At 69.5% G+C, this 51,450-nt stretch carries 59 protein-coding genes (2 of these 59 cut by a window edge); 35 read left to right on the top strand and 24 right to left on the bottom strand.

Going from position 1 to position 51,450, the window contains the following annotated elements:
* On the top strand, positions 1-169 hold the final stretch of the coding sequence (locus tag JOE30_RS04165; protein ID WP_204869509.1) for a VOC family protein. It extends 260 nt beyond the left edge of the window; the window shows 169 of its 429 coding nt (coding positions 261-429); its start codon lies beyond the left edge, outside the window; the stop codon is at positions 167-169.
* Here JOE30_RS04165 and JOE30_RS04160 read toward each other — a convergent pair whose 3' ends face one another.
* Together JOE30_RS04160 and JOE30_RS04155 are read right to left on the bottom strand one after the other, a co-directional pair.
* Positions 170-928 (bottom strand): 1-acyl-sn-glycerol-3-phosphate acyltransferase, encoded by a 759-nt coding sequence (locus JOE30_RS04160; RefSeq protein ID WP_204869508.1) that lies wholly within the window; start codon positions 926-928, stop codon positions 170-172.
* Between the two features lie 61 nt (positions 929-989).
* Positions 990-2,003, bottom strand: coding sequence for an NADP-dependent oxidoreductase (locus JOE30_RS04155; RefSeq protein ID WP_204869507.1), 1,014 nt, complete (start codon positions 2,001-2,003; stop codon positions 990-992).
* 86 nt (positions 2,004-2,089) lie between these two features.
* Here JOE30_RS04155 and JOE30_RS04150 point away from each other — a divergent pair, with 86 nt between their 5' ends.
* Positions 2,090-2,650, top strand: a complete 561-nt coding sequence (locus JOE30_RS04150) for a TetR/AcrR family transcriptional regulator (protein WP_204869506.1) — start codon at positions 2,090-2,092, stop codon at positions 2,648-2,650.
* Between the two features lie 43 nt (positions 2,651-2,693).
* Positions 2,694-3,122, top strand: coding sequence for a hypothetical protein (locus tag JOE30_RS04145; protein ID WP_307806057.1), 429 nt, complete (start codon positions 2,694-2,696; stop codon positions 3,120-3,122).
* Here the strand turns inward: JOE30_RS04145 and serS are convergent.
* Both serS and JOE30_RS04135 read right to left on the bottom strand, forming a co-directional pair.
* The gene (serS, locus tag JOE30_RS04140; protein WP_204869504.1) at positions 3,109-4,380 is read right to left on the bottom strand and encodes a serine--tRNA ligase; all 1,272 of its coding nucleotides are present in this window, start codon (positions 4,378-4,380) and stop codon (positions 3,109-3,111) included. The genes JOE30_RS04145 and serS overlap by 14 nt on opposite strands.
* Positions 4,381-4,386: 6 nt before the next feature.
* A complete protein-coding gene (locus JOE30_RS04135; RefSeq protein ID WP_204869503.1) occupies positions 4,387-4,818 on the bottom strand; it encodes an ankyrin repeat domain-containing protein in 432 nt (143 codons plus the stop codon).
* Between the two features lie 164 nt (positions 4,819-4,982).
* On the opposite strand from JOE30_RS04135, the gene JOE30_RS04130 reads away from it, so the two are divergent.
* The 5 genes from JOE30_RS04130 to JOE30_RS04110 all read left to right on the top strand — a co-directional run bounded on the left by JOE30_RS04130 (position 4,983) and on the right by JOE30_RS04110 (position 8,836).
* Positions 4,983-6,089: a septum formation family protein gene (locus JOE30_RS04130; protein WP_371831741.1), complete on the top strand. Its 1,107-nt coding sequence runs from the start codon at positions 4,983-4,985 to the stop codon at positions 6,087-6,089.
* Between the two features lie 13 nt (positions 6,090-6,102).
* Positions 6,103-6,435, top strand: coding sequence for a metallopeptidase family protein (locus JOE30_RS04125; RefSeq protein ID WP_081821502.1), 333 nt, complete (start codon positions 6,103-6,105; stop codon positions 6,433-6,435).
* Positions 6,436-6,519: 84 nt separating this feature from the next.
* Positions 6,520-6,831, top strand: coding sequence for a PE domain-containing protein (locus JOE30_RS04120; protein ID WP_204869501.1), 312 nt, complete (start codon positions 6,520-6,522; stop codon positions 6,829-6,831).
* The gene (locus JOE30_RS04115; RefSeq protein ID WP_204869500.1) at positions 6,828-8,009 is read left to right on the top strand and encodes a PPE domain-containing protein; all 1,182 of its coding nucleotides are present in this window, start codon (positions 6,828-6,830) and stop codon (positions 8,007-8,009) included. Before JOE30_RS04120 ends, JOE30_RS04115 begins: the two co-directional genes overlap by 4 nt.
* A complete protein-coding gene (locus JOE30_RS04110; RefSeq protein WP_204869499.1) occupies positions 8,006-8,836 on the top strand; it encodes an ESX secretion-associated protein EspG in 831 nt (276 codons plus the stop codon). Before JOE30_RS04115 ends, JOE30_RS04110 begins: the two co-directional genes overlap by 4 nt.
* Here JOE30_RS04110 and JOE30_RS04105 read toward each other — a convergent pair.
* Genes JOE30_RS04105 through JOE30_RS04095 form a run of 3 tightly spaced genes read right to left on the bottom strand, consistent with a single transcriptional unit; the run spans position 8,779 to position 11,052 of the window.
* On the bottom strand, positions 8,779-9,441 hold the full coding sequence (locus JOE30_RS04105; protein WP_204869498.1) for a histidine phosphatase family protein: 663 nt from the start codon (positions 9,439-9,441) through the stop codon (positions 8,779-8,781). The genes JOE30_RS04110 and JOE30_RS04105 overlap by 58 nt on opposite strands.
* Entirely contained in the window at positions 9,438-10,355 is a 918-nt protein-coding gene (gene pheA, locus JOE30_RS04100; RefSeq protein WP_307806056.1) for a prephenate dehydratase, read from the bottom strand. The genes JOE30_RS04105 and pheA overlap by 4 nt, the downstream gene beginning before the upstream one ends.
* Before the next feature lies 1 nt (position 10,356).
* Positions 10,357-11,052, bottom strand: coding sequence for a hypothetical protein (locus JOE30_RS04095; RefSeq protein ID WP_204869497.1), 696 nt, complete (start codon positions 11,050-11,052; stop codon positions 10,357-10,359).
* A gap of 89 nt (positions 11,053-11,141) precedes the next feature.
* Between JOE30_RS04095 and JOE30_RS04090 the strand changes: the two genes are divergently transcribed.
* Genes JOE30_RS04090 through JOE30_RS04075 form a run of 4 tightly spaced genes read left to right on the top strand, consistent with a single transcriptional unit; the run spans position 11,142 to position 14,679 of the window.
* Complete coding sequence (locus JOE30_RS04090) at positions 11,142-11,918, top strand: DUF2470 domain-containing protein (RefSeq protein WP_204869496.1); 777 nt, start codon at positions 11,142-11,144, stop codon at positions 11,916-11,918.
* A gap of 39 nt (positions 11,919-11,957) precedes the next feature.
* Positions 11,958-12,731 (top strand): CPBP family intramembrane glutamic endopeptidase, encoded by a 774-nt coding sequence (locus JOE30_RS04085; protein WP_307806055.1) that lies wholly within the window; start codon positions 11,958-11,960, stop codon positions 12,729-12,731.
* Positions 12,732-12,756: 25 nt separating this feature from the next.
* Entirely contained in the window at positions 12,757-14,043 is a 1,287-nt protein-coding gene (locus JOE30_RS04080) for an LCP family protein (RefSeq protein ID WP_204869495.1), read from the top strand.
* Between the two features lie 42 nt (positions 14,044-14,085).
* Entirely contained in the window at positions 14,086-14,679 is a 594-nt protein-coding gene (locus JOE30_RS04075; RefSeq protein WP_204869494.1) for a ferritin, read from the top strand.
* 3 nt (positions 14,680-14,682) lie between these two features.
* Here JOE30_RS04075 and JOE30_RS04070 read toward each other — a convergent pair whose 3' ends face one another.
* The 5 genes from JOE30_RS04070 to JOE30_RS04050 are packed head-to-tail and all read right to left on the bottom strand — an operon-like array spanning position 14,683 to position 18,270.
* Positions 14,683-15,594, bottom strand: coding sequence for a DUF5926 family protein (locus tag JOE30_RS04070; RefSeq protein ID WP_204869493.1), 912 nt, complete (start codon positions 15,592-15,594; stop codon positions 14,683-14,685).
* An 11-nt stretch (positions 15,595-15,605) separates the two neighbouring features.
* A complete protein-coding gene (locus JOE30_RS04065; RefSeq protein ID WP_204869492.1) occupies positions 15,606-16,388 on the bottom strand; it encodes a glycerophosphodiester phosphodiesterase family protein in 783 nt (260 codons plus the stop codon).
* Positions 16,385-17,398 carry a DUF4328 domain-containing protein gene (locus JOE30_RS21615; RefSeq protein ID WP_204869491.1) on the bottom strand — a complete coding sequence of 338 codons (1,014 nt, stop codon included), beginning with the start codon at positions 17,396-17,398 and terminating at the stop codon, positions 16,385-16,387. Before JOE30_RS21615 ends, JOE30_RS04065 begins: the two co-directional genes overlap by 4 nt.
* 4 nt (positions 17,399-17,402) lie before the next feature.
* Positions 17,403-17,744, bottom strand: coding sequence for a rhodanese-like domain-containing protein (locus tag JOE30_RS04055; protein ID WP_204869490.1), 342 nt, complete (start codon positions 17,742-17,744; stop codon positions 17,403-17,405).
* Between the two features lie 43 nt (positions 17,745-17,787).
* A complete protein-coding gene (locus tag JOE30_RS04050; RefSeq protein ID WP_204869489.1) occupies positions 17,788-18,270 on the bottom strand; it encodes a hypothetical protein in 483 nt (160 codons plus the stop codon).
* Positions 18,271-18,446: 176 nt separating this feature from the next.
* Between JOE30_RS04050 and JOE30_RS04045 the strand changes: the two genes are divergently transcribed.
* Positions 18,447-19,373 (top strand): LLM class F420-dependent oxidoreductase, encoded by a 927-nt coding sequence (locus tag JOE30_RS04045; RefSeq protein WP_204869488.1) that lies wholly within the window; start codon positions 18,447-18,449, stop codon positions 19,371-19,373.
* Here the strand turns inward: JOE30_RS04045 and JOE30_RS04040 are convergent.
* Positions 19,361-20,551 (bottom strand): acyltransferase, encoded by a 1,191-nt coding sequence (locus JOE30_RS04040; protein ID WP_239532477.1) that lies wholly within the window; start codon positions 20,549-20,551, stop codon positions 19,361-19,363. The genes JOE30_RS04045 and JOE30_RS04040 overlap by 13 nt on opposite strands.
* A 201-nt stretch (positions 20,552-20,752) precedes the next feature.
* Between JOE30_RS04040 and JOE30_RS04035 the strand changes: the two genes are divergently transcribed.
* The 3 genes from JOE30_RS04035 to JOE30_RS04025 all read left to right on the top strand — a co-directional run bounded on the left by JOE30_RS04035 (position 20,753) and on the right by JOE30_RS04025 (position 23,131).
* The gene (locus JOE30_RS04035; RefSeq protein ID WP_027507329.1) at positions 20,753-21,376 is read left to right on the top strand and encodes a superoxide dismutase; all 624 of its coding nucleotides are present in this window, start codon (positions 20,753-20,755) and stop codon (positions 21,374-21,376) included.
* Between the two features lie 206 nt (positions 21,377-21,582).
* Positions 21,583-22,116 carry a hypothetical protein gene (locus JOE30_RS04030; RefSeq protein ID WP_027507330.1) on the top strand — a complete coding sequence of 178 codons (534 nt, stop codon included), beginning with the start codon at positions 21,583-21,585 and terminating at the stop codon, positions 22,114-22,116.
* A gap of 316 nt (positions 22,117-22,432) precedes the next feature.
* Positions 22,433-23,131 carry a TMEM165/GDT1 family protein gene (locus tag JOE30_RS04025; protein WP_204869487.1) on the top strand — a complete coding sequence of 233 codons (699 nt, stop codon included), beginning with the start codon at positions 22,433-22,435 and terminating at the stop codon, positions 23,129-23,131.
* On the opposite strand, the gene JOE30_RS04020 is transcribed toward JOE30_RS04025, so the two are convergent.
* Positions 23,073-23,567: a nucleoside deaminase gene (locus tag JOE30_RS04020; protein ID WP_204869486.1), complete on the bottom strand. Its 495-nt coding sequence runs from the start codon at positions 23,565-23,567 to the stop codon at positions 23,073-23,075. The two genes, JOE30_RS04025 and JOE30_RS04020, sit on opposite strands and share 59 nt — an antisense overlap.
* Before the next feature lie 84 nt (positions 23,568-23,651).
* Between JOE30_RS04020 and JOE30_RS04015 the strand changes: the two genes are divergently transcribed.
* On the top strand, positions 23,652-24,419 hold the full coding sequence (locus JOE30_RS04015; protein WP_204869485.1) for an SDR family NAD(P)-dependent oxidoreductase: 768 nt from the start codon (positions 23,652-23,654) through the stop codon (positions 24,417-24,419).
* Between the two features lie 317 nt (positions 24,420-24,736).
* On the opposite strand, the gene JOE30_RS04010 is transcribed toward JOE30_RS04015, so the two are convergent.
* Positions 24,737-26,368 carry a TM0106 family RecB-like putative nuclease gene (locus JOE30_RS04010; RefSeq protein WP_204869484.1) on the bottom strand — a complete coding sequence of 544 codons (1,632 nt, stop codon included), beginning with the start codon at positions 26,366-26,368 and terminating at the stop codon, positions 24,737-24,739.
* A 155-nt stretch (positions 26,369-26,523) separates the two neighbouring features.
* On the opposite strand from JOE30_RS04010, the gene JOE30_RS04005 reads away from it, so the two are divergent.
* The 5 genes from JOE30_RS04005 to JOE30_RS21610 are packed head-to-tail and all read left to right on the top strand — an operon-like array spanning position 26,524 to position 29,841.
* Complete coding sequence (locus tag JOE30_RS04005) at positions 26,524-27,162, top strand: DUF6474 family protein (RefSeq protein ID WP_204869483.1); 639 nt, start codon at positions 26,524-26,526, stop codon at positions 27,160-27,162.
* Between the two features lie 57 nt (positions 27,163-27,219).
* Positions 27,220-27,717: a hypothetical protein gene (locus JOE30_RS04000; protein WP_204869482.1), complete on the top strand. Its 498-nt coding sequence runs from the start codon at positions 27,220-27,222 to the stop codon at positions 27,715-27,717.
* Positions 27,718-27,733: 16 nt separating this feature from the next.
* Complete coding sequence (locus JOE30_RS03995; RefSeq protein ID WP_204869481.1) at positions 27,734-28,399, top strand: YcnI family protein; 666 nt, start codon at positions 27,734-27,736, stop codon at positions 28,397-28,399.
* On the top strand, positions 28,396-28,902 hold the full coding sequence (locus JOE30_RS03990) for a copper resistance CopC family protein (protein ID WP_204869480.1): 507 nt from the start codon (positions 28,396-28,398) through the stop codon (positions 28,900-28,902). Before JOE30_RS03995 ends, JOE30_RS03990 begins: the two co-directional genes overlap by 4 nt.
* A gap of 3 nt (positions 28,903-28,905) precedes the next feature.
* Complete coding sequence (locus JOE30_RS21610; protein ID WP_204869479.1) at positions 28,906-29,841, top strand: CopD family protein; 936 nt, start codon at positions 28,906-28,908, stop codon at positions 29,839-29,841.
* On the opposite strand, the gene JOE30_RS03980 is transcribed toward JOE30_RS21610, so the two are convergent.
* The 3 genes from JOE30_RS03980 to JOE30_RS03970 form a co-directional block, all read right to left on the bottom strand.
* Positions 29,842-30,858 (bottom strand): hemolysin family protein, encoded by a 1,017-nt coding sequence (locus JOE30_RS03980; protein WP_204869478.1) that lies wholly within the window; start codon positions 30,856-30,858, stop codon positions 29,842-29,844.
* Entirely contained in the window at positions 30,855-32,282 is a 1,428-nt protein-coding gene (locus tag JOE30_RS03975; protein WP_204869477.1) for a hemolysin family protein, read from the bottom strand. Before JOE30_RS03975 ends, JOE30_RS03980 begins: the two co-directional genes overlap by 4 nt.
* A 125-nt stretch (positions 32,283-32,407) precedes the next feature.
* Complete coding sequence (locus JOE30_RS03970) at positions 32,408-33,952, bottom strand: succinic semialdehyde dehydrogenase (protein WP_204869476.1); 1,545 nt, start codon at positions 33,950-33,952, stop codon at positions 32,408-32,410.
* A gap of 170 nt (positions 33,953-34,122) precedes the next feature.
* Here JOE30_RS03970 and JOE30_RS03965 point away from each other — a divergent pair, with 170 nt between their 5' ends.
* The gene (locus JOE30_RS03965) at positions 34,123-34,890 is read left to right on the top strand and encodes a MerR family transcriptional regulator (protein ID WP_204869475.1); all 768 of its coding nucleotides are present in this window, start codon (positions 34,123-34,125) and stop codon (positions 34,888-34,890) included.
* A 60-nt stretch (positions 34,891-34,950) separates the two neighbouring features.
* Here the strand turns inward: JOE30_RS03965 and JOE30_RS03960 are convergent, their stop codons facing one another.
* A complete protein-coding gene (locus JOE30_RS03960) occupies positions 34,951-35,250 on the bottom strand; it encodes a DUF6480 family protein (RefSeq protein ID WP_231476342.1) in 300 nt (99 codons plus the stop codon).
* Positions 35,251-35,389: 139 nt separating this feature from the next.
* On the opposite strand from JOE30_RS03960, the gene rraA reads away from it, so the two are divergent.
* Positions 35,390-35,884 carry a ribonuclease E activity regulator RraA gene (rraA, locus tag JOE30_RS03955; RefSeq protein WP_204869474.1) on the top strand — a complete coding sequence of 165 codons (495 nt, stop codon included), beginning with the start codon at positions 35,390-35,392 and terminating at the stop codon, positions 35,882-35,884.
* A gap of 8 nt (positions 35,885-35,892) precedes the next feature.
* On the opposite strand, the gene JOE30_RS03950 is transcribed toward rraA, so the two are convergent.
* On the bottom strand, positions 35,893-36,090 hold the full coding sequence (locus tag JOE30_RS03950) for an RNA-binding S4 domain-containing protein (RefSeq protein WP_204870753.1): 198 nt from the start codon (positions 36,088-36,090) through the stop codon (positions 35,893-35,895).
* A gap of 143 nt (positions 36,091-36,233) precedes the next feature.
* On the bottom strand, positions 36,234-37,745 hold the full coding sequence (locus tag JOE30_RS03945) for an aldehyde dehydrogenase family protein (RefSeq protein ID WP_204869473.1): 1,512 nt from the start codon (positions 37,743-37,745) through the stop codon (positions 36,234-36,236).
* 85 nt (positions 37,746-37,830) lie between these two features.
* Here JOE30_RS03945 and lat point away from each other — a divergent pair, with 85 nt between their 5' ends.
* Together lat and JOE30_RS03935 are read left to right on the top strand one after the other, a co-directional pair.
* Positions 37,831-39,168, top strand: a complete 1,338-nt coding sequence (gene lat / locus JOE30_RS03940) for an L-lysine 6-transaminase (RefSeq protein WP_204869472.1) — start codon at positions 37,831-37,833, stop codon at positions 39,166-39,168.
* Positions 39,169-39,228: 60 nt separating this feature from the next.
* A complete protein-coding gene (locus JOE30_RS03935) occupies positions 39,229-40,038 on the top strand; it encodes an alpha/beta fold hydrolase (protein ID WP_204869471.1) in 810 nt (269 codons plus the stop codon).
* Between the two features lie 4 nt (positions 40,039-40,042).
* Here the strand turns inward: JOE30_RS03935 and JOE30_RS03930 are convergent, their stop codons facing one another.
* Positions 40,043-41,083 carry a nitronate monooxygenase family protein gene (locus JOE30_RS03930; RefSeq protein ID WP_204869470.1) on the bottom strand — a complete coding sequence of 347 codons (1,041 nt, stop codon included), beginning with the start codon at positions 41,081-41,083 and terminating at the stop codon, positions 40,043-40,045.
* A gap of 169 nt (positions 41,084-41,252) precedes the next feature.
* Here JOE30_RS03930 and JOE30_RS03925 point away from each other — a divergent pair, with 169 nt between their 5' ends.
* Together JOE30_RS03925 and JOE30_RS03920 are read left to right on the top strand one after the other, a co-directional pair.
* Positions 41,253-42,479 carry a diguanylate cyclase gene (locus JOE30_RS03925; protein ID WP_204869469.1) on the top strand — a complete coding sequence of 409 codons (1,227 nt, stop codon included), beginning with the start codon at positions 41,253-41,255 and terminating at the stop codon, positions 42,477-42,479.
* A gap of 40 nt (positions 42,480-42,519) precedes the next feature.
* Complete coding sequence (locus JOE30_RS03920) at positions 42,520-42,807, top strand: hypothetical protein (RefSeq protein WP_307806054.1); 288 nt, start codon at positions 42,520-42,522, stop codon at positions 42,805-42,807.
* Here JOE30_RS03920 and JOE30_RS03915 read toward each other — a convergent pair whose 3' ends face one another.
* Entirely contained in the window at positions 42,808-43,383 is a 576-nt protein-coding gene (locus JOE30_RS03915) for a TerD family protein (RefSeq protein WP_027505908.1), read from the bottom strand.
* A 287-nt stretch (positions 43,384-43,670) separates the two neighbouring features.
* Here JOE30_RS03915 and lysX point away from each other — a divergent pair, with 287 nt between their 5' ends.
* The 3 genes from lysX to JOE30_RS03900 are packed head-to-tail and all read left to right on the top strand — an operon-like array spanning position 43,671 to position 48,766.
* Complete coding sequence (lysX, locus tag JOE30_RS03910) at positions 43,671-46,967, top strand: bifunctional lysylphosphatidylglycerol synthetase/lysine--tRNA ligase LysX (protein ID WP_371831740.1); 3,297 nt, start codon at positions 43,671-43,673, stop codon at positions 46,965-46,967.
* A gap of 9 nt (positions 46,968-46,976) precedes the next feature.
* A complete protein-coding gene (locus JOE30_RS03905) occupies positions 46,977-47,861 on the top strand; it encodes an alpha/beta fold hydrolase (RefSeq protein ID WP_239532476.1) in 885 nt (294 codons plus the stop codon).
* A gap of 26 nt (positions 47,862-47,887) precedes the next feature.
* Complete coding sequence (locus JOE30_RS03900) at positions 47,888-48,766, top strand: oxygenase MpaB family protein (RefSeq protein ID WP_204869466.1); 879 nt, start codon at positions 47,888-47,890, stop codon at positions 48,764-48,766.
* 67 nt (positions 48,767-48,833) lie between these two features.
* On the opposite strand, the gene JOE30_RS03895 is transcribed toward JOE30_RS03900, so the two are convergent.
* Positions 48,834-49,448 (bottom strand): maleylpyruvate isomerase family mycothiol-dependent enzyme, encoded by a 615-nt coding sequence (locus tag JOE30_RS03895; RefSeq protein ID WP_051613396.1) that lies wholly within the window; start codon positions 49,446-49,448, stop codon positions 48,834-48,836.
* A gap of 157 nt (positions 49,449-49,605) precedes the next feature.
* Here JOE30_RS03895 and JOE30_RS03890 point away from each other — a divergent pair, with 157 nt between their 5' ends.
* The 4 genes in view from JOE30_RS03890 to JOE30_RS03875 are tightly spaced (at most 33 nt apart) and all read left to right on the top strand, a layout consistent with a single transcriptional unit that may run on beyond the window.
* A complete protein-coding gene (locus tag JOE30_RS03890) occupies positions 49,606-50,409 on the top strand; it encodes a transglutaminase family protein (RefSeq protein WP_204869465.1) in 804 nt (267 codons plus the stop codon).
* A gap of 2 nt (positions 50,410-50,411) precedes the next feature.
* On the top strand, positions 50,412-50,951 hold the full coding sequence (locus tag JOE30_RS03885; RefSeq protein ID WP_204869464.1) for a GNAT family N-acetyltransferase: 540 nt from the start codon (positions 50,412-50,414) through the stop codon (positions 50,949-50,951).
* Positions 50,952-50,973: 22 nt separating this feature from the next.
* Positions 50,974-51,372, top strand: coding sequence for an MmcQ/YjbR family DNA-binding protein (locus JOE30_RS03880; RefSeq protein ID WP_204869463.1), 399 nt, complete (start codon positions 50,974-50,976; stop codon positions 51,370-51,372).
* A 33-nt stretch (positions 51,373-51,405) separates the two neighbouring features.
* Positions 51,406-51,450, top strand: partial view of a histidine phosphatase family protein gene (locus JOE30_RS03875; RefSeq protein ID WP_204869462.1) — the 5' end (the start) only. 573 nt of this gene lie beyond the right edge of the window; 45 of the gene's 618 nt are visible here — the first part of the coding sequence; its start codon is at positions 51,406-51,408; the stop codon falls past the right edge of the window.

Below are 51,450 nucleotides of genomic sequence, written 5' to 3'. Positions count from 1 at the left end.
CAGCTTCAGTGTCGCGTCGTTGCAGGACCTGCACGACGCCGCCGCACTGCTGGACACCCTGGGCATCGAGCACGAGCCGGTGAAGGATCTCGGTGACGCCGGCATGGCGATCCTCGAGTTCCGGGATCCCGACAACATCGCGCTCGAGATCGCCGGCCCCAACAGCTAGTCAGTCCGAGGCGCGCTTGCGCTCGTCTCGCGCTGCCATCCGAGCCTCGAGGTCGACGGCATCCAATTTGTCGGCTTCCTCGAGGGTCGGGGCCGAGCCCCCGAGACGGGCCGGTACCCAGTACTCGCCGGCGGGGTGGTCGTAGTTCTTCTGCACATCGGCGAGCATGGTCTGCATCGTCGATCGCAGGTGGGCGGTGAGGTCACCGGCCGACATGGTCGGCGGGATCGGCTCTCCCACCGCGATGGAGATCGGGGTCTTGGTGCGTCCGAGCTTCTTCGGATAGCCCTTCGTCCACACACGCTGCGCGCCCCAGATGACCACCGGAATCACGGGGACCCCGGCCTCGATCGCCATCCGGGCCGCGCCCGACTTGAACTCCTTGATCTCGAAGCTGCGACTGATCGTGGCCTCGGGATAGACGCCCACCAGTTCGCCTCGCGACAACGCGTCGACCGCAGCCCGGTAGGACTCCGCGCCGGCGGCGCGGTCGACCGCGATGTGCTTGAGAGAGCGCATGATCGGACCCGACTTGGGGTTGTCGAACACTTCCTTCTTCGCCATGAACCGGATGTACCGCTTGTGCTTGCGCGCAGGCAGGCCGGCGTAGGTGAAGTCCAGGTAGCCCGTGTGGTTGATGGCGATCACGGCACCGCCCCGAGCGGGGATGTTCTCCGCGCCCTCGACGTCGAACTTCAGCCCCTGCGCCGCGAAGACGGTGCGGGCGATTCCGATGACAGTGCGATAGACGGGGTCCACACGGTGCAGCGTAGCGGCTCGTCGCCCCGGCCGAGAGGGGCTCGGCCCGTGGGGTACTCCGTCAGCGGGAGTTGCCCACCGACACGACCATCTTTCCGGTGTTCTCCCCACGCAACATCCCCAGGAACGCCTCCACGGTGTTCTCGATGCCGTGCACGATCGTCTCGTCGAAGGTCACGCGGCCCTCGGAGAGCCACGTCCCCATGTCCTCCGCGAACTGGGGGAACCGGTGCAGATAATTGCCGACGGTGAATCCCTGCAGGGTGAGACCGCGGGTCACGATGTTCGACATGTTGTCCGGCCCCGGCGTCGTCCCCACGGTGTTGTAGGCGGAGATCGCTCCGCACAGTGCGGTCCTGCCACCGTCGTTGAACGCGTCGAGCGCCGCTTCGAGGTGGTCGCCTCCGACGTTGTCGAAGTACACGTCGATACCGTCGGGAGCAGCCTCACGCAGTTGGTCGCGCACCGGACTCTGCTTGTAGTCGAAGGCGGCGTCGAACCCGTACTTGCCGGTCAGTAGGTCCACCTTCTCCGGTGATCCCGCAGAACCGATCACGCGTCCCGCGCCGAGGATGCGTGCGATCTGACCGACCGCGCTGCCGACGGCGCCCGCTGCACCGGACACGAACACCGTGTCGCCCTCCTGCATGCGCGCCACGTCCTGCAGTCCGACGTACGCGGTGAGTGCGGTCATGCCCAGGATGCCGAGGTAGGCCGAGGTGGGGACACCGTCGATCTCGCGCACCACGCGGAACTGCGACGCGTCGGCCTGCGCGACGTCACGCCACCCGAGCTGGTGCACCACGACGCTGCCCACCGGATGCTCGTCCGAACGGCTCTCGACGACCCGGCCCACAGCGCCACCCGTCATGGTCTCGTTCAGTGCGAAGGGCGGCACGTAGGACCGCACGTCGTTCATGCGCCCTCGCATGTACGGGTCGACGGACAGGAAGTCGTTGGCGACGCGCACCTGGCCGTCGCCGAGTTCGGGCAACTCCGTCTCCACGGTGCGGAAGTTCTCCTCAGTGGGCCATCCGGTGGGACGGGAGACCAACTGGATCTGGGTGCTGCGCATGTCGTCCTCATTCGTTGTGGATCGTTCGGTTCACTAAGTACTGTACGCTGGATTCTGTACCGATCGATCCAAGGAGGTGAGTCGTCATGGGACGTCGACCCGCATTCGATGCCGCCCCCGTTGTCACCGCCGCTCGGGACATGTTCTGGCAGAGGGGTTTCGACGAGACCTCGCTGCCGGACCTCGAACAGGCCACCGGGCTGTCGCGCTCGAGCATCTATCACGCGTTCGGCAGCAAGCGCGGACTGTTCGACGCCGCGGTCGCCGACTATCTGGCGTGCGTGGTCGCCCCGCGCCTCACGCTGCTCTCCGGACCCGACGGTGTCGACGCGTACTTCGCCTCACTCGCTCGGGACATCGCGTCGTCCGGCACGCAGCGCCGCGGGTGTCTGCTGATCACCACCGCGGCGACGTCCGCGGCACACGACGAGACCCTTGCCGTGGTGGTGAACGCCTATCGAGAGGCACTCACCGAGGCGATCGGCGGCGCCTTGACCGCGCGCGGTGACGCGGACGTCGAGACGAGATCCCGCGTCCTCGTGACGATGAGCGTCGGCGCGCTGCTCCAGGCCCGAGTGGACCGCACCGAGGCGCTCGCCGTCATCGATGCGGCGCGGACGCTCGCCCGTGGCTGGGAATCTCCCTGATCGCCGACCCGACCCCCGGGACAGCGTGGGTACCGTGGACGGAGTGGAGATCGATCGATGGCGAAGCCGACTGCCGGTCACCCGTTCCTCCGACGGGGAACTGGTCGGCTGGACGGTGTCCGACCTCGCGCTCGACAGCGGTGAGCTGGTCGACGCGGTGAACCCGGTGGGTCACGTCGTCGCGGAGGATCTGCCTCTCGAGGACGCGATCGACGTACTCGAGCACCACGGACTCGGGTCACTGTCCGCCCCGTACTGGGCCCGCGCGCCCCTGCCCGTCGTCAGCGAACTCGACCTGCGCCGACCACGGGCGGACTGGACGTGGCGGCGCATGGTGATGACACAGCTCGACGACACCAAGGTGTGGGTCCGCCCTGCCTACCCGTCCTATCCCGAGCGAATGGTGGAACTGGCTGTGCCCCTGCCGGTGGACGACGTCCTGGTGGCCGAGCCGCCCGTCACGGACGAGTAGTCGCCGGCGGGCGCAACACGTCCGTCCCGACGAACGGGACGAGTGCCTCCGGAATGCGGACGCTGCCGTCGGGCTGCTGGTGGTTCTCGAGGATCGCGGAGATCCACCGCGTCGTGGCCAGGGTGCCATTGAGCGTCGCCGCCGTCTGCGGCTTCCCGTTCTCGTCGCGGTAACGGACACCGAGTCGACGCGCCTGGAACGTGGTGCAGTTCGAGGTGGACGTGAGTTCACGATAGGTGTTCTGGGTGGGAAGCCATGCCTCGCAGTCGAACTTGCGCGCAGCCGACGATCCGAGGTCGCCGCCGGCGGTGTCGATGACGCGGTACGGCAACTCGACCGCGGCGAGCATCTCCTTCTCCCAGCCGAGGAGTCGCTGGTGTTCCGCGTCCGCGTCCTCGGGACGGGTGTAGACGAACATCTCCACCTTGTCGAACTGGTGGACACGGATGATGCCGCGGGTGTCCTTGCCGTAGCTGCCGGCCTCGCGGCGGAAGCACGACGACCATCCCGCATAGCGCTTCGGGCCGCCGTTCAGATCGAGGATCTCGCCCGAGTGATAGCCGGCGAGGGGCACCTCCGACGTGCCGACGAGGTAAAGGTCGTCGTCGTCCAAGTGGTAGATCTCCGACGAGTGCGCGCCCAGGAATCCGGTTCCCGCCATGATCTCCGGCCGCACGAGCACCGGGGGAATGACCATGGTGAACCCGTTCGACACGGCCTTCTGGGCAGCGAGCTGCAGCAGGCCGAGCTGCAGCAGTGCGCCGTAGCCGGTCAGGAAGTAGAACCGAGCGCCCGACACCTTGGCACCGCGCTCCATGTCGATGATCCCGAGAGCCTCGCCGAGCTCGAGGTGGTCCTTCGGATTCTCGATGGTCGGGATCTCACCGATCGTCTCGAGCGTGACGAAGTCGTCCTCGCCGCCGGCCGGCGCGCCCTCCTGGACGATGTTGGAGATGGCACGGTGTGCGGTGTCGAGAGCCGCGTCGGCGGCGTTCTGCGCGGCCTCCGCCTCCTTGACCCGCGCGGCGAGCGCGGACGCCGTCGCGAGCAGTTCCGGGCGCTCCTCGGGAGAAGCCTTGCCGATCTTCTTACCGAACGCCTTGTGCTCGGCGCGCAGATTGTCGGCAGCCGACACGGCGGCCCGGCGCGCGGCGTCCGCCTCGAGCAACGCGTCCACCAGGGACGGATCCTCGCCACGGGTGCGCTGCGACTGACGGACGGCGTCGGGGTCCTCGCGGACAACTCTGAGGTCGATCACGGGACGTCAGCCTACTGGGGGCGGTGTGGTCGCTCGTCCGAGGACGTCCAGGTAGTCCTCGCGGCCGAACATACGCGCGGCGTCGACCGCGGTGGGATGCCCCGCATCGGCGTCGGCTCCGGCGTCGACGAGCGCCCGGACCACGTCGTCCTCGCCCTTGAACACGGCTCCGGCGAGCGGTGTCTGACCCTTGTCGTTCGCGCGATTCACGTCGGCTCCGCGGTGCGCGAGGGCCACGACGCTCTCGGCGTGACCGTGGTAGGCCGCCAGCATCACCAGGGTGTCCCCGGATCCGTTCGTCAGATCCACGGGTACGCCCGCGTCGACGTACGCGGCGAGTGCGGCGGTGTCGCCGCTGCGCGCCATGTCGAACACGCGCGTCGCGAGGTCCTCGATCCCGGCCTCGAGCCCGGTGTCCTCGGTATCAGCACCACTCATACCGTCCGAACCTACCGGCAGGCATGATGGAGCCGATGTCTCCGAAGCCCGAAGATCCCACCCCGAGCCCGTCCGGCGAGGACGGCCCGGTGGTCGACGACGCCCCGACGTCCGAGATCGCGACACCCGACGCGTCCACGTCCGACACGTCCACGTCCGGCGCGGTGGTACCCGAGGCATCGACGGCAGACGACCCGACGGCCGACGAGACCGACACCGCGACGGACGAGAAGAGTGGTCCCCGCACCGTCCAGGCCTCGAACGCCCGTCGGCTGCTCGCCCTGGTCGCGATCGGCGCCATCGGTGCCGCCGCCGTCACCATCGGTGTGTCCGGTGGGTTCGACCGGAGCGAGAAGCTCGCGACACCGTCCACGGCAGGAACGGTCGGAACGGCGTCGACGACGTCCTTCGGCTCGTCCGACGCGGGTGACTGCCTGCAGTGGACCCCCACCGACGACCCCGACACCGACCGCCAGGATCTCGCCGAGGTGAGTTGCGCGGAGCCGCACCGCTTCGAGGTCGCCGAGACGGTGGATCTCGGGGTGTACCCCGTCGCCGAGTTCGCGACGGGATCGCCGTATCCCGACGCGGCCCGCTTCGCCTCCCTGCGCGACGAACACTGCGAGACCGCGGTGCAGGACTACACCGGAGGCCGCTTCGACCCCACGGGCAAGTACTCGGTGGGCCTCATGTTCCCCAGCCAGGCCGGGTGGGCCGCGGGCGAGCGCGCGATCCGGTGCGGCATCCAGCAGACCGGCGCGACCAGCGCGTTGCAGGTGATGACCGGCAGCGTCGCCGACCAGGACCAGTCGATGGTCTGGGAGACGGGTAGTTGCGTCGGCGTCGAGTCTGGAGTGCCGACGGATCCGATCGACTGCACCGCTCCGCACGCCTTCGAGGTGGTGTCGGTGGTGGATCTCGCCGCGCAGTTCCCCGGCGGACTGCCGTCCGTCGAGGACCAGGACCGCTATCTCGAACCCACGTGCACTGCGGCGTCGGACGCCTACCTGGGCGGTCCGGACGCTCTTCGGGAGAAGACGTTGACCCTGTTCTGGGACAACGTCGACGCCTCGAGCTGGTTGGCGGGCAGCAAGAAGGTGAGCTGCTCCATCGGCAAGGAGGTCGAGTCGGGCGGGTTCGCGTCCATCGTCGGCTCGGCGAAAGGCGACATCACCATCGACGGCGCGGCGCCGGTTCCGCCGCCTCCCGTTCCGGACGGCCGCAGCCTGCCGATCCCGCTCCCCGGAGCGTCTCCCCTGCCCGGTGCGTGACGTGTCGGTCAGCATGTCCGAGGCGGAGTTCGAGAACGCGGTCGGCGATGCGCTGGACACTCTCCCGGACGAGCTGGCCGCGTACATGAACAACGTCGTCGTGCTGGTCGAGGACGAGCACCCGACGGAGGATCTGCTGGGTCTGTACGAGGGCGTGGCTCTCACCGAACGGTTCGAGTACAGCGGGCACCTACCTGACGTCATCACGATCTACCGACTGCCGATCCTCGACATCGCCCGTGACGAGGACGACGCGCGCCGCGAGATCGCGGTGACCGTCGCCCACGAGATCGGGCACCACTTCGGCATCGACGACGATCGTCTGCACGAACTCGGCTTCGGCTGAGCTCCTCTCTCCACCCGCGGAACCGATTCCCGCCGGCGCGCGTCCAAGTCTCGAGATCCGACCGGACGCTCGAACGGAGACCCCATGCCCGGCCACGTACTCGTCGATCCCGAGGCGCTCCTCGCGGCCGCGGCAGAGCTCGATGCCGCGGCGATGCGCCTGGCGACGTCTCTCGCCTCCGCATCCGTCGCGCTCCGTCCTCCCCCAGCGGGCAGCGAGGAGGTGTCCGCGCTGGCGGCACGCTACTTCTGGTCCACCGCGCAGTCTCTCGACGCCTCGACGTCCGCCGCGGTGAGCGAGCTCCACGAGACGGCGGCCGCCCTGCGAGTCCAGGCAGCGGCGTACCGCGAGGTCGACGCGTCGTTCTCCACGGCCCTGACCTCGGGCACCGCGTGACGGCCGGGCCCACCGGGGTGTTCTGGCTCCCGCGTACCGCGGCCGTGAACTCGGCCGCACTGCTCGCGGGTGCCGGCCCCGCTCCGCTGGCCGCCGCCGGCACGGCGTGGGCTGCGATGGCCACGGCACTCGCCGCGGCCACCGCCACGGTCAGCGGCGTCGCGTCCGCACTGGCAGCCACGTGGGACGGGGCTGCCGCCGACGCCGCCGGAACGGGAATGACGGCGTTCGCGGCGTGGGGCACGGGAGCGGCGCAGCACGCCGCGGCCGTGTCCGCTCGGGCCGCGGCGCAGTCCGCGACGGTGGTGACCGCGCTCGCCGTGATGCCGACGCTGCCGGAGATCGCCGCGGTGAAGGCCGGACGCACCACCGCGTATGCCACCGGCGGGGCCCTCACCGGCGCGGCGCAGGCCGCCGATGCCGCCGACGCCGCGCTCGATCTCCGCGCTGCCCTGGTCATGGAGGCGTACGAAGCGGCGACGGCGCAGCTCGCACTCGTCGACGGTCTGCAGATGCCCCCGCAGATCACCACGGCGGTCACCGCGGCCACCTCCACGGTCGTCTCTGCTGTTCCCGGTCATGGGCAGGTGCCGGCCGAGGCCGGGACACCGCCGTCGGACGACGGCGGATCCGACCGACAGGGGCCCGGATTCTCGGACGATCCGGCGCACCAGGGTCACCGGTCGCCCCTCACCGCGGAGAGCATCGGACACGATCCCGCCGTCACGAGAGCGGCGTCACTGGCCCAGCAGATGCCGGCGCAGGCCGGGTCGACGCTGTCCTCCGTTCTGTCGTCGGCACCGCAGGCCGGCCCGGCGCCGGTGATCACTCACGCTGTGCCACAGCAGGTTCCGATGGTCGCCGGCGCGTGGGGTGGCGGCGAAGGGCGAAGTGGCAGCGGGCAGGGTGGCTCCGTGCACGCCGCCGGTGGCTCGTTCGCACGGACGACGTCACCGTTCCTCGGTGCAGGCATCGGGTCGGACACAGCGGTGTCAGCGGGACAGGACGCGTCCGCGTCCGGAACCGCGCACGCTCGGTCACCGTTCGGCGAAGGACTACCGATGGGTCACACCAGGCTCGGCTCCGACGAGGTCGCGCACGCTCGCAGGGCACCTGCCGTCGTCGAGGAGGAGGCGGGAGTTCCCGTCGTTCCCGCCGTCATCGGGGCGCGGCGATGAGCCGGGCGCCGGTGCTGGGAGGGGACGTCCCGCTCGAGGGTTCGCTCACGCTCGACGCGGACGATGTGACGTACCTTCTCGAGTCGATCGGAGCACATTCTCTCCCTGCCGTTCTCGGATGGCACCCGACCGGCGCGACCGTGACCGAGCGCGCGACCGTGCTCGCGAGTGCCGCCCGACGCCTCGCCGATCGTCTCCTGGTGGCGGCCGACGGCCGCCCGCACCGTGATCTGGCCGCGATGCTCCGGGTGGCGGCGGCGCCTCGCTGGAGCGTCGACGTGCGCACCGTCGGCCATTCCACCGGTATCGTGGATGCGCGAGGGTGTCTGTGCGGCAACGAGATCGGCGATCCGGTCTGGATGGTCGCGAGCGAGGGATCGGTGACGATCACGCGGGTCGACACCGACGTGGCCGCCTTCATCGCGGCCTGGCTCGGCGACGCCGCGGGAGCGCCGATCGATTCACTGACCGAGTACACCGACGTCCTCAGGGCCGGTCTCGAGGACGTCGTCCCGCACTGCACCCGCCACACCGAGATCGTTGGGCTCCGACACGATCACGGTGTCGCCACCACGGTCGACCCGTCCATCGCGGTGTACGACAGCGTCTCCGGCCGTGTCATCGCGACCACGGTCCAGGATCCGACCGGGCGATCGAGCACGTCCGTGCGATCCGCGACACGGGTCCGCACCGTCGGAGCACTCCGCTCGCTGATCACCTCGCTGGAACGGCGCTCGATACTCGACGACCACCTGGTCGGCGTGTCCGCTCAGCCCATCGGATCGTCGGGAGTGCGGCTGCCCTTCGTCTCGAACGGGGGCGTGTAGTCACCCCAGCGCACGCAGTCCCAGGCCGAGACACCCTCGGCGGGAACCAGTTCGACGGTCCCCGTGTTGTCGAGATGGTTGTCGGCGGCGAAATCGCGATCGATCCCGGACAGCACCGCGGCGACGAGCCGGATGGCAGCACCGTGACTCACCACGTGGACGGTGGCGGAATCGTCGCCGAGGTGGGTGGCGCGGAGGTCGTCCAGCACCGGCACGTAGCGGGCGAGCACCTCGGCGCCGGACTCACCCCCCGGCAGGCGGGCGTCGAGGTCACCGTCCAGCCAGGTGCGATACACCGCGGTGAAGCGGGCGTGGTCCTCCTCGGCGCTGCGGTCCTCGAGGTCGCCGACGAACGTCTCCTGCAGACCGTCACGCACCGTGAGCAGCGTGCCGGTCGCGTCGGCCAGGTACTGCGCGGTCTGACGTGCGCGGACGGCGATGGACGACACCACCGCGGCCGGCGTCTGCGTGACGGTCCGGGCGTACTCCCGCGCCTGTCGGTGTCCGAGTTCGGTCAGCTCCGCGCCGGGCGGCAGGGTGTCGAGACGGCGAGCGACGTTCGAGTGGGTCTGACCGTGCCGCACCAGGACGAGTCGGCCGCTCACCGATCTCCCCGTCGCAGCGCGTCCAACCAGTCCCGGCCGCGGTCGTCGGTCGGGCGAGGTCCGCCGGCGGCGACGTGCGCGCTGGGCCAGGAGCCGAGAAACCGCACGTCGGTCCGCGAGTGCAGGACCCGCAGGGCGTCCGCCACCGCGACGTCGTCGATGTGGCCGACGCAATCGATGTAGAAGCGGTAGGTACCCAGATGAGTTCGGAGAGGACGAGACTCGATGAACGTCAGATCGATGTCACGTGTGCTGAACTCGGCCAACGCGGACACCAACGTGCCGGGTCTGTTGGCGGGAGTGAGCACCACGGCAGTGCGGTCGGCACCCGTGGGCGCGGGCGGCGGGCACGGACGCGTGACGTACACGAAGCGGGTCCGTGCGTTCTCCACGTCGGCCACGCCGTCGGCCAACACCTCGAGTCCGTGCCGTCGGCCCGCGAGACCGGTGGACACCGCGGCGTCGGCGAGTCCAGCCGCGACGTCCTCGGCCGCGCCGGCATTGGACGAGGCGAACTCCACCTGTGCATCGGGCATGGTGGCGGCGATCCACTGCTGGACCTGGGCGGCGGCGTGGGGGTACGCCCGGATCGTGCGGACGTCCGCCATGGCGGTGCCCGGACGAGCGACGATGGTGAAGGCCACGTCGAGTTCGGTCTCCGCGAGGATCTGCAGCCGGTCCCCGATCGCGAGCGCGTCGAGGGTGGGCGGGACCGAACCCTGCACCGAGTTCTCGATGGGTACCACGGCGCCGTCGGCCTCGCCGGAGCGCACCAGTTCGAGTGTCGCGGGCGGGCTCGACGCACTCACGCGCTCGACGGGAGCGCCGAACGCCCCGTCCGCCTCGAGCTTCCCCAGCGCCATCTCGGTGAACGTTCCCGAGGGTCCGAAGTAGGCGATGCGCACCCCGGTCACGCTACGCGTCCCCCGCCGCGTCGCCGGTGATCTCGTCGATCCGACGGCGAAGTTCGTGTGCGATGTTCCCGGCGTTCGGCACCAGGACACCGAGAAGGACCTCTCGGGTCGCGGCCGCGGCGTCGGGATGGAGGGCCACCAACCCCGCCAGATCCGGCGAGCGGAGCGCGCTGCGGACGTCGTCGCCGCGCAGTGCGGCCACCGTGCCGGCGAGCACGGCGAGCACCGAGGACGTGTCGGTCGCGACGGCGAAGAATCCGTGTTCAGCGTGCGCCACGACCGCGAGGAAGTCGGCGACCCGATCCTCGGACCACCCCGCGTCCAGGCCGGGATGCCGGCCGGCCCGATCCACAAGTGCCGTCGTCTCCACGACGTCACCGTCCGCACAGAGCACGACGACGGACGAGCCCGGCGCGATCGCGACCGCGTCGACCAGCTGCTCGGCGGTCGCCTCGACCACGTAGGCACGCACCGGGGGCGGCTCGTCGGGCGGAGCCACGTCCAGTCGTACGAGGAACCGTTCGAGGGCGGCCGAGTCGTCCACCGCACTCAACGGGACACAGGCCGTTCCGACGAGTGGGTGCGGTTCGAGGGCCTCCGCCGTCGCCACGTCGTCGACGGTCGCGACGAGAAGGTCGGCGAAGAGGGCCTCGGGATCTCGCCGGGGGCGCACGCCCAGGGTCAGCATCGTGGGCACGCACCGAGTCTAGTTCGACGTCTTGCGCACCGACGCGAGGGCTGGTTAGCTAACCCTTACCTAATTACTTCCATCCCGAGGGGGCCGTCATGAACGGTGTCGTCACCACCACCGCGCCGTCCACCGCCGAGCGGGTGCGCAGCGTGTGTCTGCGTGCCGAGCACGCCGTCCTGGCGGTGGAAGGCAGCGCACCCGTCGCCACGACCATGCACTTCCTGCGCTCGCCCGGCGAGATCGTCATGGTGGTGCCCGCGGACAGCACCGTGGGGGCCGTGTCCTTCCAGGCCGGCTCGGCGGGGATCCCCGCCGTGCTCGAACTGACCGACCACACTCCCCTGGACCTGCGCGAACCCGTGCGCTCGCTGGTCTGGCTCAGCGGTGAGCTGCGGCGCGTACCGGACACCGCCGAGCGCGCGGTCGCCGCGGCGGTCGCCTCCCAGTACCCGCACGCCGGACTGCTCGACATCGGACACAGCGGCATCCTGCTGCGTCTGCTGCTCGAGTCCGTCGTCGTGGCCGATGCCACGGGGGCGGAGCCGGTGCCGGTGCGCGACCTCGTGAATGCCGATCCCGATCCGTTCTGGGAGGTCGAGGGCAGCTGGCTGCAGCACCTCGACAGCGATCATTCGGACATGGTCGAGCAGATCGCGCGCCGCCTCCCGCCGTCGTTGCGCATCGGTCGCGCCCGGCCGCTCAGCATCGACCGCTACGGCGTCGGGATCCGGGTGGAGGGGCAGGGCCAGGACCACGACGTGCGGGTGCCGTTCGCGAACCCCGTGTCCGACGTGACCGAGCTCGGTCGAGCGCTGCGCGTCCTCGCCGGATGCCCGTTCATGAACGGCCTGCGGGCGCGCGACCACCACTGACCACCACCCACCAGGCGGGTCACGGGCACAATCGACCGGGTGCATCCGGAGAAGACACCCACCGCCGAGTCGCCACGGTCGATCCGGATCGAGATCGTCGTCGTCTTGCTGTTCACGTTCGGGCTCAGCGGACTGTCGAGCATCCTGTCGCTCGTCGAGAGCGCGCTCGAGCAGGGCGCCCTGTCGGACCAGACCGTGGCGATCAACGTGCCGCAGTCGACTCTCGGGCCGATCGACTTCCTCCGTCAGCTGATCGGCGTCGTCCGGCTCTGCGCATGGGGCGCACTCGGCCTGTACCTGTTGTGGCGTAGCGGCATCGGGCCACGTGCCATCGGCTTCGCACGTCCCCGCCTGCGCCCGCACGTGCTGCACGGCGTGGGGCTCGCCGCGATCATCGGCATTCCGGGCCTGCTGTTCTACCTCGTCGCCGTCGCACTGAATCTCAACGTCACGGTGCTGCCGAGCACGCTGAACGACGTGTGGTGGCGCCCGGTCACGCTGACGCTCTCGGCGGTGGCGAACTCGGTCGCCGAGGAGGTCCTGGTGGTGGCGTGGCTGATCTCGCGGCTGCGCGCCCTCGGGTGGACCGACAACCGATCGCTGCTCGCGTCGGCCGTGTTGCGCGGGAGCTACCACCTGTACCAGGGCTTCGGGGCCGGCGTCGGCAACCTCGTCATGGGTCTGATCTTCGGCCGGTACTTCCAGCGCACCGGTCGACTGTGGCCCCTCGTCATCGCCCACGCCCTCATCGACATCGTGGCGTTCGTGGGGTTCGCCGCCCTGCGGGATCACGTTTCGTGGCTGCCGGGCTGACAGGTCGGCCGGTTAGAGTCGCCGGATGAGCCAGCAACCTCCGTACGACCCGCGGCGGCGACCGCCACCCCCTCGCCGTCCGGGCCCGGAGGAACCGCCGGTGGTGCGGCGACGGGCGGGCAGCCCTCCGGGGTGGGCCGACCAGACCCGTGTGCAGCGAGGTCCCCAGCAGCCACCACCTCGGCAGGATCCGCGGGCGTGGTCCGCGGTTCCCCCGGCGCGGGACGCGCCACGGCGTGACGATCGGTACCGGGACGACCGGCGGCCGTACGACGACGGGCGTCGATCGGCAGATGGAGGCCGCGCGCCTGCTCCCGCCCCTGTTCCACCGCGGCAGGTGCCGCCCGAACCGACGCGTCGACGTGGGCGGCCACGGTGGGGCCGCCGCATCGGTATCGCCCTGGCGGTGCTGCTCCTGCTCGTCGTGGGGGGCGCTGTCTGGGCGGACACGTCGTTGTCCCGAGTCGATGCGCTGGGGAACTACGACGGTCGCCCGGGAGACACCCCGGGGACCAACTGGCTGCTCGTCGGATCGGACAGTCGTACCGGACTCACCCCCGAGCAGGAGGCCGAACTCGCGACCGGTGGGGACATCGGTGCGGGCCGGACCGACACGATCCTGTTGATCCACGTGCCGGCGAGTGGCCCCACCACGATGGTCAGCCTCCCGCGCGACTGGTACGTGCCGATTCCGGGCAACGGCACCGACAAGCTCAACGCCTCGTTCTCGATCGGCGGCGCGCCGCTGCTGGTGCAGACCGTGGAGGGTGTGACGGGCCTGCGCATCGATCACTACGCCGAGGTGGGCTTCGGCGGTTTCGCCGACATGGTCGACGCGATCGGTGGAGTGGACATCTGTGTGCCCTACGACATCGTCGACCCTCTCGCCGGGATCGACCTGCGTGCGGGCTGCCAGGAGCTCTCGGGTCCGCAGGCGCTCGGCTTCGTCCGCAGCCGAGCGACCGCGCTCGCCGACATCGACCGGATGAACAACCAGCGGCTCTTCCTGTCGTCGCTGCTCTCGAAGGCGACCAGCCCGACCACGTTCCTGAACCCGTTCCGGGCGGTGCCGCTGGCACGGGGGGTCGTGAACTCCCTGCAGGTCGACGACGGCGACCACATCTGGAATCTGGCGTCCCTCGGCTGGGCGCTGCGCGGGGAGATGGTCACCACCACCATTCCCGTCTCCGGGTTCGAGGACGTCGACGGCTCGGGCAACGTCCTGTTGTCCGACCGCGAGCGGGCGACCCGGTTCTTCGAGCTCCTGGCGACCGGTCAGCAGCTGCCCCCCGACCTCGTCGGCGGCGGATGACGCGTCCCGACGGACACGCTCGACCCAGTACCGTGTGTCGTCATGAGCCTCGACGACGTGTCCGCTGTTTCCGATGCCCGGGATTCCGGGGTGTTCCACGACAGGGAGTCCAGCGCGTTCCACCTCCTCCTGCGTGAGCAGGTGCGACACGAGTTCACCGCCTCGCAGCAGTACATCGCGATCGCCGTCTACTTCGACGGGGCGGATCTGCCGCAGCTCGCCGCGCGGTTCTACGCCCAGGCGGACGAGGAACGCGGCCACGCCATGATGATGATCCAGTATCTGCTGGACAACGACCTCGAGGTCCGGGTGCCCGGAGTCGACGACGTCGTGAACGCATTCGGGTCGGTGCGCGAGCCGGTCGAGCTGGCACTGCGACAGGAGAAGAAGGTCACCGAGCAGATCACGACGCTGGCGCGCACCGCCCGCGACACCGGCGACTACCTGGGCGAGCAGTTCATGCAGTGGTTCCTCGCCGAGCAGATCGAGGAGGTGGCGTCGATGACGACGTTGCTCACCATCGTCGATCGTGCAGGCGAGAACCTCTTCCACATCGAGGACTTCATCGCCCGAGAGATGACGAGCGAGTCCCGCGGCGGCGGCAACGCGCCGAGGGCCGCCGGGGGACTCGCCTGATCGTCAGCGCAGGGTGACTTGGCGGCTGCGCAGGCCGTCACGGGCGCGCCGCTGCTCGGAGGTGAGCTCGCCGGTGTCGGAGAGCGTCTCGTCCAGCCTGCGACCGAGAGCCGCTGTGCCCGTTGCCCATTCGTCGGGGTGCACCTCGGGATCGAGGTCGAAGACGGGCACGAGCAGGCCGTGGGTCCGGAACGAACCGGCGAAGCGCGAACCCTCGCCCACGTGCAGTTCACCCACCGACTGCAAGCGAGCCAGCGCGATCATCAACTGATCCTCGTCCTCGGGGCGGACCCAGCGGATGTGCGCCTTGTCGCCGGCGTCGACCCACCAGGCCGCGGACACACCGTCGGCCGTGATGCGGGCGGACGGCAGGATCGCGCTGTTGGCGCGCTCGATGGTGGCGTCGACCTCGGGGTCCGCTCCCGCGCCCTCCGGGATCCACCACGAGAAGTCCTTGTGCACGGTGATGTCCAGGGGCGACGTCGCGTCCACGAGTTCCGTCAGTGCGGGCGTCTCGGCGGACGGGTTCGATGCCGCCGTCGAGGTTCCGGGCGTCGCCGAGGAGGCCCACGCGATGGAGGCGGCGAGGTCGGCCGACAGATCCTCCGAGAAGGTCTGGACCTGCATCGCGACGAACGCGTTCCTCTGCTCGTCGTCACGCACGAGTGCGGCGACGGCACCGGGGAGCACGGTCGCGAGGGTGAAGGGCCGGTCGCTCCCCGTCACCGGGAGGGATGCCGACGCGGAAGCGACGAACTCGCGCATCGCCACGATGTCGCACTCGAAGGCGAGGCCCTCGAACGGTCGCACCGGCGCGGACGACAGCGCCTCACGCTCGGCTCTGCGCTGCTCGAGCAGCTCGGCGCGTCGACTGTCGGGCTTCGGTCCGCTGTTTCTCTTGCTCTTCTTACCCACGAGCGTCGAACCTACCGGGTGATGCTGTCGTCCAACCACGCGAGCGCCTGACCTGGATGATCGGTGGCGAGCCAGCGCACACCGAGGTCGTGGCAGAGATGCACGTCCTCCTCGGTGTTCACGGTCCAGCAGTACGTCGCTCGGCCGGCCGCCGCGGCGTGGTCGACCAGGTTCGGATGATCGCGCAACGTCTTGATCGAGGGCCCGACCGCCGTGGCGCCCACCGTGGTCGCGGCGCCACCGCCGATGTAGCGCGACGCGGTGCCGAGCAGCACGGTCGGCAGCATCGGCGCCGATCGTCGCACCCGCCACACCGCCGACGGCGCGAACGACATGACGACGGCGCGAGACAGGGACGCCGACCCGGGTCGGCCGATGCCGAAGCGGTGCAGTTCCGCCAACACGGCGTTCTCGATCAGGCCGCCGTAGCGCACCGGGTGCTTGGTCTCGATGAAGATCTTGGCGGGCTTCGCCTTCCACGCCATGACCATGTCGATGAGGTCGCTCAGCAGCAGCACGTTCGCCGGATCGTCGGCCGTCCCGTAGTCGTGGCCGGACAGTGCCTCGTAGGTGAGGGCACTGACGATCCCGGTTCCCGACGACGTCCGGTCGATCCGCCGGTCGTGGACGCACACCACGCGACCGTCACGTGTGAGCCGCACGTCGCACTCGACGCCGTCGGCCCCCTCGCGCAGCGCCTGCTCGTACGCCACCAGTGTGTGTTCCGGGCGCGTTCCCGACGAGCCACGATGCGCGACGACGAGGGGTGTGGCCTCGTGTGCGGAGTAGATCATCGGACGTCGGCGAGCTGGTCGGGTGCGGTGTCCTCCGGGGCCGGGGTCGTATCGGACACGGGGGTGGTCGCCGCGGCCGGCGTGGGTAGAACCGTCCACCGCGTGAGGGTGCGGGTGTCGCCGCGCACGGTGCGGCCGTCGGCTCGGCGGATCAGGGTGAGCGTCAGGGCAGCCACTCCCGCGGCGACCAGATCGGTGATCGCGGTGAGGATCACACCGTTCGCCTGCGCCTGGATGCCGTCGACGGTGCGCCACGCGACAGTTACGGCGATCAGCAACCAGTTGCCAACCCAGGCCGCCCACCACCACGGCACCAGCCGTTCGAGCCGAAGCCTGTGCTCGCTCGTGCGGGCCAGCTCCGTCAGGAAGACCCCGGGCAGCAGCAGCGTGACGATCGGCAGCAGCGATCCGAGGTACAGGGTGCGCGTGCGCCTCGGATCGGTGAGTCCGTGACGGGCGTAGGCACTCCGGCGCAACCGGACCACGCGGGCGACCGTCGCCACCGCGGCGACCAGACCGACTCCGAGGGACAGGAACGACAGGCACCACACGGCGGCGTCCGACAGTGCCAGAACCGCCGCGGGCATCAGTCGGTCGCGACTGACGAGGAGCACGATGTACCGGCCCAGCTCGGCGACGGCCGCCGCGACGAACAGGGCGACGGTTGCCGTGAGCAGGGACGTCGAGCGCCGGGCCAGCCGGTCCGTGGGGCTCTCGGGCGCACTCGGATGCGGGCGCGGCGCGATCGGCAGACCCCAGGTTGGCATGACGTCGTAGCGGGGGGTGGGGGTCGGGACCCGGCGGACACGGCGCCGCGGCGCCGATCCGGGCGCGGAGGCCACCCAGCGGAAGTTACGACGGACGGCCATGGGGGACTGCCCGACCGCAACCGGCGAGAGCAGGACTCCGTGGCACACGGGACACCACTGACGCGGCGACGGTCCCACGTCGATGCGGCGCGTGCAGCGCGCACAGATCTGGAACCAGGCCACCGGCCGAGGAGCGGTCACGGCGTCAGTACACGGTGGCCGGGCGACCGGCGTCGTCGACGACCGGGAGGCCGGCCTGCTGCCATGCCACCATGCCGCCGTCCACGTTCACCGCGTCTACTCCCGCATGCTGCAGGTACTCGACGACGCGGGCCGAACGCCCACCCTGCCGGCACACCACGTAGAGGGTGCCGTCCACGCTGATGTCGGCCATCCGCGACGGGACGTCACCCATGGGGACGTGCAGCGCGCCGGGAGCGTGCCCGGCGGTCCACTCGTCGTCCTCACGGACGTCGAGCAGGGCGGCGCTGGGGCCGGGCTCCGGGACGTCGGAGACGGACACGGACGGTACGGATCCGAAGCTCACGCACTCGATCCTGTCACGCCCCTCGCCCCGGTGCCACCGCCGATCACCAGTCCTTCTCGAACCGTCCGCTCTCGTACCGTCCGCTCTCGAACCGTCCGCTCTCGAACCTTCGTGCGCCGCGGGCCACCACCCACGTGGTTCCCACCTTGGCCGCGGGCAGGGTGCCCGCCGCGATCTGCGCGAGCACGGCCTGTCGGGAGATCGCCCGCTCCGCCGCCACCTCGGACACCGACGACCACCCGTCGGTGGGCGGCAGCCCCGAGACCGACTCGTGGTCTCGTGCCGAGCGGACGGACAGCGACGCGAGGTCGCGACCACCGGCGAGATCTCGCAGCAGCGCCGAGGCGAGGGTGACGGCCTGCGGCACGCCGTCGGCCGAGAGTGTGACCACCAGGCGCGCGCGGCCGAGATGGCTCCGGGTGAGGCGTCCGCGGAACGGCGCGACCGCCGAGGCCAGGGAGTCGATCTCCGCGGCGTCCAGGTCGTCGAGCGCGCCAGATAGTTCGGCCTCGGCGGTGAAGTCCATGGGGAGCAGTATTGTCGATCGGCACTTTCTCCTCATGACTCAGGTTGCTGATCGGCAACCACTATCCCCATCATCCACAGAAACATCCACAGAAACGGGACTCGATCCCGTTTCCCCGGCGTGTGTCGCACCCACGGTCGCTCCCCGACTCCGGCGCGCCCTTCTACTGTCGAACCATGGACCTCAGAATCTTCACCGAACCGCAGCAGGGCGCGACGTACGACGACCTGGTCCGCGTGGCGCGCGCCGCCGAGGACTTCGGGTACGACGCGTTCTTCCGCTCCGACCACTACCTGGCGATGAGCGCGGACGGCCTCCCCGGACCCACGGACGCCTGGATCACCCTGGCCGGCATCGCGCGGGAGACCTCCACGATCCGCCTCGGCACCCTCGTCACCTCGGCCACCTTCCGATACCCGGGTCCCCTGGCGATCTCGGTCGCGCAGGTCGACGCGATGAGCGCCGGCCGCGTCGAACTGGGACTCGGCGCAGGCTGGTACGCCGAGGAGCACGCGGCGTACGCGATCCCGTTCCCGTCGGTGGGCACGCGCTTCGATCGCTTCGAGGAGACCCTCGCGATCGTCACCGGTCTGTGGGGCACTCCCGCAGGGGAGACGTTCTCGTACCAGGGCGACCACTTCACCGTGACCGAGTCACCCGCTCTGCCGAAGCCGGTGCAGAGTCCGCCGCCCATCATCATCGGCGGCATGGGGAAGAAGAGGACTCCGGAACTCGCCGCGCGGCACGCGACGGAGTTCAATCTCCCGTTCGCGGACACCGACGCGACGGCGACACAGTTCGACCGGGTGCGCGCCGCGTGCTCGGACATCGGCCGTGACCCGTCGTCGATGACGTTCTCCAACGCGCTGGTGCTGTGCTGCGGCACCACCGAGGACGAGATCGCCCGCCGCGCCGCCGCCATCGGGCGGGACGTGGACGAGCTCCGGGCGAACGGCGCGGCAGGGACGCCGGCCGAGATCGTCGAGAAGCTCGGAACGTACGCCGAACTCGGATCGACCCGGTTCTACCTGCAGATGTTGGACTTGTCCGATCTCGACCACATCGAGCTGGTCGCCACCGAGGTGATGCGTCAGCTGGCCTGAGGGCCGGAGGTCGGGTCACTCGAGATCGGCTCGTTCGGGGTCGGGGCGGGCGTCCGCGCGCGTCCCGACCAGTGGCGGGCGATCCACCGTGCCGCCGGCGTCTCGACGTAGCGGTACACGAGATCCGAGAGCACACCGGTGATCAGCGCGAAGACGAGCACCGCCACGGTCGCGCCCAGATGGGGCTCGACGAGCGAGTAGATGCGGTAGAGCACCAGCGTGTGGACCAGGTAGATCGTGTAGCTGCGCGTCGCGAGCCAGTGGATCACGCGCGAGCGTCCGAACGCGGTGTCGGTGGGGGCCACCAGCACCACCGCGACGACGAGCACCAGCACCGTCCACAGGTGGCCCTGCTGTCCGACGTGGAAGGCGTCCACCGTGGTGGCGTACTGGATCACGGCGAACTGGGCGAGACCTGCGAGAAGAAGGGCCCGCCACGACGCCAGCCGGGCGAATGCGAGGTACACGATCTGGCCCAGGAAGACCGTGGGCAACGTCGCCGCCACCTTGTCGACCATGGGGATCGTGTACTCGTACGGCACCAGATCGGTGTAGAGCAGGATCAGGCAGCACACGGCCGCGCCGATGACCGGAACCAGCACGGGGCGAGACGCGAGCACCCGGCGCATGCTCACCGCGTACACGTAGAAGACCCCCTGGACGATGAGCGTCCAGGTGACCCCGAGGACCACGACCTCCGGGCGCACGAAGAAGCCGCCGAGCACGAAGCTCATGGCGGCCTCGGCGTTGCTGATGCCCACGGTCTGCGAGAACATCCCGTTCACCCCGAGGCGGACCAGCACGATCGCGGCGAGGACCGACAGCCAGAACACCGGGAGCAGCCGCGCGGCCCGCCCCACGAGGAAGGCGCGCGGTGAGTTGCGTACGACGGACGCGGTCGCCACCAGCCCGGTGAGGATCATGAAGAAGGCGACGCCCACGAACGAGAGATGATGGTTCAGACCGCCGTGCTCGACGAACACGAGGGTGACGACGTCGATGAGCCACCACGGTGTTCCGAGATCGTCGACCAGGAAGTACGAGATGTGCGAGTACACGACGGTCAGGACCGCCAGCGCGCGCAGGATGTCGACTCCGCCGAACCGGATCCGCGGCGGATCGGCCGCCGTACGGACGGAGACCACCCCTCCGTCCGAGTCGGGCGTCGAGGAGGTCATCACCCCCGATCTTAAGGTTCCGTTCACCTGTCGGTCGAGTTCGCCCACGTCATCGCTGCGCGCGGGCAAGGGGACCACGGTCCGAATCGGTGCGTCTGCGCTGCACTCCGACTGCGTCGAACTCTTGCGCGAGGTGTACGAATGACGTTGGCTGGGTAACGCCAGCAGTCAGCAACAACAGATGCAAGAGAAGGGAAACACGTGTCCGAGTACACACTGCCCGACCTCGACTACGACTATGCAGCTCTCGAGCCCCACATCTCCGGGGAGATCAACGAGCTGCATCACTCCAAGCACCACGCCACCTATGTCGCCGGCGTGAACACCGCACTGGAGAAGCTGGCCGACGCCCGTGACAAGGACGATCACGGCTCGATCTTCCTGCAGGAGAAGAACCTCGCGTTCCACCTCGGTGGCCACGTGAACCACTCCATCTGGTGGAAGAACCTCTCCCCCAACGGTGGAGACAAGCCCGAGGGCGAGCTCGCGGCCGCACTGGACGACCACTTTGGCTCGTTCGACAAGTTCCGCGCGCAGTTCACCGCCGCGGCCAACGGTCTGCAGGGCTCCGGCTGGGCAGTGCTCGGCTACGACACGCTGGGCAAGAAGCTCCTCACCTTCCAGCTGTACGACCAGCAGGCCAACGTGCCGCTCGGCATCATTCCCCTGCTGCAGGTCGACATGTGGGAGCACGCCTTCTACCTGCAGTACAAGAACGTCAAGGCCGACTACGTGAAGGCGTTCTGGAACGTCGTCAACTGGGCCGACGTGCAGCAGCGCTTCGCCGCAGCCACGTCGCAGACCTCGGGTCTCATCTTCCCGTAGTCCCACCGCACAGTCGTACCGCGAATGCCGCGTCCCACAAGGGCGCGGCATTCGTCGTCTCACCTGCCTCACCTGGCACTCGTGACCACTTGTGTGCCAGCGCGATGGTGGTGTTCTCTTCCTTTACCCGACGTTGTGTGCCGATGGTCCGCGCACGTTCCGCGCAGGCCGTCCCGCTCGATGTCGGCCAGTGCGAGGAGAACGCCATGACCAGTCCTGATCGTCGCATCATCGGCGTGGCCCCGTTCCACGCCTCGGGAACCCTGCGCGGCTTCGTCATCTCCGGCCGGTGGCCCGACACGACGAAGGAGTGGGCGCAGCTTCTCGCCTTCACGGTGCGGGTCGCGTCGACACCCGGCCTGCTGGACACCAGCACCGTCTTCTGCGTTCGCGAGGAACTGCCCGACGATCCGCACGAGGGGACCGTGGGCATCGTCGTGTCCGAGGGCCCGGTCATCGGGGACCACGCGGTGACCCCCGAGCGGTTCGCGCTGCATCAGCCGGCCGCGCTGATGATGCTGCATCCGCCGTCGGAGACGATGCCGACGCTGCCGGAGTGCGCCGGGGCCGCGTCGGGGTGCGTGCTGTTGCCGGGTCTGCCGCACCTCGGGCTGGACCATCGCGCCGCCTGGGTCGAGGCCGAGGCGGACGGCACCGTCACATCGATGATCAGCCGTGTGGGTCTCGATCCCATCAGCCATCCCGACACGGCCGTCCTCGCAATGTTGCTCGCTGCATGACACGACAAGTTTCGGGTAGCCGAACAGGTTTGTCGAAGTTGCAGAAGCCTGACCAGGGCTTTAGCGTGGAGAACAGCGAAGGGGAGTAGCCCCCGATCATCGCGTCGACATACTGGCGCGCACCGGTTCGCCGGAGCGCTCCCGGCTCGGTGAACCGAGCTGCCGCACACGCGGCAGCGGGTGGGCGAGACCTTTGTCGACCGGCCGGCCTCCGGCCTTCCCGCACCGGTCCCGACTACCGCACGGTGCACTGCACCGAGCGTCGGCCCTGTTCTCCCCTCGTGTCGGCCGACGCGCCCTGCCCTGGAGGTTCGACGTGCTCGCCGCCCTGCTGCTCAGCTTCGGAGTCATCTTCGTCGCCGAGCTCGGTGACAAATCCCAGCTGATGGCCATGACGTTCGCTCTGAAGTACCGCTGGTGGGTGGTCATCGGCGGCATCACGGTAGCCACGACGCTCGTCCACTTGGTGTCCGTCGCCGTGGGCCACTACCTCGGTGTCGCGTTGCCCACGCACCTGATCGGCATCGTCGGCGGCGTCGCGTTCCTGGTCTTCGGCCTGTGGACCCTGCGCGGCGATTCCCTCGACGACGAGGAGAGGACGAAGGCAGACCGGGTGACGAAGTCCGCGTTCATCGCCGTCGCGTCCGCCTTCTTCCTCGCCGAACTCGGCGACAAGACGATGCTGGCCACGGTCACCCTCGCCTCCGACAACGATTGGGCCGGCGTGTGGATCGGCTCGACGCTGGGCATGGTCGCCGCGGACGCCCTGGCCATCGTCATCGGCGCGACTCTGGGCAAGCACCTGCCCGAGCGGCTCATCACCCTCGGTGCCGCGACCCTGTTCTTCGTCTTCGGCGTGTGGCTGATCCTCGAGGGGCTGCTTCCCGGGACACCCGTCGGACCGATCGCCGCGGCCGTGGTCCTCGCCCTCGGCATCGCAGCAACGAGCTGGACACTCACGCGTCCGACGGCAGACCGGCATTCCGACGATGAAGTGACCGCATCTCCGCGCTGACCTCCGGCACGGGCCCCCGCACCCGGATCCGCGGCGCCACGTCGCCGATGGGGAGCGCGGCGACAGGGCCCGTCTCCAGACCCCACTCCGACCGCCACGTGGTGAGCTGAGCACTCGTCACCGCGACGACGATGTCGCCGAGTCCCACCCACGCGTGCGCCGCCGAACACATCGGGCAGTGCTCCCCCGACGTGTACACCGTGGTCCGGGCGCGCTCGTCGCTCGTCAGGTTCTTCACGGCCCACTCCACGATCGTGAACTCGGGATGGCGCGTCGAGTCCCCGCCGCCGACGCGGTTGCGGTCCTCGAAGAGCACCTGACCGTCCGCGTCGACCAGCACCGACCCGAACGGCTCGTCACCGGCCTCGAGTGCCTCGTGCGCGAGCGCGACACAACGCCGGACATGGACCTCGTCTGCGGAACCGGGGAACGTCATCTCCCGAGTCTGCACCCACCGACTAGGGTTCGTTTCAGTGAGCGGCCGGTAACCGAGTCGGCCGTCGAACGAGAGGACACGGCAGTGGAGATCGCGGGAACAGCAGCATTGGTCACCGGCGGCGCATCGGGGCTCGGCGCGGCCACGGCGAAGCGTTTCGCCGACAACGGCGTCACCGTCTTCGGCCTCGACCTGCAGCAGTCGATCGACAAGGCCGGTGACTCCGTGCCGGACGGCGTGACGCTCATCGCCGCCGATGTCACCAGCGACGAGGAGGTACGGGCCGCCCTCGCGCAGATCGGCGAGGCCGGGATCCCGCTGCGCATCGTCGTCAACTGCGCCGGAGTGGGCTGGGCGGGACGCATTCTCTCCAAGAAGGGCGTGCACGATCTCGAGCTCTTCCGCACGGTCATCACCATCAACCTGCTCGGCACCTTCAACGTCATGCGTCTGGCGGCCGATCACATGCAGACGCTGCCGACCGTCGACGAGGCCGGGCAGCGCGGCGTCATCATCAACACCGCGTCGGTGGCCGCATTCGAGGGCCAGATCGGCCAGATCGCCTACTCCGCGTCCAAGGGCGGCGTGCACGGCATGACCGTCCCCGCGGCGCGCGACCTCGCCCAGGTGGGCATCCGCGTCAACACCATCGCCCCCGGCATCGTCGACACCCCGATGCTCGCCGGCGTCACCCCGGAGTACCGCGCCGGCCTCGAGGCGGGCGTCCCGTTCCCGTCCCGACTCGCTCAGCCCACCGAGTACGCGCAGCTCGCACAGATGATCGTCGAGCACGACTACCTCAACGGCGAGACCATCCGCATGGACGGCGCACTCCGGATGGCACCGCGGTAACTGGTCGAGAAAAGTTTTTCGTCACCACCCATCCACACCGGGTACTGGGACGAATCACATCTCGAGACGCTCGTCATCGCTGCCAACCCCCGACTGGTAGCGATGGCGAGCGTTTCACTTCGTTCCACGCCGGGGCGAGCGTTTCACTTCGTTCCACGCCGGGGCGAGCGTTTCACTTCGTTCCACGCCGGGGCGAGCGTTTCACTTCGTTCCACGCCGGGGCGAGCGTTTCACTTCGTTCCACGCCGGGGCGAGCGTTTCACTTCGTTCCACGCCGGGGCGAGCGTTTCACTTCGTTCCACGCCGGGGCGAGCGTTTCACTTCGTTACAGAGGAACTTCCGCCGAGCTCCTCCGCTGTGGGAATCTCCCGCGCGGCCGCCCCGTCCATCCAGACCCGCAGCGCGCGGGTGGCCTGCACGTCGTCCTCGTTGTACTCGAGCAACCGCGTGCGTTGCGACGCGTCGACGTCTCCGTCATATCCCACCGCGCGGCGGTACCAAGCCATCGACGCCTCGCCGCCCGCCTCGTCGTCCCGCCAGTGGAAACCCGCGACCGGTGCGACCTTCTTCAGACCCTTGCCCGACGGACACACGAAGTTCTGGGACACCGCGATGTAGATGTCGACCCAGTCCGGCCCGTCGATGAACTCCCGCACCTCGGCCTCGGTGGGGACGCCGGGCATGCCGGCGAACCGGCGCGCGGATCCCAGCAGCCACTTGTCCTCCGCGGCGCGCGAGTAGCAGTAGGCCGCGAACGACAGGCCCGCCGCGTGCGCGTCCGCGCGCACGCCCTGCATCCAGGACCAGAACTCGCCGAACGAGCGCGCCTCGTCCATGGTGGGAACCGGTTCCCACGTCACGAAGGCGCGGTACTGCGGCTCGGCACCGTCCCGCCGGTCGAGGAGCGTTCCCCACATGTAGGCGCCGTGTTCCTGGTAGCTCTCCATGTCGACGTCCACCTCGACGTCCGCCCGCTGGACCGTCACGGTGTCGCGGCGTCGGACGAGCGGCAGGTCGGCGATCCACGCGCGCGCGATGACCACCGTCTCGTCGAAGTCGCCGTGCGGCCACTCGTCGGGCACGCCGCCCGTCCAGTCCGCCAGGTCGTCGATGGTGACGATGCCCGCGGACCGCAGGGCGTCCGCTCGCGACCCCGCCGCCACCAGCGAGACGTCCCGCGTGCGCCGCAGGGTCTCGCCGCACTCGGACCACCACGGACAGGACCGACACTCCGACACCTTGGACGGCGACGTGACGACCGAACCCGACGCGATGGCCAGTCGGTCACCGAAGCGGGTGTCGTACTCCGTCTCGACCGCCGTCAGATCGTGTACGAGCATCACCTCGGCACCGAAGCCGATGACACCGGCTCGCGCGGACACCCCGGCCTGACCGATGCGGCCCAGGAGCCGATGCACGTGCACGGCCGCCAACTGGTCCCGCAGCTGCGGTCGCACCTTGCGCGTGGGATCGAGAGCGGGGGCCCACGACGTGAACGGGGTGGTCACCGCGCCGCTGCCCGGATCGGTGACCTTGTGATTGACCACCAGTACCGGGATGTACCCGCCGTCCGGATCGCGCACCAGCATGTCGCACCGACCACGCCGACCGGCATCCTCGTCGTCGGCGAAGGTGGCGTTCCAGATGCGCTCGACACCGGACTCGCACGCCGCACGGGTGGCGCGGACCTGCATCGAGCGCGACATCGACGGGGAGACCACCACCCACGACTGCGGATCCGCGGCGACCAGGGTGTCCCGGATCTCGGCTCGGTACGCGGCGGCCGCTTCGCGGCGCAACTGCACACCCGTGTCCTCCGCGGTGCCGACGAGCAGGGAGCGGTAGGCGGTGTCGAGATACACGCGGTGGCGGCACCGGGTGAGCGACGACGCGTCGATCAGCACGGAGGGGCCGGACGCCGGAGCGGGGGGCGGCACGACGTGGGACATTCTCGCAGCGTAGATCCACGGGCCGACACCTCACGCGGATGCAGCGCACCCGGAGGGGACCGATAGGCTGGCGGCAGCAGGCATTCAGGCGCTCGTCGGTCATCCGGTCGGAGCGTTCTGGCGACGAAGTCGGACACGATAGGGGCACGTACACCATGGCTCTGCGCAAGAAGCGTTCTCGCCGTGCGACCCGGAAGGCCGAGGCCAAGGCCCTGCGCCACAAGGCGGGCCTCGAGGCGAAGTACACCGCCCGGAACGAACGCAAGCATCTGAAGAAGCTGGCGAAGAACGACGCCAAAGCGCTGACCAGCCAACAGAAGGTCGACGAGGCGCACATCAAGGCCCTGGCCGCTCGGGAGAAGGCCGCGCGCGAGGGCAAGATCAACGCGGCGAAGGTGCGCAAGTACGTCGGCATCGGTCGCGTGCTGGCCCCCGTCCTGGTGCCGATCGCGTATCGCGTGGCGACTCTCCTGCGGGGTCAGCTCGACCAGTACCGCGCCGGCCGCATCGGCGTCGACGTCAAGGAGCTCGGCCAGTACACCGGGCACGGCGCGAAGCTCAGCGCTCGCATCGTCGGTGCCGAGCGCTCCGTCGCCGAGGTCGCCGCGTCGCACGAGGACGCCGAGACGGGCACCTTCGCAGACGCGATCCGGTCGCGCCTGACCGAGCTCACCACCGCAGTGCACGCCGCCGAGCAGATGCCGCCGTCGCGCCGCAAGCTGGCCCACGGTGCCATCTCCGACGAGCTCGACGGCATCGAGGCCGACATCCTCGCGCGCCTCGGCGTGCGCTGATTCCTGCCTGAGTCGACGATGGGGACCGAGCGCACGCGTGTCTGGCGTGGCGGTGCCGTGGGAGCACTCACGGCCACGCTCGCCGTCGCCGCGCACGGTGTGGGCGGTGGTGGCGTACCCACCTCGTCCGCGCTGTCCCTGCTGCTCGCCGTCGCCGTCGGTGCCGGCGTACTCGCCGCCGGTGTCGGGACCGCCCGCACCGGCCCCCTCCCGATCCTGCTGTGGCTCGTGGGCGGACAGGTCGTCGCGCACGAGGCGTTGGCCGCCGTCGCGGAACACGCTCACCCGCTCGACGCGCCCATGGTGGCGGCGCACGCCGTCGCCGTCGGGATCGGCGCCGTCCTCGTCGCCTCGTCCGAGCGGCTGTTCGTCGCGATCACCTCCGTGCTGCGTGCACCCCGGCTCGAGTTCTCGCCGCCGCGCCGCCCGCGACCCGTCGCCGCCACCGCGCCGCTCGATCGGCCGGTCCCGGTTCCCGCTCTGTCCGCCGTCTCCAGGAGAGGACCACCGCAGGTGCTCGTGCAGCCACTCTCACCGCGGTACTCCCTCACCTGAACGGAAGACATCTGTCATGACCAGCTTCTCCACGCGTGCCCTGGGCACGAGTGTCCTCACCGCCGCCGCCCTCCTCGCCTCCGCCGGGCTGGCGTCCGCCCACGTCGTCGTGTCCGCTCCGGACGCGGCACAGGGCGGATACGGCGTCCTCACCTTCCGGGTGCCGACCGAGTCGGAGGCAGCGTCCACCACCTCCGTCACCGTCGAGCTGCCCGGTCTCACCTCGGCCCGCACGCAGCCCATGCCCGGCTGGACAGCCGTCGTCGAACGCTCGGCGGACGAACTGGCCACCTCGGTCACCTGGACGGCGGATCCCGGCAACCCCGGTGTCGGGCCCGGACAGTTCGAGCAGTTCCTGCTCTCCGCCGGCCCCCTGCCGGACGAGGAGAGCGTGTCCTTCCCGGCTCGCCAGACCTACAGTGACGGCAAGGTCGTGAACTGGGACCAGCCGACACCGGAGGACGGTACCGAGCCCGAACTTCCCGCTCCCACACTCGAACTCGCCGCGGGCGGCGGCGATCATCACAGCAGTCCCACGATGTCGGCAGCGTCCTCGACCACCGAGGCCTCCGCGTCGTCGTCCGACACCACCGCCCGGTGGCTGGGCGGGATCGGCCTGGTTCTCGGAGCACTCGGTGCCGCACTCGGGATCGGCGCCACGGTGCGGAGCCGACGCTCGTGAGACGGCTCCTCGCTCTGCTGCTCGCCCTCGCTGCGGCGCTGCTGCTCGGCACGTCGACGGCGTCCGCGCACTCGGTGGTGGTGTCCAGCTCCCCCGAGAACGAGAGTTCCGTCGATCAGGGTCCGGCGGAGGCGACGGTGACGTTCAACGAGGCAGTGCAGTCGCAGTTCGCCTCGCTGACCGTCGTCGGTCCCGACGGCAACCTGTGGTCCGACGGTGACCCGCGGGTGTCGGGTTCCACAGTCGCGGTGGACCTCCGGGAGCTCGGGCCGACGGGCACGTACACCATCGCGTTCCGCGTCACGTCCGCCGACGGCCACCCCGTGAGCGGTACCCGGACGTTCGAGCTGACGACGGCCGGCACCGGGACTCCCGGTCCCGCGGCCGACGCCGGCGCGTCCACGACCGAGTCGGGGGGCGGTGTGCCGCTCTGGCCGTTCCTGGTCGCCGCCGCGGTGGTGTTCCTCGGCGGTCTCGCGTTCGCTCTGCGGAAGAAGAACTGAGTCGTGGCCGGAACGACGACGGCGCGGTGGTCACCGCTCGCCGTCGTTCCGGCCGCACTGTTCGGAGTGATCGCCGCCCTCGTACTGGCGCCCTCCGACCTTCCGCTCGATTCCCTCGTGCGGACCGGTGCCGACGTCGCCGGTGCCGTGGTGCTCGGGTTCGGTCTGCTGATCCTGTGGACCCGCGATTCCCGGCACGTCGACGACCACATCGCGTGGCGCGGCGCGCTGGTCGCCGCCGCGTGGTGGGCCGTCGCCGAGGTCACGCTGCTGGTGCTGGGGGCTGCGCGGTCCGATGCCGTCAGCGCCACCGCGGTGTCACTGGGCACGTTCTCCGACTACGTGCAGAACATCGCGAACGGGCGGATCGGCACCGCGGTCGTGGTCGTCGCCCTCGCCATGGCCGTGCTGGCGGCCACGGCTCTCCGCACCGATCTGGACGTGTCCGGCATCGTCGTGGTCGTCCCCACCGCCGTCGCCCTCATCGCTCGCCCGATGACCGGCCACATGGCGCAGCAGCCCGTCGGCGCGCTGCTCGTCGCCGTGCACGTGGTGGCGGCATCGGTGTGGCTGGGATTGCTCGTCGCGATGGCCGTGACCCTGCGGTCACGGACGGCCTGGGCAGATCTGCTCCCGCGCTACTCGGCGGCCGCGCTGTGGTGTGTGGTCGCCGTCGGTGTCACCGGTGTCGTCAACGCCGCCGTGCGGCTCGCCTCGGTGACCGACCTGGTCGGCACCGACTACGGGCGGCTGATCCTGCTCAAGACGGTCCTGCTGGCCGCGCTGGTGATCGGCGGGTGGTGGCGACGACGCACGTGGGTGAGCGTCATCGGTGCCCACACCACGGACGCCGCGGTCTCGACCCGACGTGCCGTCGTCGAGACCGCGGCCATGGCCGTGGCGTTCGGCGTGGCCGCCGCACTGGCGACCACGGCCTGATCACGCGGGCAGCGGGTCCGCACTGGGCAGCAACCGGACGAGCACGTCCGACATGGTGATGACACCGACCACCGCACCGCCCTCGCGCACCACCGCGAGATGGTTGCGGGTCTCCCGCATCTCTGCGAGCGCGACGTACACGGGTACGGCGGCGTCGAGCTCGAAGGCCGGGCGCACGAAGTCGTCCACCGAGCGGGAGTCCTCCGCCTGCAACGTGTCCCGCACGTGGACCAGACCGATGACGTCGGCGCCGTTCCGCACCAGGATGCGCAGGTGCCCCGTGCGCAGCGACGCCGCCCGCACGTCGGCGACCGTCGCCGTCGTCGGCACCGCAGTGGGCTCGGAATCGATGCGCACGAGGTCGGCCACCGTGAGCTTCTGCAGTTCCAGCGCACTCGAGATCTGATCCGAGTAGCCCTTGTCCAGCGATCCGACACTCACCGAGTGCGCGACCAGCGCCTCGAGATCGTCGGGGTTCTGGCCCGACATCACCTGATCGGCCGGCGTGACACCGGCCCGGCGCAGCAGTGCATTTGCCATTCCGTTGAGCGCCAACAGGATCGGGCGGGTGAAGAACATGAACACGCGCATCGGGATCGCCAGCATCGTGGCCGACTTCTCGGGATGCGCGATGGCCCACGACTTGGGAGCCATCTCACCGACGACCAGGTGCAGGAAGGTCACGATGATCAGGGCCAGGACGAAGCCGAGCACGTCGGATGCCCAGTAGGGCAGCCCGAGGGACTCGAACAGCGGCCGGAGCCAGTAGTGCACGGCCGGTTTGGTGAACGCACCGAGTGCCAACGTGCACAACGTGATACCCAGCTGCGAGCCGGCGAGCAGCACCGTGAGCTCGGTGGAACTGCGCAGCGCGGCGCGCGCCGACCGCGAGTCGGCCGCCGCGTCCTCGAGCCGGTGCCGCTTGGCGGCGAGGAGCGCGAACTCGACGGCGACGAAGAAGGCGCTGAGCGCGATCAGGCCGACGGTCACGACGAGGAACACCAGGGGGTTGCTCACAGCGCATTCTCCGTCTCGACGTCGGTCGACTCGTCCGAGGCCGTGTCCGATTCCGGCCGGCCTCCGGCCTTCTCGTCGCGCTCGACGACCTCGAGCGTGACCGACGACGGCACGTGGTTGTCGATCTCCAGGATCCTCATGACGAGGAACCGTCGGGGCGGTTCGGCGTCGGTCGCGAGATCACCGGGGTCGAGGGGCAGTGCGAGTTCGATGGCGTCGCCGACCTCGGGAAGCGATCCGTGGACGCTGATCGCCAGTCCGGCGATGGTCTCGATGTCGCCCTCCGGAAGTTCGTGTCCCAGCGCGCGTTCCACCTCGTCGAGGTGGACGTCGCCGGCCACCGTCCACACACCGTCGTCGCCGGGCACGGGTTCCGCGCCGTCGGCGTCGTCGTGCTCGTCGGTGATCTCGCCGACCAGCTCCTCAGCCAGGTCCTCGATGGTGACGACACCGGTGAAGGAGCCGTATTCGTCGATGACACAGGCGAGTTGGTTCTTCGACGCGCGCAGCTCCCCCATGGCGTCGGGGAGCATCTGGGTCTCGGGAAGCACCAGTGCGTCGCGGGACAGCACGGCGACCGGTGTGTCGCCGGGCAGGTCGGTGGCGAGCACGTCGCGCAGGTGCACGACGCCCTCGATCGAGTCGTCGGCGTGGAGCACCGGATACCGCGAGTGCTCGACGCTCATGAGGGCACGCACCTCGGCGATGGTGGACTCGGAACGCACCGTCGCCACCTTCGCGCGCGGGATCATCGCGTGCCCCGTGGTCTGGGTGGGGAAGTCGAGGATGCGGTCGAGCAGTGTGGACAGCTCCTCGGGCAGGTCACCGGTGCCCCGGCTCTCGGCCACGATGTGCTCGAGGTCACGCGGGGTCGCCGAGTGTTCGACGTCGTGGACCGGCTCGATCTTCAGTGCCTTCAACAGCGCGTTCGACGAGGCGTCGAAGATGCGGATGAGCCAGCCGAACAGCTTGAGGTAGATCGTCGTCGACAGCGAGAGCCATCGGGCGACGGGTTCGGGGCGCGCGATGGCGAAGTTCTTGGGGAACAGCTCGCCGAAGAGCATCTGCACGAACGTCGAGACCACCAACGCCGTCACCGCACCGACGGCGAGTCCGACACCGCTGGGAATGCCGACGCCGCCGAGCAGGGTCCCGAGGGACTGTCCGATGAGCGGCTCGGCGAAGTTACCGACGAGCAGGCCGGTGACGGTGATACCCAACTGAGCGCCCGAGAGCATGAAGGACGTGCGCTTCGTGACGGCCAGGGTGCGCGCGGCAACGGTGTCACCCGCCTTCGAGCGCGCTTCGAGCCTCGACCGGTCCACGGTCATGTAGGCGAATTCCTGGGCCACGAAATAGCCTGTGCCGGCGGTGATTCCGACGACGACGACGATGCCGAGGAGAAGCGTCAACAACTCGCTCATGTGCCGGTCACCGCCCTGGTCGCATCGGTCGATACGAGGGGGGCCATGACCGGCCCGGGTTTGTCGCTGTCCATTCGTCCTCTGTCGCTGCGGGTGTTTCGCCCGATTCTACCGGACGCGCGCCGCTACCGTCCCGGCACGTACTTCAGCGCCCGGATGAAGATCGGCAACGTCTTCGCCCAGAGCTTCGGGGGCAGGCGTCGTCCACCGAGGTTGATCAGGCGCGTCGTGGAGACGGTCTGCGACTCGGTGTACTTCAGGACGCCGTCCGGTCCGTGTCGACGACCGACGCCCGAGACACCCATGCCGCCCATCGGCGCACCCGTGCTTCCCCAGGTCGGCGCGTACCCCTCGTCCACGTTCACGGTGCCGGCATGCAGGCGCGCGGCGATGGCCTCGCCCTGCGCCTTCGTCTTCGCCCACACACTGGCGTTGAGTCCGTACTCGGTGGCGTTGGCCCGCTCGACGGCCTCGTCGACATCGGCGACGGGGTAGATGGAGACGAGGGGGCCGAACGTCTCGGCACCCCAGCACTCCATGTCGTCGGTGACGCCGGTGAGCACGGTGGGCTCGTAGAACAGCGGGCCGATGTCGGGGCGTGCCTTGCCGCCGGCGACCACGGTCGCACCCTTCACCTTGGCGTCGTCGACGTGGTTGGAGATGGCCTTGACCTGGTCCTCCGAGATGAGGCTGCCCATCTCGACCCCGAACTCGTACGTGGCGGCCAGCGTCATGCGACGCACCCGCTCACCGAACGCGGCGGTGAACTTGTCGGCGATCGACTTCTCGACATAGATGCGCTCGATGGAGATACAGAGCTGACCGGAATTGGAGAAGCAGGCACGGACGGCCGCGTCGACCACCTCGGGGATCTTGGCGCCGGCGGCGACGATCATGGCGTTCTTGCCGCCGAGCTCGGCGGAGAACCCGATGAGTCGCCGACCGGTCTGCTCGGCGAGCAGCTGGCCGGTGGCGGTGGATCCCGTGAACATCAGGTAGTCGGAGGTGTCGACGATGGCGGTGCCGACCACCGATCCGGGGCCGGGAACCACGGCGAAGAGGTCGCGGGGCAGACCGGCCTGGTAGAGCAGCTCGACGCACGCGAGTGCGCAGTACGGCGTCTGGCTGTCCGGCTTCAGCACGATGCCGTTGCCGGCCATCAGGGCCGGAATGGCGTCGGACACCGCGAGGGTCATCGGGTAGTTCCATGGCGAGATGATGCCGACGATGCCCTTGGGCTGGTAGTTGACCTGCGTCTTGGTCAGCACGGGAAGCATGCCCTTGACGCGCTTGCTCTTCAGCAGTTCGCCGGAGACCCGCGCGTAGTGCCGCGCCGTCATCGCGATGTCGAGGACCTCCTCCTGGGCGGCGGACCGGGACTTCCCGGTCTCCGCCTGCGCCAGGTCGATGAGCGACGCCCGGTGCTTCAACACGAGATCGCGGTACCTGTGGAGGATCTTCGCTCGATCGGCGATGGACGTCGTCGCCCACCGCTTCTGGGCTGCGCGAACCTTGTCGTTCGCCGCCAGCACGTCGTCGCGGGTACCGACGGGGATGGTCGCCATCTCGCGGCCGGTGAACACCTCGATGACGGGCTTCGTGTCCCGGCCCGGTGCCACCGAGGCGAGGGCGACGAGTCGTGTGAACGTGTCTGCGGTCGGCGCTGACATGCGTATCTCCCAGTGGCGGATGAGTGTGACGGCGATTGACGGATACACCGTCGGTATCGACACGGTACGCCAGGAGTGCGCTCGGACACAGCCCCTGACCGGGCGCCTCGGTGGACAGGGCGAAGATTGTGCTTGACCCTCACGCAACGGGAGGCACGACAGTGACCGGTGTGAACGATGCACTGACCGTGGGACAGGTCGCCGCGCTGGCAGACGTCAGCGTGCGCACCCTGCACCACTACGACGCGGTGGGGCTGGTGGTGCCCGGAGGCAGGTCTCCTGCGGGGTACCGCACCTACTCCTCGCAGGACGTGGAGCGCCTGTACTCCGTGCTGACCTATCGCGAACTCGGGTTCCCGCTGACCGAGATCAAGGAGATTCTCGACGATCCCGCCGCGGACCCGCTCGAGCATCTCCGACGGCAGCGCACCCTGCTCGATCAGCGCATCGCTCACCTGACCGCCATGGCGAACGCCGTGGACACCGTGATCGAGAGGAAGACGATGGGTACCAACCTGACACCGGCCGAGCAACGCGAGATCTGGGGCGACGACTGGACCGGCGAGAAATACGAGGACGAGGCCCGTGAGCGCTGGGGAACCACCGACGCGTGGGCGCAGAGCACGGAGCGCACCGCGGCGATGTCGGCCGACGACTGGCGTGTGATCAAGGCCGACACCGACCAGCTCGAGGCCGATCTCGCGGCGGCGATGCTCCGCGGCGTGGAGCCCGGTTCGGACGAGGCGAACGCTCTCGCCGAACGCCACCGAGCGTCGATCGATCGCTTCTACGATTGCGATCACGCGATGCACGTCTGCGTGGCCGGGACGTACACCGCCGACGAGCGGTTCCGCGCGCACTACGACGGGCGGGCAGCCGGGCTGGCGGAGTGGATCGTCGCCGTCGTCGGAGCGAACGCCCGCGAGCACGAGGCCTGACACGAGCGCGGAGCACGAGGCCGAACGGCCTCGTGCTCCGCGGTCGGTTCTCTCGGGGCTCTAGACGAGGCCCGCGATCCTGCCGACGACACCGAGAACGATCAACACCACGACGACGCCGACCGCGACCAGGAACACGATCGCGGGTGTCCGAGTGCGCTGAGGCGGTTCGTGGTTGGGACCCGCGGCCGACGTGGAGTCCGGCGGCGTGTCACCCGGCACGATGCTGCCACCGGGCTCGAGCCCTGCAGTCTCTGCGGGATCGGGATTCTGGCCGGACATGGGGTGGTCCTCTCGGGTGGCGTCGCGCGCAGTCTCGTCACCGGTGTGACCGTCGTTGCCGTCGTGACTTGTACTCATGACCGTGCGGGTTCCCCCGACCTGCACCGTCCAATCGACCTCGAGGGGCCGAACGGGCGCCGCACCTGGCACCGGCCCGGCGGGTGTCCCCGACGGCGTGACCCGACGGGCCGAAGGACTGCCGCTAGCCTGTGACGCCATGAGCACCTTCATCGCGACCGCCGATCTCGCCGACACCATCGGGCCGGACATCCGGAGCTGCGACACGCAGTTCCGTCAGCTCGGGGCCGTGCGGGAGTTCTGCGGACGCATCACGACCATTCGCTGTTTCCAGGACAACCTGCTGGTCAAGCAGACGTTGTCGGAGCCCGGCAACGGCGGAGTCCTGGTGGTGGACGGCGACGCCAGTGTCCACACCGCCCTCGTCGGCGACATCATCGCCGGGCGCGGTGTGGACAACGGGTGGGCGGGTGTCATCGTCAACGGCGCAGTGCGCGACTCGGCGATTCTGACGACCCTCGCCATCGGAGTGAAGGCCCTGGGCACCAATCCGCGCAAGAGCACGCAGACCGGGTCCGGTGAGAAGAACGTCACAGTCGAGTTCGGTGGGGTCACCTTCATCCCCGGCGAGTTCGTCTACAGCGACGACGACGGTGTCGTCGTCACGGCGCAGCCCCTCCCGACCCAGGACTGACGGGCAGCTCAGGCCTGAGCGACCCGGGCAGACACCCCGCCGACGGTGACGGTGTCGCCCACACGGAGCTGACGTCCCCGGCGCAGTTCGGTCTCCCCGTTCACCTCGACGAGGCCGTCCGCGATGACGGCCTTCGCCTCGGAACCCGACTCGATGAGGTCGGCCAGCTTGAGGAACTGTCCCAGCCTGATCACCTCGTCGCGGATCTCGACCGTTCGATCGCTGCTGTGATCCCGGCCGGCCTCCGGCCTTCCCGCGTGATCCCGGCCGGCCTCCGGCCTCCCCGCGTTATCCCGGCCGGCCTCCGGCCTCCCCGCGTGATCCCGGCCGGCCTCCGGCCTCCCCGCAGTCACAGGAACGTCACCCCCTGGGCGAGCGGCAGCTCCGAGCTGTAGTTGACGGTGTTGGTGGTGCGTCGCATGTAGGACTTCCAGGCGTCGCTGCCCGATTCGCGCCCGCCACCGGTCTCCTTCTCGCCGCCGAACGCGCCGCCGATCTCCGCGCCCGACGGGCCGATGTTCACGTTCGCGATGCCGCAGTCCGATCCCGCCGCCGACAGGAAGCGTTCCGCCTCGCGCAGGTCGGTCGTGAAGATCGACGACGACAACCCCTGCGGCACGTCGTTGTGGAGGGCGATGGCCTCGTCCAGATCGCTGTAGGTCATGACGTACAGGATGGGCGCGAACGTCTCACGGCGCACCACGTCGGTCTGCGCGGGCATCCGCACGATGGCCGGCTGGACGTAGACACCGTCCTCGGCGCCCGGCACCCGCACCCGCTCACCACCCGCGACGACGGTGCCGCCGTCCTTCCGCGCACGCTCCAACGCGTCGACGTACCCGTCGTGCGCGGCCTCGTCGATCAGCGGGCCGACCAGCGTCGACGAGTCGAGCGGCGACCCGACGGGCAACGACGAGTACGCGGTACCCAGTCGGTCGACGAGGGTGTCGGCGACGGACTCGTGGACGATGACGCGGCGCAGGGACGTGCACCGTTGACCGGCCGTGCCGGCCGCGGAGAACACCAGGCCGCGGACGGTCAGGTCGAGATCGGCGCTCGGACAGACGATCGCGGCGTTGTTGCCGCCGAGTTCGAGGAGCGCGCGGCCGAACCGTGCCGCGACGCGGGGGCCCACCTCGCGGCCCATGCGGGTCGACCCGGTGGCGGAGACCAGCGCGATGCGCGAATCGTCGACCAGCGTCTCACCGACAGCGCGATCACCGACGACGAGTTGCGCCACCGCCGGCGACACCCCGGCGCGGCGTGCGGCCTCCTCGAACAGGGCCTGCACGGCCACCGCGGTGACGGGCGTCTTCTCCGACGGCTTCCACACCACCGTGTCGCCGGCGACGAGGGCGAGCACGGTGTTCCACGACCACACCGCGACCGGGAAGTTGAAGGCCGTGATCACGGCGACGACACCGAGTGGGTGCCACTGCTCCATCATCCGGTGGCCGGGCCGCTCGGTGGCGATGGTGTTGCCGTAGAGCTGGCGGGACAGTCCGACACCGAAGTCGCAGATGTCGATCATCTCCTGGACCTCGCCGAGGCCCTCGCTGACGATCTTGCCGGCCTCGATGGACACCAGCTCACCGAGTGCGTCCTTGTGTTCGCGGAGCAGTTCACCCAGCTCACGCACCAGACCGCCGCGGACCGGCGCGGGAACGAGGGACCACGACCGGTAGGCGTCCGCGGCTGCGGCGATCACCGAGTCCACGTCGCTCGTGAGCGGCACGTGGCCCAGCACCGCACCGGTGATCGGGCTGGTCGCGGCCAGGCCGGAGTCGTGGTCGAGCGGCGCGGCCCCGACTGCGGCAAGCAGCTCGGACGTACGGGCGGACAGGTCGACGGTCGATGTCATGGATTCATTGTCTCCGATGGTCGTGACAGGATTTATTCCGGCCCAACTGTTGTTTGGCAGTATTTTATCGCGTACTTTCGCTTTCATGACGCAGGTACTGCCATCGCGGCCCACCACCCCCGTTCCCGCCGGTGCGCCGGAGTCGGTCCACGACGTGCTGTCGCGCCACATCCTGGCCGACGGCTTCGACATGGTTCTCGACCTCGAGCGGTCGCACGGCTCCACACTCGTCGACGCGCGGACCGGTGCGTCGTACCTCGACATGTTCACGTTCTTCGCCTCGAACGCGCTCGGGATGAACCATCCGTCGCTCGCTCGCGACGACGAGTTCCGAGCGGATCTGCTGACGGCCGCGCTGCACAAGCCGAGCAACTCCGACCTCTACTCCGAGCCGATGTCTCGCTTCGTCGCGACCTTCGCGCGCGTGCTCGGCATCCCCGAACTACCCCACCTCTTCTTCGTCGAGGGCGGCGCGCTCGCCGTCGAGAACGCCCTCAAGGTGGCCTTCGACTGGAAGAGCCGGCTGAACGAGTCCCGCGGTCTCGACCCGGCACTGGGCGGACGGATCCTGCACCTCGAGCACGCCTTCCACGGCCGGTCGGGCTACACGATGTCGCTCACCAACACGGATCCGATCAAGGTGGCACGCTTCCCGAAGTTCGACTGGCCACGCATCCCGTCGCCGTACCTGCGCGAGGGCGCGGACATGGACGCTCTCGAGGCGCGCTCACTGGCCGCCGCGCGGGCCGCGTTCGAGTCGTTCCCCGACGACATCGCCGCCGCCGTCGTCGAGCCGATCCAGGGCGAGGGCGGCGACCATCACTTCCGGCCGTCGTTCCTCCTCGGCCTGCAGGCTCTGTGCCACGAGTTCGACGCGTTGTTCATCGTCGACGAGGTCCAGTCCGGGGCGGGCATCACCGGCACCGCGTGGGCGCACCAGCAACTCGGCATCGAACCCGACGTCCTCGCCTTCGGCAAGAAGACCCAGGTGTGCGGCATCATGGCGGGCCGTCGCGTGGACATGGTGCGCGACAACGTCTTCGAGGTCGGATCCCGAATCAACTCGACGTGGGGCGGCGGCCTGGCCGACATGGTGCGGGCGCGGCGGATCCTCGAGGTGATCGAACGCGACGGCCTCATCGCCCGCGCCGCGGAGAGTGGCGCGGTCCTCGGCGACTCTCTCGACGCACTCGCGGTGCACCACCCGTCGATCTCGGACGTCCGAGGTCGTGGCCTGTTCCGGGCGTTCTCGCTGCCGGACACCGCGACTCGCGATCGACTGATCACGCGGCTCCTCGTCGACGAGCGGGTGATCATGCTGGGATGCGGCTCGCGCAGCGTCCGGTTCCGTCCCGCGCTGACCGTGACCGAGGAGGCACTGGCCGACGCCGTCGCGGCGATCGACCGGGTTCTGAGCGCGTGACCGGATTGTCTGTGTACGCCGAGTGACAGGCATTGTGCCGGGCTCCGCTACCATCCGCCCATGACACTGCGCTACGACGTCGACGGTCACGGTCCCACCCTCGTGCTGGTGCACGGAGTCGTTCACCGCCGCCAGGCGTGGGACGCGGTGCTGGACCTGCTCACGCCCTATCGGCGAGTCGTGACCGTGGATCTGCCCGGGCACGGGGAGTCGGAGCCGTTGCGCGAGTCCGGCGAGAACGTGCTGCTCACGCTCCAGAACGAGGTCACCGAGTTCGTCCGCGAGATCGAGGAGCCGGACCACCAGGTGCACATCGCCGGCAACTCGCTCGGCGGCTACGTCGCGCTGTGTCTCGCCGCGCAGGGCGAGGTGGCGTCGGCCACCGCGCTGTCGCCCGCCGGCTTCTTCCTGAATCACACCGACCAGGCTCGGACCATGGTGACGTTCCGCGCGATGCGGACCGTCGCGCGCACGTTCGGCAAGGCCACACCGACGGCGCTGAAGATGCGGGCGGTGCGGTACCCCACCCTGCTGCCGTTCTTCGCTCACCCGAGCCGGGTGTCGTACGAGGCCGCCGTCGTCGACGCCTCGTCACTCACCACCAACGCGATGATCGACGCGGGCATCGACGCGCCGTTCGAGTTCCCGCCGCTCACCGAACCGCTGGTGCCGGTGACGGTGGCGTGGGGCACGCGGGACCTGATCCTGCCGCACTATCAGGTGCGTGGCGTCCGGCGCCGCTTCCCGCACGCCCGCGTCATCTCGGTCCCCGGGGTCGGCCACGTGCCGATGACGGACAATCCCGAGCTGATCGCGTCGATCCTCCTCGCGGGAAGTCAGGACCGGACCCCGACCGCAGACCCCGCCTGACGTTCTATGCGGTCTCCATCTCCGCGACGATTCGCGCGACGATGTCCGCGGCCGGCGCGGCGGTCACCGAACGCCACCCGGTACCGGCCCACAGGTTGGGCACGTCCGCCCGGCCGGCAGCCGTCGCCGCGGTGCGGATCGGGCCCGTGATCGCGTTGACGTCGGGGTAGCCGGCCGGTGCGGACGCCGTGAACTGCGCGGCGAACTCGTTCTCGAGTCCCCGAGCCGGCCGTCCCGAGAACGCGCGCGTCACCACGGTGCGCCGGTAGCGGCGGTCCAGCAGCGCGGCGCGGTGCACCGCCGAGGTACCGGCCTCGTCGGAGCACAGGAACGCGGTGCCCATCTGCGCAGCAACGGCGCCGAGTCCGAGCGCGGCCACCACGCCGGATCCGTCCATGATTCCGCCGGCCGCGATCAGGGGCACATCGACCGAGAGCCCGACGGCGAGCAGCAGGGACGGCAGCGACATCGCGTCACCGCCTCGAGGAGACGACGTGTCGTCGATGAAGACGCCCCGGTGTCCGCCGGCCTCGCTGCCCTGGACGACGAGCATGTCGGCCCCGTCCTCGACAGCCTCACGGGCCTCGTCGACGGAGGTGACCGTCCCGATCATCAGGGCGCCGATCTCGTGCACGCGGGCGGTGAGCTCGGCGCCGGGTCGACCGAACGTGACCGACACGGCCGCCGGGCGGTGGGCGAGCACCACGTCGATCACCGCGTCGATGTCGTCGGGGCCGGGTGTCGCCGGGCCGGGTTCGACACCGAACTCGGCGGCGATCGGGGCCAGCGCGGCGCGGTACGACTCCATCTCGTCGGCGACGGCGATGTGCTCGGACGGGAGGAAGAGATTGACGCCGTACGGCGACGACGTGAGGGACTCGATCTCGGAGAGCCGGCCGTCGAGTGCTTCCGGACTCAGCAGCGCTCCGGCCAGGAATCCCAGGCCACCGGCATCGCTCACAGCGGCGGTCAGGGCGGGCGTGGACGGGCCTCCGGCCATCGGCGCGCACACGACGGGAAGCCTGGCAGGGAACACGGCGGTCATGCGGCCGATCGTACGTCGATCGGAAGGTCCGTCGACCTACCACGAATACCCGATGTTTCACCGGTTTCGGGCCGACCAAACCGACTACACGTACACTTCACTGGTCGCCAGCAGGGACACGTACACGCCGCGTCGGGGGTCGCATCGAGTTCGAAGGGATTCTCCACGCATGTCGCACCCGACCCGTCCGCCGGTCACGCAGCGCGTTCGCGCATCCCGCGATCGTGCTCGCTCGGGTCGACACAGCGGATCCCGGCGCATCCGCAACGCGCAGCGCAGACCCCTCACCCACCGACCCCGGGACAGCGCACTCGACGTCGTCCGTCGATGGCTGACCACGCCGCACGATTTCGACTGGATCTTCGTCCACCACTCGACCCGGTCCATCCACGGCATCATCCGGCTGGTCTTCGCCGGCGCGGTGCTGCTGAACGCGACCGTGTCCATGCTGATGCTCGCCTCGCCCAACGGCCCCTCCGGCACGCCGGCGATCGTCTACGTCTTCCTCGTGCTGGCACTGCAGATCGCCGCCATGATCTGGGTGCTCACCGGACCGACGCCGGACACGAAGGCGCAGTTCCTCGGCTTCCTGATCTTCGGCGACGTCGGCATCGCGTCGGTGATCCTGCTGGACACCCCTACCTCGGCGCTGATCGGCACCTTCCTGTTCGCGATCAACGGCGCTCTCTGCACGTTCTTCCTCAGCCCACGAGTGCTGCTCGCCCACCTCGCGTTCACCAATGCCGTCATCGTCCTCATCGGCGCACTGGCGTACGTCCAGAACCTGTGGGGACCGTGGGACGCGATCGCCGCGGTACTGGTGGCCAGCGGCGCGAGTAGTGGGGTGCCGGTCTTCGCGTCCATCGCGTGGTCGCTCGTCTCGACGGACGCGAAGGCCTCGGACCTCGATTCGCTGACCGGCGTCAGGAACCGCCGTGGTCTGCAGAACTCGGTCGAGGATCTGTGGGAGACGGCACTGGCGACGACCTCGCCCGTGGTGGTCGTGATGATCGACATCGATCGGTTCAAGAGCGTCAACGACCGCTTCGGACACGATCAGGGCGATACCGTGATCATCCTGGTCGCGACCCGACTCGCCGAGCTCTTCGACGGCCACGGGGTGCTCGCGCGTACCGGCGGCGAGGAGTTCGTGGCGGTCCTCACCGATGTGGACGGCGACGTCGAATCGGTGGTCGCTCGCGTCACCGAGACGGTCCACGACCGGCGGGACACCATTCCCGTGACCGCCAGCGTCGGCGTCGCCGTGTTGACTCCCGACTCGTCGTTGTGGAGTTCCGGACCCGGGGCGATCGACCGCGCGACACGAGGTGCGGACTCGATGATGTACCGAGCCAAGGCCGCCGGCGGGCATCGGCTGCTCTCGACCTTCCTGTGACACCCGCCCTGCATCGGACCCAGACGAGGAAACCCACCCCGTGATCGACATCTTCCACGCACTCGTGGTCATGAACTCACTGTTCGCCGCGTCGGCGTGGTGCCTTGCCCGGCCGAACGCCTGGTCGATCACCGCGGTGGTACTCGCGTCGATCGGCTGGTTGCTCTTCAACGCCCCACTCGAGGGACGCGTGCTGGTGGTGTTCTCACGCCAGCACGGATTCACCGAGTCGGACGTGCTGTCCATCGTGGGCATGATCATCGGGGCGATCGGCGTCGTGCGCGCGAGGCGACGAGCCGACCGCCCCGAGATCAGGCGTCGAGACTGATCAGACGCTGATGCCGAAGTCGCGAGCGATGCCGGCGAGTCCGGAGGCGTAGCCCTGGCCGACGGCGCGGAACTTCCACTCCGCACCGTTGCGGTAGAGCTCGCCGAAGACCATGGCGGTCTCGGTCGAGGCGTCCTCGGTGAGGTCGTAGCGGGCGAGCTCGGTGCCGTTCGACTTGTCGATCACGCGGATGTAGGCGCCGCGGACCTGGCCGAACGACTGCGAGCGCGCGTCGGCCTCGTAGATCGAGACGGGGAACGTGACGATGTCGACCGTGGACGGGACCGCTGCGAGATCGACGTCGATGACCTCGTCGTCGCCGTCGCCCTCACCGGTCTTGTTGTCACCCGTGTGCTGGATCGAGCCGTCCGGAGTCTTCAGGTTGTTGAAGAAGACGAAGTACTCGTTGCCGGGGGCCTTCTTGTCCGGGCCGAGCGCGATGGCGCTGGCGTCGAGATCGAAATCCGTTCCGGTCGTCGTGCGCAGATCCCATCCGAGTCCGACGGACACCGCGGTCAGATTCGGTGCGGCCTTCGTGAGAGACACGTTGCCACCCTTGGTCAGGCTGACGCCCATGTGAGAGATCCCTTCTCGTTTCGCCCGATTCATCCGTATTCGGATCGGTGCTGCCCGGCCAACGAACCCCACGTCGTTCCGGTTCCCGGCCCTCCGTGACGGGCCGCCGCGCAGCAAAGGGCGCGCGGCGGCATCGGACGCTGCATAGTTGTCTGTCACAGCCTGTGTCCTGCGGAACACGGGCTCGTCCCGTCAACCACGGTCTCGGCAGGAGGCGCTCGATCATGGCCACACAGGCGACCCCGGCGTCACCCGCCGCGGGCACTGCATCACCGTCCCCGTCGGGCCTGTCCGACGCGTCCCGCGTCGCCCGCGCCGATCGCCGGTCGCGGCACAAGGGGCGACTGCGGCAGGTGCCACACCACGTCGGCCTCGTGCTCGGCGTGTACGCGACGCTGGTGATCCTGTGGAGCCTGTCGCCCGCGCTCCGAGCTCTCGTCCACGTCCCCCGCGAGTGGCTCGACTCGTACGTCATCGACGCCCCCGACACGAGCCTGTCCTACGGCTTCGTCGTCGCGCTGGTCGCCGCGGCACTGTCGACGCGTAAACGCGTCGCGTGGTGGATCGCCCTCCTCTACACGGCCGGGTCCGCGGCGGTGAACGTATCGACCCTGGTGGACGACCCCGGCAGTGTCGGGTCCTGGATCGGCCTGATCCTGCAGGTCGCGGTCCTCGCACTGCTGCTCGCCGCCCGCACCGAGTTCGACACCAAGGTCCGACGCGGTGCCGGATGGAAGGCGCTCGGCGTCCTCGTCACCGGTCTGATCGTCGGCATCCTCGCCGGCTGGGCATTGCTCGAGGCGTTCCCGGGCTCGCTACCGCGGAACGAGACCTTCCTGTGGTCACTCAACCGAGTGGCCGGCCTGGCACTGGTGGACAACGAGCAGTTCAGCGGCCGACCACACGGCTTCCTCAATTTTCTTCTGGGACTGTTCGCCTTCGTCGCCCTCGCCGCCGCGGTGGTGACACTGTTCCGATCGCAGCGTGCGAGCAACGCTCTCACCGGCACGGACGAGTCGGCGCTGCGCGGACTCATCGCCCGCTCCGGCCACGACGACTCGTTGGCCTACTTCGCCACCCGCCGCGACAAGGCGGTGGTGTTCGCCCCGAACGGCAAGGCCGCCATCACCTATCGCGTCGAGGTCGGCGTGTGCCTCGCCAGCGGCGACCCCATCGGCCTCGAGGAGTCCTGGCCCCACGCGATCGAGGCGTGGCTCGAGATGTCGTCGCAGTACGGGTGGGCCCCGGCGGTGATGGGCGCGAGCGAGACCGGTGCCGCCGCGTTCCGGCGGGCGGGACTCGCCGTGCTCGAACTCGGCGACGAGGCGATCCTGCAGACCCGCTCGTTCAGCCTGAACGGACCCGACATGCGCCCGGTGCGCCAGGCGGTCAATCGGGCGCGCGGCAAGGGCGTGACGGTGCGCATCCGACGGCATCGCGACATCCCCGAGGACGAGTGGCCGGGCATCGTCGAGCGTGCCGATCGCTGGCGTGACACCGAGACCGAACGTGGATTCTCCATGGCACTCGGGCGCCTCGGCGACCCTCTCGACGGCGACTGCCTGCTCGTCGAGGCCGTGCTCGATGCGGACGACCGCGTCGTGGGCACCCTCTCCCTCGTGCCCTGGGGCGCGAGCGGAGCGTCGCTCGACCTCATGCGCCGTGATCCCGCCTCACCCAACGGCACCGTCGAGCTCATGGTCTCCGAGCTCGCGTCCCGCTCGGAGACGGTGGGCATCACCAAGGTGTCCCTGAACTTCGCCGTCTTCCGCTCCGTGTTCGAGGAGGGCGGGCGTATCGGTGCGGGACCCGTTCTGCGCCTGTGGCGTTCGACGCTCGTGTTCTTCTCGCGATGGTGGCAGCTCGAGGCGCTGTACCGATCGAACCTCAAGTACCAGCCCGAGTGGGTACCGCGGTACCTGTGCTTCGAGGACAACCGCGACCTGCCGAAGGTGGGTACCGCATCGGCCATCGCGGAGGGGTTCCTCACGCTGCCGGGCCTCGGTGCACGTACCCACACCGGCACCCGACAGGCTGTTCCCGCCGCACTGCTGGCCGACGGCACGCTGCACGCCGACGGGAGTCAGCCCGACGACACACCCGTCGACACGCTGCCCGGCCGGCGACGGCCGGAACAGGTCCGGGTGCGGATGTCCAAGCTGGACAGGCTCTCCGCGGACGGCGTCGACGCCTACCCCGTCGCGCACCCGCCCACCCACACCGTCGACGCCGCGGCGAACGCCCCGGAGGGCACCACCGTGCGCGTGTCCGGTCGCCTGCTGCGCATCCGCGACTACGGCGGCGTCGTCTTCGGCCTCGTGCGCGACTGGAGCGGGGATCTGCAGATCCTGCTCGACAGCGAGCGTATCGATCGAGATCGGTTGCGACGCTTCACCTCCGACTTCGACCTGGGCGACCTGATCTCCTGCACGGGAGTGGTCGGTCGCAGTCGCACCGGAGCGCTCGCGCTGCTGGTGAACGACTGGCGCATGAACGCGAAATCGTTGCATCCGCTGCCCGACAAGTTCCGTGGGCTCACCGATCCCGAGGCGCGGGTGCGCCAGCGCTACGTCGACATGGAGATCAATCCGCAGGCGCGCGCCCTCATGCGTGCCCGCAGCGCGGTGGTGAAGTCGCTGCGCGACACGTTGGGCGACCGCGGGTACATGGAGGTGGAAACGCCGATCCTGCAACAGATTCACGGCGGCGCGAACGCGGCGCCCTTCCTCACGCACATCAACGCCTACAACCTCGATCTCTACCTCCGCATCGCGCCGGAGCTGTACCTCAAGCGCCTGTGCGTCGGCGGCATGGAGCGGGTCTTCGAGATCGGTCGCGTGTTCCGCAACGAGGGCGCCGACTTCAAGCACAATCCGGAGTTCACGATCCTCGAGGCCTACGAGGCGCACAGCGACTACGAGCGCGCGATGGTGTTGTGCCGGGAGCTGATCCAGCGCGCCGCTGTGGCCGCGCACGGCCGCGAGGTGATCTACCGGCCGGCCGAGGACGGCACCATGACGGAGATCGACATCTCCGGCGAGTGGCCGGTGAAGACCATGCACGGCGCCGTCGCGGAGAAGATCGGTGCCGACGTCCGGCCCGATACACCGCTCTCGGAGCTGCAGCGGCTGTGCGATCTGCACGACGTCCCCTATCAGTCGACCTGGGACGAGGGCGCCGTGGCGCAGGAGATGTACGAGCACCTCGTCGAGGACTTCACCGAGTTCCCGACGTTCTACACCAATTTCCCCACGTCGATGTCGCCGTTGACCCGGCCCCACCGCAGCATCGCCGGCGTCGCCGAGAAGTGGGATCTGGTGGCCTGGGGCGTCGAGTTGGGCACCGCGTACAGCGAGTTGACCGATCCGGTGGACCAACGCGCTCGTCTCACCGCGCAGTCGATGCTCGCGGCAGGCGGCGACCCCGAGGCGATGGAACTCGACGAGGACTTTCTCCAGGCGCTCGAACACGGCATGCCCCCGACCGGAGGCCTCGGTATGGGTGTCGACCGGGTGGTCATGCTCATCACGGGCGGGTCGATCCGCGAGACCCTCGCGTTCCCGTTGGCCAAGCCGCGGAGCTGAATGTTTCACATGAAACCGAACGGCGAGGTGATCGTCGACGTGCTGGGGACCGCCGTGCACGTGGTGGTCTCCCGCCCCGACACGGCGGCGACGCCCGCTCCGGTCGTCGTGCTGTGCGGGGGGCTCGCCTCGACGTGGCACGACTGGATCGACGTGTCCGCGCTGCTCGTTGCTGCGGGCCACACGACGGTGGCCATCGATCGACCCGGCTTCGGCGACAGCGAACCGCTGCCTCCGGACCGGGTGCCGACGGTGCACGACGAGGCCGACCGCATCCTCGCCGTCCTGGACGCCCTCGCGATGACGGACCCCATGGTCCTGGTGGGGCACTCGATGGCCGGCTTCTACGTCGAAGGTTTCGCGCGGTCGTATCCCGCGCGCACGGCCGGGCTCCTGCTGCTCGACTCGAGCGTCGAGAAATCGCCGTCGGCCCTGGTGCCGCCGCGCATTCGCATTCCGGTGACCCGCGTGATCGCCCGCGCCGTCTCGGCCGCCGGTCTGCAACGGGTGCTCGCCGATCCGGTGCGCCACGTCCTGACGCAGGCCATTCCCCCGGACGGCTACGCGCCCGACCGGGTCGACGATCTTCGCCGCATCTACCGCGATCCCTCCTATCTGGAAGCCGCCGCGATCGAGTACGCGGTGTACGCCGACATGGCCCTCGAGTTGAACCGCCTGCGCCGCGCGACGCCTGTTCCGTCCGTCCCGGTCATCGTGGCCGCCGCGCACACGGGACGACGGACCCCGTGGGGAGCGCGGTGGTTGCGGCGCCAGCAGCGTCTGGCCCGCAACCTCGGCGGCCGCTTCGCCGTGGTGTCCCCGTCGCACCACCACGCCATGATCGACCAGCCCCGCCGGGTCGCGGCGCTGGTGAGAACTGTCTCCACCGGCTGATCGCCGCGCGAGCGCACACTGGAGAGATGAACCCTCTGCGCACGGTCCAGACCCGAGTGGGCGAGACCATCTTCGCGCGGGTCGCGGGTGACGAGGGCTCCGCTCGACGCGACCGGATCCACCTGGCCGAGGGTCCGCGGCGCTACGGTCCCGACTCGGCGATCCAGCGCGTCCACGCCGACGCGTCCATGTTCGTCGGGGGGATGCGCGCCCTGCTCCTGCAGTCGTTGCACCCGCTGGCGATGGCTGCCGTGGACGAGCACTCCGGCTACCGCGGCGACCCGTGGGGCCGTCTGCAGCGCACCAGCACGTTCCTCGCCGAGACCACGTTCGGCACCATCGAGGACGCGGAGCGCGCCGTGCGAATCGTGCGCGCCGTGCACAAGCGCATCACGGGAGTCGCGCCGGACGGGCGGCCGTACGCCGCGTCGGATCCGCACCTGCTGCGGTGGGTCCACGTCGCGGAGATCGACAGCTTCCTGCGCGCGCACGATCGTTACGGTGCCCGACCTCTCGATGCCGGCGGCCGCGACGCCTACGTCCGGGAGTCGGCCTGGGTCGCTCGCGGGCTCGGCGCCGAGGACGTGCCCGAGACGGTCGACGAGCTGAACGAGATGCTGGACATGTACCGGCCCGAACTGCGCGGAACTCCCGCAGCACGCCGCACGGCCCGCTTCATCCTGCTCAACCCACCGATTCCGTTGGCAGTACGCCCCGCCTACGGGTTGCTGTCGTCGGTGGCGGTGTCGATGATGCCGCGCTGGACCCGCTTCCCCCTGCGGTTGCCCTATCTTCCGATCACCGAGGCCACCGCCGTGCGCGCGAGCGGCATCGCCGTCACCACCGCCATCCGGTGGGCTCTGGGTGCGGGCCCGACGGTGCAGGATGGGCGCGAAGCGGGCTGAGGAGGGCGGCGGGCCTCCCGGGCATCGGATCACAGGTGCGGCCGTGCCGGAGTCGGGGGCCGATCTGTCACGCTCCACGATGATCGTGCACGGTCGCCCGGCCGGTGAGGATCAGGACAACCGCTTTCGCCGGCAAGATCAAGGTGTCGCCGTCTCCGATGCGGAAGTCGATGTCGGACGCCTGAAGTGCACACCCGTCGAGGTCGGCGCCGAAATAGGCCATCCGATTCCTGGACTCGATCGTGCGAAGCACCACCTCCAGTTGCGGCGTCGTGGCGGTCGCGGGCAGTCCCAGTCCCTCCGTCAGATCGAGTCCGTGAACGACGTCGTGGCACAACGAATCGACGAGGTCACCTCCCGGTGGACTCCACTCGGTGGTGATGTTGTCTCGGAGCGCGGCAATCAGTTCGACTCGGCCCATCGTCGCGGCGTCACGGCGGGCAAGACGGTCGGCCGCGCGGTCGAAGCTGCCGCGTTCTCGAATCATCGTCACCAACAACTTGGGCAAGCTCACCCGAAAAGACATCGACAGATGCGCCGCCAGGTCGGCAACGGTCCAACCCTCGCACAGAGTCGGTTGTTGCCACTCGGTGTTCGACAGTCCTTCGAGTACCGCGACCGTTGCCTGCCTCTGCGTCGCGGTCAGTGCCGCGACGCGCTCTCTGTCCAACTCGTTCGACATGCGACTCCACATCCTCCGTCGTGTTCGAGACCTGCCACTGGACAGGCCTGCCACTGGACAGACATGGCGGCGGATCGAAAGTCATCGAAGCGCGGGGCTTCCGGACCACACGCGGTCCGGGCGATCTTCCGCCCGTGACCGGTGGCATCATGCGGTAGTGACGCGTGACGTATCTGCCCACCTCGACGTGACCGTCGTCGACCCCACCAACCTCGAGTTCCAGATCGCGGTCGCGCAGCTACCGGGGACGACGGTCACCGAATCGTTGTCGTTCCGGCTCGACGGCGAGGAGATCACACCCACGGAGATCCGCGCGGAGACCGGTGGGCGCATCCACCGTTTCGATTGTGGGCGTGGACAACTCGTCGTCGACTACCGCGCCCGCGTGGAAGGCGAGGCGGATCCCGCCCCGGTGGTCGAGCGAGACCTGTCCGTCTACCTGCGGCCGAGCCGGTACAGCGAATCGGACAAGTTCCTGGGCTTCGCCGCGACCGAGTTCGGGCGCTACACCTCGGATGCCGACGTGCTCGAGCGCGTGTCCGCCTGGGTCGGCCGCCGTCTCCATTACGTACCCGGCAGCAGCGACCCCATCGACGGCGCCACCGACACGCTCCTCGCGGGCAGCGGAGTCTGCCGCGACTACACGCATCTCGTCGTCGCACTGCTGCGCGCCATGACCGTGCCGGCCCGACTCGTCGCGGTCTACGCACCCGGCTGCGACCCGATGGACTTCCACGCCGTCGCGGAGGCCTACGTCGACGGTGTCTGGCGTGTGGTCGACGCGACGCGGCTGGCCCCGAGGCAGAGCCTGGTGCGGATCGCGACCGGGCGGGACGCGTCCGACACCGCGTTCCTCGACAACCACGACGGCTACATCGTTCTGGACCGCATGCAGGTCATGGCCACGGTGGACGGGATGCTCCCGTACGACGACGTGCACGAACTCGTGTCCATGCGCTGATCATGATCACCTTCCGGCGGGTCACCGAGAACGACTTTCCGCTGCTCGCGCGCTGGTTGTCGCACCCCCACGTGGCGCGGTGGTGGAACCACGAGGTCACCGCCGAGGCCGTCGCCCGCGACTTCGGGGCGTCCGCCCGCGGCGAGGAACCGTCCGAGGATTCGCTCGCCCTCGACGACGGAACCCCCGTCGGCCTGCTCCAGCGCGCCCGATGGCACGACTACCCGGAGTACGTCGACGAGCTGGCACCGTTCTGGCCCGCGCCCGCGGAGGCCGTCACCATCGACTACCTCATCGGCGAGGGGCGCCTCGTCGGGAACGGCCTCGGCACCCGCGTGCTGATCGAGTTCACGGCCGACACGTGGCGGCGATACCCGGCCGCCACCTGCGTCGTCGTTCCGGTGGCCGCCGGCAACGTGGCGTCGTGGCGCGCGCTCGAGAAGGCCGGGTACCGACGTGTCGCCGAGGCCCACCTCACCCCGGACAATCCGATCGACCCCACCGACCACGTGGTGATGGCGATCGACCGCCCGGCTCGATGACGAGGGCCTAGTCTCCTCGGTCATGAAGCATCCCGTGCGATTCCGCGACGACGATCCGTTGTTGGCCAGGGTGCGGGAGCGAGCCCTACGCCTGCCGGGCGCCACCGAGAAGGTCTCCCACGGCCGCCCGAACTTCCGCACCTCGAAGGTCTTCGCGATCTACGGCGCCACGGTGAAAGGGGATCATCACTCCACCCGCTGGGATCGGTCGCTGCAGATCCTTCCCGACGCCGACGAGCGAGCGGCGCTGCTGGACGACGAGCGATTCTTCGAGCCCGCGTACACCGCGGCGAGCGGCTGGGTGGGACTCGACCTGACGATCGGGACCCCCGACTGGTCCGAGGTCGACGAACTGCTCGACATGTCGTTCCGGCGGACTGCGCCCGCCCGGCTGGTGGCGAAACTCGGAACGCTCTCATGACCGCGAGACAGTGGCCGTGAGACAGTGGCCGCTGTGCAACTGCTGCTGATCCGCCATGCTCTGCCGCTGAGTTCCGAC

It is taken from the genome of Rhodococcus sp. PvP016 (assembly GCF_017832185.1).
Taxonomy (GTDB): Bacteria; Actinomycetota; Actinomycetes; order Mycobacteriales; family Mycobacteriaceae; genus Rhodococcoides.
Note: the sequence above shows the minus strand (reverse complement) of the source record. Positions and strands in the feature narration are given on the sequence as shown.

Excerpts from the sequence above, each read along its gene's own strand:
- lat (WP_204869472.1), top strand. The coding sequence starts at position 37,831 with ATGACGCAGGTACTGCCATCGCGGCCCACCACCCCCGTTCCCGCCGGT.
- JOE30_RS04005 (WP_204869483.1), top strand. The coding sequence starts at position 26,524 with ATGGCTCTGCGCAAGAAGCGTTCTCGCCGTGCGACCCGGAAGGCCGAG.
- JOE30_RS04080 (WP_204869495.1), top strand. The coding sequence starts at position 12,757 with ATGAGCCAGCAACCTCCGTACGACCCGCGGCGGCGACCGCCACCCCCT.
- JOE30_RS04045 (WP_204869488.1), top strand. The coding sequence starts at position 18,447 with ATGGACCTCAGAATCTTCACCGAACCGCAGCAGGGCGCGACGTACGAC.
- JOE30_RS03960 (WP_231476342.1), bottom strand. The coding sequence starts at position 35,250 with ATGAGTACAAGTCACGACGGCAACGACGGTCACACCGGTGACGAGACT.
- JOE30_RS04075 (WP_204869494.1), top strand. The coding sequence starts at position 14,086 with ATGAGCCTCGACGACGTGTCCGCTGTTTCCGATGCCCGGGATTCCGGG.
- JOE30_RS03915 (WP_027505908.1), bottom strand. The coding sequence starts at position 43,383 with ATGGGCGTCAGCCTGACCAAGGGTGGCAACGTGTCTCTCACGAAGGCC.
- JOE30_RS04135 (WP_204869503.1), bottom strand. The coding sequence starts at position 4,818 with ATGAGTGGTGCTGATACCGAGGACACCGGGCTCGAGGCCGGGATCGAG.
- JOE30_RS03935 (WP_204869471.1), top strand. The coding sequence starts at position 39,229 with ATGACACTGCGCTACGACGTCGACGGTCACGGTCCCACCCTCGTGCTG.
- JOE30_RS04150 (WP_204869506.1), top strand. The coding sequence starts at position 2,090 with ATGGGACGTCGACCCGCATTCGATGCCGCCCCCGTTGTCACCGCCGCT.
- JOE30_RS04155 (WP_204869507.1), bottom strand. The coding sequence starts at position 2,003 with ATGCGCAGCACCCAGATCCAGTTGGTCTCCCGTCCCACCGGATGGCCC.
- JOE30_RS04065 (WP_204869492.1), bottom strand. The coding sequence starts at position 16,388 with ATGATCTACTCCGCACACGAGGCCACACCCCTCGTCGTCGCGCATCGT.
- JOE30_RS04110 (WP_204869499.1), top strand. The coding sequence starts at position 8,006 with ATGAGCCGGGCGCCGGTGCTGGGAGGGGACGTCCCGCTCGAGGGTTCG.
- JOE30_RS03975 (WP_204869477.1), bottom strand. The coding sequence starts at position 32,282 with ATGAGCGAGTTGTTGACGCTTCTCCTCGGCATCGTCGTCGTCGTCGGA.
- JOE30_RS03885 (WP_204869464.1), top strand. The coding sequence starts at position 50,412 with ATGATCACCTTCCGGCGGGTCACCGAGAACGACTTTCCGCTGCTCGCG.
- JOE30_RS03905 (WP_239532476.1), top strand. The coding sequence starts at position 46,977 with ATGAAACCGAACGGCGAGGTGATCGTCGACGTGCTGGGGACCGCCGTG.
- JOE30_RS04020 (WP_204869486.1), bottom strand. The coding sequence starts at position 23,567 with ATGACGTTCCCCGGTTCCGCAGACGAGGTCCATGTCCGGCGTTGTGTC.
- JOE30_RS04050 (WP_204869489.1), bottom strand. The coding sequence starts at position 18,270 with ATGGACTTCACCGCCGAGGCCGAACTATCTGGCGCGCTCGACGACCTG.
- JOE30_RS04090 (WP_204869496.1), top strand. The coding sequence starts at position 11,142 with ATGAACGGTGTCGTCACCACCACCGCGCCGTCCACCGCCGAGCGGGTG.
- JOE30_RS03880 (WP_204869463.1), top strand. The coding sequence starts at position 50,974 with ATGAAGCATCCCGTGCGATTCCGCGACGACGATCCGTTGTTGGCCAGG.
- JOE30_RS03970 (WP_204869476.1), bottom strand. The coding sequence starts at position 33,952 with ATGTCAGCGCCGACCGCAGACACGTTCACACGACTCGTCGCCCTCGCC.
- JOE30_RS03945 (WP_204869473.1), bottom strand. The coding sequence starts at position 37,745 with ATGACATCGACCGTCGACCTGTCCGCCCGTACGTCCGAGCTGCTTGCC.
- JOE30_RS04010 (WP_204869484.1), bottom strand. The coding sequence starts at position 26,368 with ATGTCCCACGTCGTGCCGCCCCCCGCTCCGGCGTCCGGCCCCTCCGTG.
- rraA (WP_204869474.1), top strand. The coding sequence starts at position 35,390 with ATGAGCACCTTCATCGCGACCGCCGATCTCGCCGACACCATCGGGCCG.
- JOE30_RS03995 (WP_204869481.1), top strand. The coding sequence starts at position 27,734 with ATGACCAGCTTCTCCACGCGTGCCCTGGGCACGAGTGTCCTCACCGCC.
- JOE30_RS04125 (WP_081821502.1), top strand. The coding sequence starts at position 6,103 with ATGTCCGAGGCGGAGTTCGAGAACGCGGTCGGCGATGCGCTGGACACT.
- JOE30_RS03930 (WP_204869470.1), bottom strand. The coding sequence starts at position 41,083 with ATGACCGCCGTGTTCCCTGCCAGGCTTCCCGTCGTGTGCGCGCCGATG.
- JOE30_RS03895 (WP_051613396.1), bottom strand. The coding sequence starts at position 49,448 with ATGTCGAACGAGTTGGACAGAGAGCGCGTCGCGGCACTGACCGCGACG.
- JOE30_RS04040 (WP_239532477.1), bottom strand. The coding sequence starts at position 20,551 with ATGACCTCCTCGACGCCCGACTCGGACGGAGGGGTGGTCTCCGTCCGT.
- JOE30_RS03900 (WP_204869466.1), top strand. The coding sequence starts at position 47,888 with ATGAACCCTCTGCGCACGGTCCAGACCCGAGTGGGCGAGACCATCTTC.
- JOE30_RS04120 (WP_204869501.1), top strand. The coding sequence starts at position 6,520 with ATGCCCGGCCACGTACTCGTCGATCCCGAGGCGCTCCTCGCGGCCGCG.
- JOE30_RS04030 (WP_027507330.1), top strand. The coding sequence starts at position 21,583 with ATGACCAGTCCTGATCGTCGCATCATCGGCGTGGCCCCGTTCCACGCC.
- JOE30_RS03925 (WP_204869469.1), top strand. The coding sequence starts at position 41,253 with ATGTCGCACCCGACCCGTCCGCCGGTCACGCAGCGCGTTCGCGCATCC.